Here is a 55,590-nt window from a genome sequence, read left to right on the forward strand (position 1 = left end):
GGACGAGCACATCATCTACGCCATCGTCCTGGTCGGCCTGGCCCTGACCGGCGCCGGCACCACCCTCGGGCTCGGCAACCTGCCGATCGTCCGCCGCAACGCCTGGCTCAGGTAGCCACTCCGGTCAAGGGCCCGTACCCCGTGGGGGACGGGCCCTTGGCCGTTCCACGGGTGCACGGCCTGATGCTGCCGGCGACGGGTCCGGCTGGGACACTGAACGGTATGTCGGAAAGTGAGCACCGTAGCCTGATGCCCCAGATGCGGCTCGACGAGTTGCTGGCCGAACTCCAGACGAGGCTCGCCGCCGTCCTCGCCACCCGCGACCGGGTGCACGCGCTGCTGGAGGCCGTCGTGTCCGTGGGCAGCGACCTCGACCTGGAGACCGTGCTGCGGCGGATCGTCGAGACGGCGACCAGGCTGGTGGACGCCTCGTACGGGGCCCTCGGCGTGGTGGGGGAGGAGCGCACGCTCGTCCAGTTCATCCCGGTGGGGCTGAGCGAGGAGGAGATCGCCAGGATCGAGCACTGGCCCCACGGCCTCGGCCTGCTCGGCCTGCTCATCAAGGACGCCCGCCCGCTCAGGCTGGGCCGCATCTCCGACCATCCTGAGTCCTACGGCTTCCCGCCCGGCCACCCGCCGATGGGCACCTTCCTCGGCGTCCCGGTACGCGTCCGCGACGAGGTGTTCGGCAACCTCTACCTGACCGAGAAGCGCGGCGGCGGCGACTTCGACGAGGAGGACGAGGCCATCGTCGTCGCCCTGGCCACCGCCGCCGGCGTCGCCGTGGAGAACGCCCGGCTGTACGAGGAGTCGCGCCGGCGCGAGACCTGGCTGAAGGCGTCCTCGGAGATCACGACCAGCCTGCTGTCCGGCGCCGGCTCCCGCGAGGTGCTGACCACCATGGCCTCGCGGGCCCGCCAGATGTGCGACGCCGACCTGGTCCAGGTGCTGCTGCCCGACCCGGCGGGCGAGACGCTGACCGTCGACGTGGCCGAGGGCGACGGGGCCGGCGAGCTGGTGGGGACGGCGTTCGACGTCTCGGCCACACTGGCCGGCGAGGTGTTCACGCACGCCGAGCCCCGGTCGGAGCGCGACCTTCCGGGCGCGGCCCACCGCGACTCCCCGCTGCGGCGGCTGGGCTACGGCCCGGGGCTCATGGTGCCGCTGGGCGCCGCGCCCCGGGTGCGCGGCGTGCTCACGCTGGCCAAGCGCGGGGGTCGGCTCCCGTTCAGCGCGGCCGACCAGCAGATGCTCGAATCGTTCGCGGGGCAGGCGGCGATCGCGCTGGAGCTGGCCGAGACCCGCCGCGACGCCGAACGGCTCGGCCTGCTGGAGGACCGCGACCGCATCGCGAAGGACCTGCACGATGTGGTCATCCAGCGGCTGTTCGCGACCGCGATGACGCTGATGAGCACCGTACGGCTGGTCGAGCGGCCGGAGGCGGGCAAACGGCTCCAGCACGCGATCGACGAGCTGGACGAGACCATCCGGCAGATCCGCTCGTCCATCTTCGCGTTGCAGGCCCCGCGCGAGGACACCGCGCCGAGCCTGCGCACGCGGATCGTCGACCTGGTCGAGGGGGCGGGCGCGCACCTGGGGTTCATGCCCGGCCTGCGGATGGAGGGCCAGATCGACACCCTGGTGCCCGACCCGGTGGCCGAGCACCTGCTCGCCGTCCTGCGCGAGGCCCTGTCCAACGTCGTACGCCACTCCCACGCCACCCGCGCCGAGGTCTCGATCGAGGTCGCGGACGGCCGGCTCACCCTCGTCGTCGGCGACAACGGCGTCGGCGTGGGCGCGGGCGGGCGGCGCAGCGGCCTGCGCAACATCGAGGAACGGGCCGGCGACCTGGGCGGCGCGGCCGAGCTGGAGACCCCGGAGGAGGGCGGCACCCGCCTGCGCTGGCACGTGCCCCTGTGAGGCCCCGGCGCCGCCGCGCGTCCTAAGTCCTCCCAGGTCGGGACCTTCGTCCATACCTCACGTCATCCCCGCTGAGCTGTGATGGGACAGCACATCCCGGTGATCGCGGCCGTCCCCCGGCCGCATGAACGTGAGGAAGACATGACGAACGCACCGGCCACCACCCCCGGCCGCAGCCCGGCGTTGATGCTCGGCCTGGCGACCCTGGGCTTCGCGGTGAACTTCTGGGCCTGGGCGCTGCTGAGCCCGCTCGGGCCGCGTTTCAAGGAACTGCTCGGGTTGTCGGCCGGGCAGCAGGCGCTGCTGGTGGCCGTACCGGTGATCGTGGGGTCGCTGGGCCGCATCCCGGTCGGCGCGCTCACCGACCGGCTCGGCGGGCGGGTGATGTTCCCGCTCGTCTCCGCGGCCACCATCGTCCCCGTGTTGTTCATCGGCCTGTTCGGGCAGACGTCGATGGTCGCGCTGCTGGCCGGCGGGTTCTTCCTGGGCGTCGGCGGCACCGTGTTCGCCGTCGGGGTGCCGTTCGTCAACGCCTGGTTCCCGCCGAACCGGCGCGGCCTGGCCGTCGGGATCTTCGGGGCCGGGATGGGCGGCACCGCGATCAGCGCGCTGACCACCGTCCCGCTGGTGCGCGCCGCCGGGCCGGCCGTGCCGTTCGTCATCACCGCCGTCGTGCTGGCCGCGTACGCGGTCGTGGCGTGGCTGGTGCTGCGTGACGCGCCCGGCCGCGCCGTCGTCGTCCAGCCGCTCGGGACGCGCCTGGCCGCCGCGCTCAGGCTGCCGATCACGTGGCAGGCGTGCGTGTTGTACGCGGTCGCCTTCGGCGGATACGTCGCCTTCTCCGTCTACCTGCCCGCCTACCTCCAGACCGGGTATGGGCTGGAGCAGGCCGACGCCGCCAACCGGATGGCCGGGTTCGTCGTCCTGGCCGTGCTGGCCCGGCCGCTGGGCGGCTGGTTGTCGGACCGGGTCGGGCCGGTGCCCGTCCTGACCGGCGTGTTCGTCGTCACCGCCGTCACGGCGGGCGTGCAGGCGCTCACCCCCGGCCTCATGCCGGTCGGCACGATCGCGTTCCTGACCATGGCCGCCGCGCTCGGGGCCGGCAGCGGCGCCACGTTCGCCCTCGTCGCGCAGGTCGCCCCGGCCGACAAGGTCGGCACCGTCACCGGCCTGGTCGGGGCCGCCGGCGGGCTCGGCGGGTTCGTCCCGCCCCTGGTGATGGGCTTCCTGTACGGCCGGCTCGGCTCGTACGGACTGGGTCTGGCCCTGCTGGCGGTCACCGCCGTGGTCACCCTGGCCCTGACGGTGACCGCGGTCCGCGCGCTGGCCGCCCGCCGCACGGTCGGCTCCCACTGACGCGAAATGAGGGGCGGGCCCGGCGGGCCCGCCCCTCATTTCGTCCGCCGCTAGATGGAACGTTCCCGGGCGATCCGGCGGCCGGAGACCTGCTCGGCCTCGACCACGACGAAGTGATCGCGGCTGCCCGGCGCCCACGGGGACAGCGGCAGCGTGGCCAGCCGGGCCGTCTCGGCGGGATCGCTCACGGCCCGCGCGTGCCCGACGGCCGTCACCGACCAGCCCGTGCGCGTCGCGGGATCGAACTCGTCGGCCTCGAACGCCACCACGGCGTGCCGGGTGGCCGCCGCCAGCTTCGATCCGATCGAGGTGCGGATGACGACGCTCTCGCCGTCGAGGCAGAAGTTGACGGGCTGCACGGCGGGCAGGGCGCGATCGGTGAAGACGATCCGCCCGATCGGCGCGGACGACAACAACCGCAGGCACTCCTCACGCGAGAGCACCTGGAGCCCGGACGAATCGAGTCGCATGCGCCTCAGCCTGCCACCGGGACGCATCCCGGCGGCAGAGGCGAAAGTCCCGAGGTCAGGGCCGCTCAGCAGGGTCGCTCAGGAGGGCCGCTCAGTCGCGCCGGTCGGCCCGCAACCGCGCCGACAACGCGGCCGCCTGGGTACGGCGCTGCATGTTGAGCTTGGACAGCAGGTTGGACACGTAGTTCTTGACCGTCTTCTCGGCCAGGAACATGCGCTCGCCGATCTGCCGGTTGGTCAGCCCCTCGCCGATCAGGTCGAGGATGTGCCGCTCCTGCTCCGACAGCGCCGCCAGCGGGTCCTTCCGGGCCGCCTGGTCGCGCAGCCGCTGCAACATGGCGGCGGTGGTCTGCGGGTCGAGCAGCGACTGCCCCGAGGCCACCGTACGCACCGCGCCGACCAGGTCGGAGCCGTGGATCTGCTTGAGCACGTAGCCCGAGGCGCCGGCCATCACCGCGTCGAACAGGGCGTCGTCGTCGGCGAACGAGGTCAGCATGAGGCAGGCCAGCCCCGGCAGCTTCGAGCGCACCTCGCGGCACACGTCGACGCCGTTGCCGTCGGGCAGGCGCACGTCGAGCACCGCCACGTCCGGCCGCAGGGCCTGGATCCGGGCGACGGCCGACTCCGCGGTCCCGGCCTCGCCGATCACCTCGATGTCGTCCTCGGACTCCAGCAGGGTGGCCACGCCACGCCGCACGACCTCGTGATCGTCGAGAAGGAACACACGAATCATGTCTCCGACGCTACCGCCTCCCGTCACCCGGCAGTAGGGACCAAGGTCCCCCGTGCCGGTCGTGGGCCCATCGGGCCCCCACGAAGGGACTTTGGTCCCTGCCGGGAGCGGGCGGCCACCCACCAGCCTGGAGCCATGACGGTTGTGGCAGGGGAAAAGTTGTGAGCGACATAGACGCGATCCCGGGCATGGGGCCGTTGCTGGCCGCCAGGAAGTTCTTCACCAAGGCGGAGGTGTCGGCCGACGGACGCACCCTCCACCAGGTCGACCCCAGCGCCTGGGACCGCTTCTACCGGGACCGGTGGGCGCACGACAAGGTGGTGCGCTCGACGCACGGCGTGAACTGCACGGGCTCGTGCTCCTGGCAGGTGTTCGTCAAGGACGGCCTGATCACGTGGGAGCACCAGGCCACCGACTACCCGTCGGTCGGCCCGGAGTCGCCCGAGTACGAGCCGCGCGGCTGTCCCCGTGGCGCCTCCTTCTCCTGGTACACCTACTCTCCCTCGCGGGTGCGCTACCCGTACGTGCGCGGGGTGCTGCTGGAGATGTGGCGCGAGGCCAAGGCCAGGCTGGGTGACCCCGTACTGGCGTGGGCGGAGCTGACCGGCGACCCGGAGCGGGCGCGGGCCTACAAGCGGGCCCGCGGCAAGGGCGGGTTCGTCCGGTCGAGCTGGGAGGAGGTCCTGGAGCTCATGGCCGCCGCCCACGTGCACACGATCAAGGACTACGGCCCGGACCGGGTGGTCGGCTTCTCGCCGATCCCGGCGATGTCGATGGCCTCCTTCGCGGCGGGCACCCGCTTCCTGTCGATGATCGGCGGCACCCTGCTGTCGTTCTACGACTGGTACGCCGACCTGCCGATCGCCTCGCCGCAGGTGTGGGGCGACCAGACGGACGTGCCCGAGGCCGCCGACTGGTGGAACTCCCGCTACCTGATCATGTGGGGCTCCAACATCCCGGTCACCCGCACCCCGGACGCGCACTTCATGACCGAGGCCCGCTACCAGGGCACCAAGGTCGTCGCGGTCAGCCCCGACTACGCCGACAACGTCAAGTTCGCCGACGACTGGCTCGCGCCGCACCCGGGTACGGACGGCGCCCTCGCCATGGCGATGGGCCACGTGACGCTGACCGAGTTCTTCCGCGACCGCCAGGTCCCGTACTTCACCGACTACGTGCGCAAGTACACCGACCTGCCGTTCCTGGTGACGCTGGAGCCGCGCGGCGACGCGTACGTGCCGCGCCGTTTCCTGACCGCCGCCGACCTGGGCCAGGAGAGCGAGAACGCCGAGTTCAAGACCGTCTTCCTGGACGAGACGACCGGCGCGGCGCACGTGCCGAACGGCTCGCTCGGCCACCGCTGGGGCCAGGAGGGCGAGGGCCGCTGGAACCTCGGCCTGGACGGCGCCGTCCCCGCGCTGACCCTGCTCGACCGGTCCGGGCGCGCGGTCGAGGTGGACCTGCCGCGCTTCGACGAGGGCCCCACCGAGGGCGGCACGGTCATGCGCCGCGGCGTGCCGGTGACCGAGCTGGGCGGCAAGCTGGTGACGACGGTGTTCGACCTGCTCATGGCCCAGTACGGCGTCAAGCGCGACCTGCCCGGCGACTGGCCGGACGGCTACGAGGACGCCACGCAGCCCTACACCCCGGCCTGGGCGGAGGAGATCACCTCGGTGCCGGCCGCCACGATCGCCAGGATCGGCCGCGAGTTCGCCCGCAACGCCGAGCGCACGCAGGGCCGGTCGATGATCGCGATGGGCGCGGGCACCAACCACTGGTTCCACTCCGACCAGATCTACCGCGCGTTCCTGACGCTGGTGCTGCTGACCGGCTGCCAGGGCGTCAACGGCGGCGGCTGGGCGCACTACGTGGGCCAGGAGAAGGTCCGCCCGGTCACCGGTTTCCAGCACCTGGCCTTCGGCTTCGACTGGCAGCGCCCGACCCGGCACATGGCCGGCACCGCGTTCTGGTACCTGGCCACCGACCAGTGGCGTTACGAGCGCATCGGGGCCGGCGAGCTGGCCAGCCCGCTCGGTGAGGGCAGGTTCGCGGGCCGGTCGTTCGCCGACTGCAACGCCCAGGCGGCCCGGCTCGGCTGGCTGCCCTCGCACCCGACGTTCGACCGCAACCCGCTCAAGCTCGCCGACGAGGCCGCCGAGCGCGGCATCCCGGTCGCCGAGCACGTGGTGAACGAGCTGACCTCGGGCCGGCTGCGCTTCGCCGCCGAGGACCCGGGCGACCCGGCCAACTTCCCGCGGGTGCTGACCGTGTGGCGGGCCAACCTGCTCGGCTCGTCCGGCAAGGGCAACGAGTACTTCCTGCGCCACCTGCTCGGCGCCGACGCCGAGGCGCGCAACGAGGAGACGCCCGAGGGGCTGCGCCCGGCCGAGGTGACCTGGCGGGAGAACGCCGCCGAGGGCAAGCTCGACCTGCTGACGACGATCGACTTCCGGATGACGTCCACCGCGCTGTTCTCCGACGTCGTCCTGCCCGCCGCCACCTGGTACGAGAAGCACGACCTGTCCAGCACCGACATGCACCCGTTCGTGCACGCCTTCAACCCGGCCATCGCGCCGCCGTGGCAGACCCGGTCCGACCACGACGCCTTCCTCGGCCTGGCCGACGCCTTCTCCGAGCTGGCCGCCCGCCACCTGGGCCGGCGCACCGACGTGCTGGCCGTCCCGCTCACCCACGACACCCCGGACGAGCTGGCCCAGCCGGGCGGCCGGGTGCGCGACTGGAAGCACGGCGAGTGCGAGCCGATCCCGGGCAGGACGATGCCGAAGATCATCACGGTCGAGCGCGACTACGCCGCCGTCGGCGAACGCGTACGCGGGATCGGGCCGCTGTTCGCCGAGCTGGGGCTGACCACCAAGGGCATCACGTACCAGGTGGGCCCCGAGCTGGACTACCTGCGCGAGCAGAACGGCCGCACGCCCGAGGGGCACATCTCCCTGAGCACCGCCGACCGGATGTGCGAGGCCATCCTCGCGCTGTCGGGCACCACCAACGGCCGCCTGGCCACGCAGGGCTTCGAGACCATGGAACGGCGCACCGGCACCCGGCTCGCCGACCTGGCCGCCGAGCACGAGGGCAAACGCATCACGTTCGCCGACACGCGGTCCAGGCCGCAGCCGGTGATCACCTCGCCGGAGTGGTCCGGGTCGGAGACCGGCGGGCGCCGCTACTCCGCCTTCGTCATCAACGTCGAACGCGACAAACCGTGGCACACCCTGACCGGGCGGCAGCAGTTCTTCCTCGACCACGACTGGATCATCGAGCTGGGCGAGCAGCTTCCCGCCTACCGGCCGCCGCTCGACCTGCGCCGCCACCACGGCGACCAGGGCGACGGGCAGGGGGCCGAGGTCACCGTTCGGTACCTGACGCCGCACTCGAAGTGGTCGATCCACTCGGAGTACCAGGACAACGCGTACATGCTGGCCCTGTCGCGGGGCGGGCCCACGATCTGGATGAGCGTCGAGGACGCCGCCGCGATCGGGGCGGCCGACAACGACTGGATCGAGGCGTACAACCGCAACGGCGTGGTCGTGGCCAGGGCGGTCGTCTCCCACCGGATGCCGGCCGGGACTGTGTACATGTACCACGCCAAGGACCGCAACGTGAACGTGCCGCTCACCGAGCGGTCGGGCCGGCGCGGCGGCGTGCACAACTCCCTCACCCGGCTGCTGCTCAAGCCCAGCCACCTCATCGGCGGGTACGCGCAGTTCACCTACGCCTTCAACTACTACGGGCCGACCGGCAACCAGCGTGACGAGATCACGGTGATCCGCCGCCGCGGCCAGGAGGTGACCTACTGATGCGCGTCATGGCACAGGTCGCCATGGTGATGAACCTGGACAAGTGCATCGGCTGCCACACCTGCTCGGTCACCTGCAAGCAGACCTGGACCAACCGGGACGGCGTCGAGTACGTCTGGTTCAACAACGTCGAGACCAAGCCCGGCGTCGGCTACCCCAAGCGGTACGAGGACCAGGAACGCTGGCACGGCGGCTGGGAGCTCGACCGGCGCGGGCGGCTCAAGCTGCGCGCCGGCGGCCGGGTCAAGCGGCTGCTCAACCTGTTCTCCAACCCCGACCTGCCGGACCTGGACGACTACTACGAGCCGGCCACCTACGACTACGACACCCTGCTCAACGCCCCCGCCGGGCCGCACGTGCCGGTCATCCGCCCCAAGTCGGCCATCACCGGCCAGGACATGAACATCACCTGGGGCGCGAACTGGGAGGACGACCTCGGCGGCGCCCCCGAGCACGCCCACGGCGACCCCAACCTCGCGGCCATGGCCGAGAAGGTGCGCATGGAGTTCGACCAGACCTTCATGTTCCACCTGCCGCGCATCTGCGAGCACTGCCTGAACCCGGCGTGCGTGGCCGCCTGCCCGTCCGGCGCCATGTACAAGCGGGAGGAGGACGGCATCGTCCTGGTGGACCAGGACCGCTGCCGCGGCTGGCGCATGTGCGTCTCGTCGTGCCCGTACAAGAAGGTGTACGTCAACCACAAGACCGGCAAGGCCGAGAAGTGCACGTTCTGCTTCCCCCGCATCGAGGCGGGACAGCCGACCGTGTGCGCCGAGACCTGCGTCGGACGGCTGCGCTACATCGGCCTCGTTCTGTACGACGCCGACGCCGTGCTGGCCGCCGCCCGCGTGCCCGACCCGCGCGACCTGCTGGAGGCCCAGCGGAAGGTCTTCCTCGACCCCGACGACCCCGAGGTGGCCGCCGCCGCGCGGGCGTCCGGGATCAGCGAGGACTGGATCGAGGCCGCCCGCCGCTCGCCGATCTACCGGCTGGCCATGCGCTACCGGGTGGCGCTGCCGCTGCATCCGGAGTACCGCACGCTGCCGATGGTCTGGTACATCCCGCCGCTGTCGCCGGTGCTGGACGCCGTGACCGGCGCCGGCGCGGACGCCGACGACCCCGACAACGTCTTCCACGCCATCACCGACCTGCGCATCCCGCTGGAGTACCTGGCCGGCCTGTTCGGCGCCGGGGACACCGAGGTCGTGGCCGGGGTGCTGATGAAGTTGTCGGCGATGCGCGGCTACATGCGGGCCCGTACCCTCGACGGCACCGTGGCTGAGGACCTGCTGGAGTCGGCCGGGATGACCGTGCGCGACATGGAGGAGATGTACCGGCTGCTGGCCGTCGCCAAGTACGACGAGCGCTACGTCGTGCCCGCCGCGCACCGCGAGGACGCCGCCGCCCTGTCGGCCCAGGCCGACGGATGCAGCCTGGACGGCGACGGCGGCCCCGGCATGAGCGAGTTCCACCCGACCGGCCTGACCGGCCGCCGTACCGACGGACGCCTTGGCCTGAAGCTCTTCACCGGTAAGGGACCGGCCTCATGAGACTGCTCCGCGCACCCGAGACCGCCCTCGACCGGCCGCAGGACCGCGCGACCCTGCTCCGGCTGGTGTCGCTGCTGCTGCAGTACCCGGACGCCGGGCTGCTGGCCGCCCGCCCCGAGCTGGGCCGGGTCGTCGCGGCGCTGCCCAACTCCCACCCGCGCCAGGCGCTGGAGCAGTTCCTGTGGTGGTTCGCCGACCGGCAGCCGATGCCGCTGGCCCGCCACTACGTCGAGACCTTCGACCTGCGCCGCAAATCCAGCCTCTACCTCACCTACTACCTGCACGGCGACACCCGCCGCCGGGGCATGGCCCTGCTGACCCTCAAGCAGCGCTACCGCGTGGCCGGGCTCACCCCGCCCGAGGGCGAACTGCCCGACTTCCTGCCGGTGGTGTGCGAGTTCGCCGCGCTGGCCGGGCCGGACACGGGGGAGGCGCCGCTGCGCCAGCACCGCAAGGGGCTGGAGCTCATCCGCACCGCCCTGCACGACTCCGGCTCGCCGTACGCGCTGGTGCTGGACGCGCTGTGCGCGGTGCTGCCCGGCCTGTCGGAGGCCGAACGGACCGCGCTGGCCGACCTCGCCCTGGCCGGCCCGCCCGCCGAGGACGTCGGCCTGGCCCCGTACGGGCCGTCGCCGGACGAGAGCGGCCTGGCCCCGTACGGGTCGCCGCCGAACGAGAGTGAGGTACGGCCGTGAGCGTCGTGCTGTGGGCGATCGTCCCCTATGTCGCCTTGACGATCTTCGTCGCCGGGCACGTCTGGCGCTGGCGCGTCGACCAGTTCGGCTGGACCACCCGTACCACGCAGGTGCTGGAGAGCCGGGTGTTGCGGCTCGGCTCGCCGCTGTTCCACCTGGGCGCCTTCGCCGCCATCGGCGGTCACGTGCTCGGCCTGCTCGTCCCCAAGAGCTGGACGGAGGCGGTGGGCGTCGACGAGCATCTCTACCACCTGGTGTCGGTGAGCGCCGGGACGGTGGCCGGGATCATGGTCGTCGCGGGCCTGGCGCTGTTGCTGGCCCGCCGCCTGACCAGCCCCCGGGTGCGCCGTACCACCACGCGCTCCGACAAGGTGCTGTTCACCGTGCTGGCCGTGGTGATCGTGCTCGGCATGACCGCGACCGTGGGCCGCAACCTGCTCGGCGGCGGCTACGACTACCGCGCCACCATCGCGGTCTGGTTCCGCGGTGTCCTGACCTTCCGCCCCGACCCCCGCCTGATGGCCGACGTGCCGCTGATCTTCCAGTTGCACGCGATGTCGGCCTGGCTGCTGGCCGCCGTCTGGCCCTTCACCCGGCTGGTGCACGTGTGGTCGGCGCCGGTGGCGTACCTGTGGCGGCCCTACGTCGTCTACCGGCGGCGCGTGCCCGTACGGCCGCGCTGACCGGCGCGGGGATGAGCGTGGCCAGGGCGGCGGTGGTGCTGCTGGCCGCCGCCGGCGCCGCGCTGGTGGCGGCCGGCCCGGTCACCGCCGCCCAGGAGGACGCCGCCCGCGCCGAGATCCGGATGGAACCGCGCGGACAGGTGATCAGACTGGCGGTGGACGTGTGCGCCGCTACAGCGCGTGGATGCGGCGGCCGGTGATCCGGTGCGGGACGATGCGGATGTAGAGCCGCCGGTCGCCGCCCGCCCACGGCGTGGGGTCGGCCCCGGCCTGCTCCTCCGGCGTCACGTGATGGGCGGCCCCCTGGACCAGCACGCTCCAGCCCTGCCGCCTGGCCTCGTCGATCCGGTCCACCTCGAAGCCCACCATCACCTCGACCCCCGCCAGCCCGGTACGCAGATCCTGGTCCATGGGCCCGCCCGAGCCGGTGCGGAAGACGATCGCGCCCTCGTGCATCCGGAAGTTGACGGGCAGCACCGTCGGCCCGTGCGAGCCGTTGAACGCGATCCGCCCGATGCCGCCCGGCTCGATCAGCCGCCGGCACTCGTCGGGATCGAGCACCTCCAGCACCGGCTCGGCCATCGCGGGACCGACGCCCGGCGGACGGTCGCGCCCGCCGCCCAGCAGATCCCGGCTGGTGGTCTCCAGCGCGTCGGCCAGGCGGTTCAGGGTGCCCCGGTCCGGGATGTCCACATGCTCTTCCATGTAGCGGATGTAGCCGGCGGACATGTCCGCCCGCTCCGCCACCTGCTCTGGCGTGAGCCCCAGCCGCTGCCGGTGATATTGGATGCGGTGGCCGAAGTCGCCGGTCCCTGTCACTTTCTCCTCCTGCGCGCTAGAGCACTGCGTGATGAAGCTACCTACGTCCCTGCCCTCCGGACAGGGTCCTTCGCCCCTTCCGGCCCCGGCCGTGGGACCAACGTCCCTTGAGCCGGGGACGCACGGCCCTAGGGGACGGCGGCCGGGAAGAGGAGCCTGGCCTGCATGGATGTCCTGGATCTCTCCCGGTGGCAGTTCGGCATCACGACCGTCTACCACTTCCTCTTCGTGCCGCTCACGATCGGCCTGTCGATCATCGTGGCCGGGTTGCAGACGGCGTGGCACCGGACGAAGAAGCCGGAGTACCTGCGGCTGACCCGGTTCTGGGGACGCCTGTTCCTGATCAACTTCGCCATGGGCGTGGTGACCGGGATCGTGCAGGAGTTCCAGTTCGGCATGAACTGGAGTGACTACTCCCGCTTCGTCGGAGACGTGTTCGGGGCGCCCCTGGCCATGGAAGGGCTCATGGCGTTCTTCCTGGAGTCCACGTTCCTCGGCCTGTGGATCTTCGGCTGGGACCGGCTGTCGCCCCGGCTGCACCTGGCCACGATCTGGCTGGCCGCCATCGGAACCAACATCTCGGCCTACTTCATCCTGGCCGCCAACTCCTGGATGCAGCACCCCGTCGGCTACCGGATCGTCAACGGCCGCGCCGAGCTGACCGACATCTGGGCCGTGCTCACCAACTCGACCACGCTGGTCACCTTCCCGCACGTCCTGTTCGGGGCGTTCCTGACCGCGGCCGCGTTCGTGCTCGGCGTCAGCGCGTGGTTCCTGCTGCGCAAGCGGGACGTCTCCCTCTTCCGCACCTCGGCCCGCCTGGCGCTGGCCGTCAGCCTGGTCTCGGCGATCGGGGTGTCGTTCTCCGGCCACTGGCAGGCCCAGATCATGACCGAGCAGCAGCCGATGAAGATGGCCGCCGCCGAGGCCCTGTGGGAGGACGAGACCTCCGCCGGCTTCTCCCTGTTCGCCATCGGCGACGTCGAGAACGGCCGCAACCACGTCAACCTGCAGATCCCGTACGGCCTGAGCCTGCTGTCCACCAACACCCTGGACGGCGAGGTCGAGGGCATCAACGACATCCAGGCCCGCTACCAGGCCCTGTACGGCCCCGGCGACTACCGGCCGGTCGTCGGCCTGGCGTACTGGTCGTTCCGGCTGATGATCGGGTTCGGCATGGTGTCGGCGCTGCTGGCCCTGGCCGGACTCTGGCTGACCAGGCGCGGCCGGCTGCCCGCGGGCCGCTGGGCCTACCGGCTGGCCATCGCCGGGATCGGCCTGCCGTTCCTGGCCAACAGCATGGGCTGGATCTTCACCGAGGTGGGCCGCCAGCCGTGGACCGTCTTCGGGATCATGCGCACCGCCGCGGCCGTCTCGCCCACGGCGGACATCCCCTCGGTGGCCATCACGCTGGTCGGCTTCACCCTGGCCTACGCCGTGCTCGCGGTCATCGAGATCCGGCTGCTGCTCAAGTTCATCCGGATCGGGCCGAACGAGCAGGCCGAGCCCGACACCGCCGTCCCCGCGCTGAGCTACTGAGGAAACCATGGAAAACGTCTGGTTCGTACTGATCGCCGTGTTGTGGACCGGCTACTTCCTGCTGGAGGGATTCGACTTCGGCGTCGGCATCCTGCTGCCCGTCCTGAGCCGCGAGGAGGCCGACCGGCGCGCCATCGTCAAGACGATCGGCCCGGTGTGGGACGGCAACGAGGTGTGGCTGCTGGTGGCCGGAGGCGCCACGTTCGCCGCCTTCCCCGAGTGGTACGCCACCCTGTTCAGCGGCTTCTACCTGCCGCTGTTCCTCATCCTGCTGGCGCTCATCGCCCGCGGCGTGGCCCTGGAGTACCGCAGCAAGAGCGACAGCACGCGCGGCTGGGACCGGGCGCTGTTCTGGGGCTCGCTCGTCCCGGCCTTCCTGTGGGGCGTGGCCTTCGCCAACATCGTGCGCGGTGTCCCGCTGGACGCCGACCACGAGTACACCGGCACGCTGCTGACCCTGCTCAACCCGTTCGCGCTGCTCGGCGGGCTGGCCACGCTGCTGCTGTTCACCCTGCACGGCGCCGTCTTCCTGGCCCTGCGCACCACCGGTGACCTGCGCCAGGCCGCCGCCCGGATGGCCAAGAGCATCTCCCCGGCCGCGTTCCTGGTGGTGATGGCGTTCCTGCTGCTCTCCGGCGGCGGCGGCGGGGCCGTCCGGTGGGCCGCGGTGGCGCTGGTCGCGCTCGGCCTGATCGGCGCGGTCGCCGCGACCGTACGCGGCCGTGACGGGTGGGCGTTCACCGCCAGCGCGGTCGCGATCGTCGCGCTGGTCTGCGCGATCTTCAGCGGCCTGTGGCCGAACGTCATGCCCGCCCTGGACCCGGCCAACAGCCTCACCGTGACCAACGCGGCCTCCAGCCCGTACACGCTGACGGTGATGACCTGGGTTGCGGCCGTGTTCACGCCCGTCGTCCTGGCCTACCAGGCGTGGACGTACTGGATCTTCCGCCGCCGTCTCACCGGCGCCGCCTGACCCTGGCCGCTACGCGCGCCGGGCGATGACGTGGGCGAGGGCCGCCACCCGCCGATAGGGATCGGTGGCCCCCGCCAGCTCCTCACAGTCCAGCAGCTCGGCGAGCTCGGGCCCGGCGGGCGGCTCGGCGTTCGACGGCACGACGTCGGTGAAGACCCGCACGCCGTACCAGGCATCCACCGGCAGGCCGCGGACGGCGAGTGCGGCGGCAAGATCCGCCACCCGGTCCGCGCGGGCCGTCACACCGATCCGGTTGTCGTAGGACAGGTCCCCGAACGCGCGCCGCGCCGCCGCCCAGTCGCCCAGCAGGCCCGGCCGCATCGCCAGCGCGTCACCGTTGCGGACCAGCAGCGACACCAGGCCGCCCGGCCGTACGAGCCGCGCCAGGTCGTCCAGCACCGGGGCGGGGTCGGCGAAGTACATCAGCACGCCCTGGCAGAGCACCACGTCGAAGTCGTCCGCCGCGAACAGCGCCGCCAGGTCGCCTACGTCGCCCTCGACGGTCCTGACCCGCCGCCGTACGTGGACGGGCTCGTCGGCCAGCGCCCGCCGCAGGTCGCCGAGGAGCGTGGGGGAGGAGTCGAGCCCGGTCACCTCGTGGCCGCCGCGCGCCAGCCGCAGGAGCTGGGTGCCCTGCCCGCAGCCGGCGTCCAGAATCCGCAGCGGCCGGTCCGGCAGGTGGGCGGCGAGCTGACGGGCCACCAGCTCCTGGCGGACGACCTGCCGCAACGTCCCCAGGTGGGCCCGCCACCGCTGCTCGCCGGACGAGAACCCCGGACTCACCCCACCCCCGGGTCGGCGGCGCCGCCGAGCTCGGTCACGGTCAGGGCGCGCAGCAGGTGGGGGTGCAGGCCCTCGGCACGCTGCCGGGGCAGGCCGGCCGCCAGCGCGGCGTCGACGAGCGCGGCCTTCGTCCACGCGAGGTCGACGCGCCGGCCGGCGTCGCCGGTGATCAGCGGATGGTCGGCGGGCAGCCCGCCGCACAGGCCGCGCAGCGGGCGGCGCAGGTACGGCGCGAGCGGGAAGGCGACGACGTCCCCCCGCCCGTCGTGCAGGGTGATCAGCGCGGGATCGCCGCCGCCCACCAGGTGGACGTCGCACGGCGTCAGCCGGGCCAGCGCGTCGACGGACGCGCCGGTGGACTCCAGCAGCCCGATCGCCACGGCCTCGGCCAAGCGTCCCTCCCCGGCCAGGCGGGCGACCCCGTCGCGCAGCAGCCGCCGCTCGGCCGGCGTGGGCGGGTGGGCCGCCGGCACGGGCAGAGCCGGGCCGTGCCCGCCGGCGAAGGCGTAGAAGGAGGCCAGGACGGCCCGCCTGCGGATCACCGTCGCCTTGGCCAGAGGCCGCCCGGACGGGGCCAGCCCGCCGGTGATGGCGGCCAGGCAGTAGGCGTCGGCCTGCGCCCCGGCCGCGAGCAGCTCGGCACCGGGTTCGGTGGCGCGTAACCATCGCAGATAGGAGGCCAGCACCCGTAACCGCGTACGCCGCAGGGCCGGGGAAGGCTTCTCGCGCAGCCATCCGGCCACCACGCGCGTCGCCACGGGATCCAGCCCCTCGACGAGATCGACGTCGGGCGCGGGCACCTCACCCCCGTCGCCGGGACGGCGGCGCGGGCGCAGCCCCTCGATCCGGGCGACGAGGCCGCGGGCCTCCGGGCCGGTGAGCGCGTTCCAGGACGCGAGGCTGCCTTCGGACATGCTCAGCACGCGACCGGCGTGCTCGCCGGGCCCGTGGTGGCCCGTGCCGGAGCAGGGCAGGACGGAAGGAAGGCGTGGAGGACGTGACTGCTCGCGCCCAACGGACCCATCATGATCTCGATCGTCTCATGGAACCGTGCCCCAAAGCTCCATCCGGCCGGGCCCGTGCGGCCCGCGCACCCCGCGGCCCGGCCGTACACCGAGGTCAGGGTTCGATCAGGCCGGCGCGGATGGCGTAACGGGTCAGGTCGAGGCGGTCGTTGAGGCCGAGCTTGGCCAGGATGTTGCTGCGGTGGCGGTCGACGGTCTTCGGACTGATGACCAGGGTGTCGGCGATGGCCTTGGTCGAGTGGCCCTCGGCGATGAGCTTGACGATCTCCTCCTCGCGGGCGGTCAGCAGGCTGTCGGGCAGCGGGTCGCCGTGCTGGTGGCGGTGCAGGTAGTCGCGGATCAGCGCGGTGACCGCCCCTGGGTAGAGGAACGGCTCGCCGCGCATCGCCGCCCGGCACGCCTCGATCAGGTCGCGGTCGGCGACCGACTTCAGCACGTAGCCGCAGGCGCCCGCCTTCAGCGCGGCGAAGAAGTACTGCTCGTTGTCGTACATCGACAACATCAGCAGGCGTACGCCCGGCTTGCGGCGGGAGATCTCCCGCGCGGCCTGCAACCCGGTCATGCGGGGCATGGCGATGTCCAGGATGACCAGGTCGACGTCGTGGGCGCGGACGGCCTCGACGGCCTCGGCCCCGTCCGCGGCCTCGGCGACCACAGTCAGGTCGGGCTCGGCGTCGAGGATCAGGCGTACGCCCTGGCGGACCAGCGCGTGGTCGTCGGCGAGCAGGATGCGGGTCATGGGGCGTCCTCCTTGGCCGCTCCGGGAACGGTGAGGGTGATCTCGGTGCCGCCGCCGGGCGGCGAGTGCACGTTCAGGCGGGCCCCGATGAGCAGGGCGCGCTCGTGCATGCCGCGGATGCCGGCGCCCGGCTCGCCGATGCCGCCGCGGCCGTTGTCGGTGACGCGCAGGACCAGGTCGCCGCGCTCGGGCGTCAGCGTGAGCGTGGCCCTGGTGGCCTGGGCGTGGCGGGCGACGTTGGTGAGGCTCTCCTGGGCGATGCGGTAGAGGACGAGCTCGACCTCGGAGGTGAGCGGCGGCAGTCCGGGAGCCAGCCTGCGGCTCACCTCGACCGTGCCGGTCTGGGACAGGTCGGTGGCCAGCGCGGTCAGGGCGCTGGTCAGGCCGAGGTCCTCCAGTACGCCGGGGCGCAGCCGATGGGCGACCTGGCGCACCTCGTCCAGGCTGGTCCTGATCGCCTCCTGGGCGTGCCCCAGTTCCTCCGACAGCTCCGCGGGCCCGCGGTCGCGTACCCGCTTGAGCGCCAGCAGCGCGACGGTGAGGCTCTGGCCGATCTCGTCGTGCAGCTCGCGGGCGATGCGGCCGCGTTCGGCCTCCTGGGCGGCCAGGGCCTGGGCGCTGGCCACGCTGCGCTCCTCCTCCAGGCGGTCGAGCATCTGGTTGAAGGTGTCGGTGACGCTCCTGAGGTCGCGGTTGCCGACGACGGGCAGCCGGTCGTGGGTGTGCATCAGGTCTACCCGCCGCATGAGGGCGGTCAGCGAGGTCAGCGGGGCGAGACTGGCCCGTACCAGGAACGCGTTCGCGGCCAGGATCAGCGCCAGGCCGATCAGCAGCACGGGGACCTCGGCCAGGAGCACCGGTGAGGAGACCGTCGCCGGTGACAGCGCCAGCACGAACGTGCCCGCGGCGAAGACCAGCGCGTTGATGACGAACAGGCGGCGGAACAACGCCTGGGCCGGACTGCGGCCAGGCGGCTCCGGCGCGGTGGCGACGGCGTCTTTCATGCCTCCAGCCTGGGCGGTTGCCGCCCGCGCTGTCCACTGACCCCGCCCGGATACGGCTCGGCCCCCACCCGATATGGGGGTCACACCCAATGGGCACGGGCCCCCGCCCGGTGATGACATTGAAATCCCCGGAAAAAAGGGACGGACCGTGAGGAGGTGGGCGATGCGTGGCACGGACTCCGTCCGGGCCACCACGGCAGGACCGCTTCTCCTCCTGCCCGCCCCCGTGCCGCGGTCCGTCCCCCGGGGCCAGCCGACGGGTGGGCCGAGCCGGGGGCCGGCCGCCGTCCAGTGGCCGGGGAAGGGCGCCTGAGGCCGTCCCCGCCAGGCCCGCACGGGCCGCCGCCACGACCTTCGCCAACGCCCCCGCAGGAGGTGCCCCATCAAGACCTGCCATACGACCATGCCCGGAACCGGCGGCGACCGCCGTGGACTGACCACTTCGACCAGCGTGGAGGGTGCCTTGCGAGCACAGGACATCGTCGTCGCCCTGCCGACCGTGACCGCCCGCGACTCCGTCGTACGCGCGGTACGGCTGATGGTGGTCAACCGGCTGCCCGGACTCATCGTCGTCGACGGGCAGGGCAGGCCGGCGACCGTGCTGCCCGGCACGCAGGTGCTGCGGCTGGCCATCCCCGGCACGTACCAGGAGGACCAGGCGCTGGCCCGCACCCTGGACGAGAGCGACGCCGAGCTGTTCTGGCAGGAACTCGCCCACCTGACCGTCGGCGACTGCCTGCCCAGGCCGCCGGCGCGGCCCGTCACCGTTCCCCTGGACGCGACACTGCTGGAGGTGGCGGCGCTGATGGCCCGCACCCGCAGCCCGCTCGTCGCCGTGCTCGGCGCGGACGCCACCCTCACCGGGGCGATCACACTGGAACGCCTGCTGACCAGCCTGGCCATCACGAGCCTTCCGGACTGATCGGATGAGCGCGATCCTGGCCATGGCCATCTTCGTGGTGGCGTTCTTCTTCATCGCCACCGAGAAGGCCGACAAGGTCAAGGTCGTCCTGGTGGCGGCCGGGCTGATGACCGTGCTCGGGCTGACACCGGGGGAGGAGGTGTTCTCCTCAGGCCACGCGGGGATCGACTGGAACGTCATCTTCCTGCTGCTCGGCATGATGATCATCGTGGGGGTGATCAAGCAGACCGGGCTGTTCGACTATCTGGCGATCTGGGCGGCCAAACGCTCGCGCGGGCGGCCCTACCGGCTGATGGCGATGCTGATGGCCATCACCGCCGTGGCCTCGCCCTTCCTGGACAACGTCACGACGATCATGCTGGTCGCGCCGGTGACGGTGATGGTGTGCGGGCGGTTGCGGATCCCGGCGCAGCCGTACCTGATCGCCGAGGTGCTGGCCTCGAACATCGGCGGGGCGGCGACGCTGATCGGCGATCCGCCGAACATCATCATCGGCAGCCGCGCGGGACTGACGTTCAACGACTTCCTCGTGCACATGGCGCCCGCGGTCGTGGCGATCTTCGCGGTGTTCGTGCTGCTCACCTATCCGCTGTTCCGGCGGTCGTTCCACTACAACGCCGACCACGTCGCCAAGGTGATGGCGTTGCAGGAGCGGCGGGCCATCACCGACCCCGCCCTGCTGGCGCGGTCGATGACGGTGCTGGCCGGCGTGGTGACGGCGTTCGCGCTGCACTCCGTCCTGCACCTGGCGCCCTCGATCATCGCGCTGGTCGGCGCGGGGGTCATGCTGCTGGTGTGCCGGGTCGAGCTCGGGGACGTGCTGCGCGAGGTCGAATGGCCCACGCTGGTGTTCTTCGCCGGGCTGTTCGTCATGGTCGCGGGCCTGGTGCACACCGGGACCATGGAGACCATCGGACGGGCCACCATCGACCTGTTCGGCGACAACTACTTCGCCGCGGCCACCTCGCTGCTGTTCGGCTCCAGCGTGCTGGGGGCGTTCTTCGACAACATCCCGTACGTGGCCACGATGGCCCCGGTCGTGGAGGAACTGGCGGCCGCGGCCCCGGACGCCGCCACCGGGCAGGCACTGTGGTGGGCCTTCGCCTTCGGCGCCGACTTCGGCGGCAACGGCACGGCCGTCGCCGCCAGCGCCAACGTCGTGGCCCTCGGGATCGCCGCCCGTACGGGGAACCCGATCACGTTCTGGCAGTTCACCCGGTACGGCATCGTCGTCACCCTGGGCAGCACCGCCCTGGCCTGGGTGTACGTCTGGCTGCGCTACTTCTGAGCCGGGGCCGCCCGGTCAGGGGCGCAGCCGGTGGAACAGCTCGACGCGGGCCCGGTGGTATTCCAGGTCCTCCGCGTCGTGCGCCACCCCTGACCGGGCGGCCTTGTGGAAGTAGGCGTACTCCCGGCGCAGCTTGTGCCTGACGAGCTGGGCCAGCGACTCGTCGTCGAGCGGGGCCGCCGTGCCGCCCTCCTCGTGGTAGGCGGCCACGAACTCCTTGCTCGGCCCGGTCACGTCGTCGCCCCACTCCAGGGCGGCGGCGGCCAGCTCCAGCTCGGGGGCGCCGACGAAGGTCTCGTCCCAGTCGAGCACCGCGACGATCCGGCCGTCCCTGGCCAGGGTGTTGCCGGTGTAGAAGTCGCCGTGCAGGGGGTGGCGTACGGGATGGCCGGCGTGGAAACGCGCCAGCCAGCGGTCCAGGGCAGGGTCGGGCAGGCCGGCCGCGTCCTCGGGCGGATCGCCGTACAGGCCGGACTCCTGGAAGGCGGGCACCGGGCGCGGCCCCGTACGGCAGCCGGCCAGCGCCCGGTGGAGCCTGGCCAGCAGGCGCGCCCCGGCCTCGCGCTGGGCCGGTACGTCGGAGTCCGGCCAGTCGCCCTCGACGTACGGCCAGCAGGAGATCGGCCGCCCGTCCACGACGACCACGGTCGCCCCCTCGGCGGTGGTCAGCGGCGCGACGGCCTCGGGCAGCGCGGCGGCGGCGTGCCGGGCGACGGCGTGGCACCACTCCGACTCGGCGACGCCGCGCACGGCCGGGCCGATCCGGAGCACCCGGTCGCCCAGGCGGTAGGCGGCCGACTCCTCCCCGCCGTGCAACCGCCCGCCCTCTCCCTCGACATCCCAGGCCAGGAGGGCGGCTCGGCGGATCGCGGGGGTGAGGGGCGTCTTGGCATAGATCACCTTTCCAGGCTACGGTCCCGGCCCGGTTCTTGAGTGTTCCGCCAAGGTAGGCCAAGGTCGGGCAAGGTCGGGCGACACGGCGTCTCAAATTCCGCGTTCTCCGCCGCATGGCGCTTAACCTGCACTAACAGGATCATCATTCGCTTGCCACCCTGCCGCGAGGCCAGCCGGTGCCAGGCCCGCTCCGAACTCGGGATGCCCATGATCGCGCAGTCGCAGGAGATCTCGCGCAGCTCTCATCCGCCCCCTACCCGCCCGCTCCGGCGTCAGGTCCGCGGGGGTTATGGAACGTTCCACACCTCGTGCCCGATCTGGCGCGACCTTCCTCCCGCCGTCGTCCCGCGCCGCCGCTAGCGCCGTCCGGCCAGGCCGCCGGGCGTGTCCGCCGATCAACGCCTGGGAGTCCCGCGTGTCCTATCCAACGCCGCCGGCCACGCCGGCGCGGCCGCGTACGCCCTGGCGGCACGTGACCGGCGCCGGGCGGCGGGTGGAGATCAACCCGTGGTTGTCGCGGGCGCCGTGCTCGGTGCGCGCGTGCCTGCCGGAGGAGGTCGCCGCCGCCGGGCGGGCCCGCCGCGCGGCCCGGTTGTCCGCCGCGCTGCTGGTGCTGCTGACGTCCTTGCCGGTGTTCCTCGTCATGGGCGCGGCGCCTCGGTTGTGGCGGGCGCGGATCGTCCGGGCGGCGGCCAGGCTGCTGCTGCGCGCGCTCGGCGTCCGGGTCGAGGTCACCGAGAGCGAGCCGCCGGCCTGCGAGGCGGCCGGGCTGCTCGTCGTGGCCAACCACGTCTCGCTGCTCGACCCGGTGGTCATGCTGGCCGCGCTGCCGTGCCGGCTGCTGGCCAAGCAGGAGGTACGCGGGTGGCCGCTCATCGGGACGCTCGGCGCGGCGTGCGGGGCGCTGTTCATCGACCGGGAACGCCTGTCCACGCTGCCGGTCGCGGTGGGCCTGATCCGCGACGCCCTGCGGGCCGGCGAGGCGGTGGCCGTCTTCCCCGAGGGCACGACGTCCTGCGGGCGCGAGGTCGGCACCTTCCGGCCCGCGGTCTTCCAGGCCGCGATCGACGCCGGGGCGGCGGTGTGCCCGGCCGTCCTGCGCTACTACGAGGGCGAGAGCCGGTCGAGCCGCGGGAGCTGGGTGGGCGAGGACACGCTGCCCGGCTCCCTCCTGCGGGTGGCTGGCACGCGGCGGCTGCGGGCCGAGGTACGGCTCACCACCCTCCTTCGGCCCGCCGCCCCGGGCCCCGGACCGAAGGCGCGGGCCGCCCTGGCCCACGCCGCCGAGGAGCGCGTGCGCGCCGGCCTCGACTGACCGTTACTCAAGGTGAGGACTTACCGATGTGGGGCAATTCGCCGCTGCCCGGCCGTACGCGGCGCCTGCGGCAACAGGCGGTGCTCTGGGGCGCGCTCGCCACGTTCGCCGTGGCGCTCGTGGCCGGCATGGACGTGCACGAACGGCTCGTACTGGGCGACATCGTCCCGCTCGGATCGTCATCCGTACGGGCGGACGACCTGCTGCGGAACGGCTTCCACGCCGGGAACGCCAACCTGGTCCTGATCGCCCGCGCCACGCGGCCCGTGGACGACCCCGAGATCGACGCCGCCGGGAAACGGCTCACCGAACGCGTCTCGGCCGATCCCGGGGTGTGGCAGGTCACCTCGTACTGGCGGGACCACGCGCCCCGGCTGCGCGGCCGCGACGGGCACGCCGGGGTCGTCCTGGCGCACCTGAGCGGCGACAACGCCGCCCGCAACGCGGCCGCCCGCCGGATCGTGCAGTCCCTGAACGGCCGCTACGGCCCCCTGGCGCTGTCGGCCACGGGCGAGGCGCAGGTCCGCGTCGAGGCCCAGGACCGCAGCGAGGCCGACCTGCGCACCGCCGAGCTGATCGCCGCGCCGCTGACCCTGGCCATCCTGTGCCTGGTGTTCGGCAGCGTCGTCGCCGCCCTGCTGCCGGTGCTGATCGGCGCGCTGGCGGTGGTCGCGACCATGGCCGTGCTGCGCCTGCTGACCGAGGTCATGGAGATCTCGGTGTTCGCCCTGAGCATCTCCAGCGCGCTGGGCTTCGCCCTGGCCGTCGACTTCAGCCTGTTCATCGTCACCCGCTTCCGCGAACACCTGGCCGAGGACGGGGACGCCTCCCGCGCGATCGCCGTCACCATGCGCACCACCGGACGGGCCATGGCCTGCTCGGCGGCCACCGTGGCGCTGTCCATGTCCGCGCTGCTGCTGTTCCCGTTCACGATGCTGCGCTCACTGGCCGTGGGCGGGATGACGATCAGCCTGATGGCGGCGGCGGCCAGCCTCCTGGTGCTCCCGGCCGTGCTCACCCTGCTCGGCGACCGGGTCAACCGGCTCCCCGTACCGGGCCCGTGGAGCGCCCGGCGCCGCGCCACGCCGCCGGTGGAGGACGGGCCCTGGTACCGCCTGGCGATCGCCGTCATGCGCCGGCCGGTGGTGGTGGCCGTGCCCGCGACCGCGCTGCTGCTGGCCATGGGCGTGCCGTTCCTGGGCGCCCGGTTCGGCACCCTGGACGACCGGGTCCTGCCGCCTGACGCGCCCGCCGCCGTGGCCGCCCGGTCCCTGCGCGCCGACTTCGGCGGGCAGCAGGTCGTCGGCGGCACCCTGATCGTGCTGCCGGACCTGCCGCCGACGGCCCAGGACGCCGCCGGCCGGCTGGACGCCTACGCCCGGCGCCTGTCCGCCACCGCCGGCGTGCTGCGCGTCGACACGGCGGGCGGCTCCTACAGCGGGGCCGGTGTCGTCCCGAAGGAGGGCCGCCGGTTCACCGGCGAGGCCGGCACCTGGCTGCTCGTCACCACCGCGCACGAACCGTTCTCGGTGGCCAACAGCGAGCTCGTCCAGCGCCTGCGCGCGATCCCCGCGCCCGGCCGGGTGTTCTTCGGCGGGCCGGGCGCCGAGCTCGACGACGTCAGGCAGAACATCGCCGTCACGCTGCCCCTGGCCCTGACGCTGATCGCGCTGACCACGCTGGCCATGGTGGCGCTGCTGACCCGCAGCGTCGTGCTGGCCGTCAAGGCCCTGGTGATGAACGTGCTGAGCCTCACCGCCACCTTCGGCGCCCTCGTCCACGTCTTCCAGGACGGCCACCTGGGCTGGCTGGTCGGCGACTTCACCGCCACCGGCAGCATCGACGCCCTCATGCCCACGCTGATCTTCTGCGTCGCCTTCGGCCTGTCCATGGACTACGAGATCTTCCTGCTGTCCCGCATCACCGAGGAGTACCGGCGCGGCGGCGACACGGTCACCGCCGTGGCCACCGGGCTCCAGCACACCGGGCGGCTGTTCACCTCGGCCGCCGTCATCTTCGCTGTCGTCATGGCCGCCGTGGCGACCTCAGGGCTGGCGGTGCTCAAGATGATCGGGGTGGGCATCGCGGTGGCCGTCCTCGTGGACTGCACGCTGATCCGCACGCTGCTCGTGCCCGCCGTGATGCGCCTGGCCGGGCCCGCCAACTGGTGGGCCCCCCGGCCGCTGCGCCGCGGGCGGCGCGGTGGCGACGGCTCGTCCGGGGCGGCGCCGCGCGTACCCGTCGGCGCCGGCGCGGGCGGCCCGGACGGCCCGGACACCCCGCCGCCACCCCCCTGACCGCCCGACCGCCCGGCCGACCAAGGAGATCGCGATGTCCATCCCCGCACAGGACCACCGCCACGAGGACACGGCGTCCCCGACGACGCCGTGCGCGCCGGAGTCCTGCGTCGGGCCGCCCGTCACCGCCGCCGGGCCGGTCCGCCGGGCCGCCCGCCTCCTGGGCTGCGGGCTGGCCCTGCTGACGGCCCTCGCGGTGACGCCGGTGCTCCGTCACGGCCCGGCGGCCCTGCGCGGGCCGCTGTCCCGGCGGTCCATGCGCCTGATCGTCGGCTCGGTCGGCATCACGGTACGGACCACGAACGGCGTCCCCGCACCGGCCGGCCCCGGCAGCCCGGGAACCCTGCTCGTCAGCAACCACGTCTCGTGGGCCGACTCGCTGGTCCTGGCGGCCGTCACACCGGCCCGCCACCTCGCCAAGCGGGACGTCGGCCGCTGGCCGCTGATCCGCTCGCTGGCCGCGGCCCACCGCACCCTGTTCATCGACCGGGACCGCCCCGCCGCGCTGCCCGCCGCCGTCACCGCGGTCGCCGCCGCGCTGCGCGACGGGGACACGGTGCTGGCCTACCCCGAAGGCACCACCTGGTGCGGCCACGCCATGGGCGCCTTCCACCCGGCCCTGTTCCAGGCCGCGCTCGACGCGGGCGCCGCGGTACGTCCGGTGGCGCTGCGCTACCTGGAGGGACGGGCGCGCTCCAGCCGCGGCTCCTGGGTCGGGGAGGAGTCCCTGCTGACCTCGCTGCTGCGCGTGGTCGCCACCCGGCACGTGGTGGCCGAGGTGACCTTCCTGCCGCCCGTACGCCACGAGCCCTCCGGACGGCCGCGCGAGGACCGGGCGGCCCTGGCCGCGCTGGCCGAGTCGCAGGTCAGGGCAGCCGTCCTCGGCCCGGCTTGATGGACATTTGAGGTGTCACACCCGGACCGGCACGCACTGCTCCTGCACACTCGGACTCGCCCCCCCAACTCGTCGAGAGAACGGAGGACACCATGACCGACGACCAGATCGCAGACCTGCTCCGCGGCCACTGCGCGCGAGTCCTGGGAGTCAGCCCGGCTCAGATCACCCCGCACACCGACCTGCGCACCGAACTGGACGCCGACAGCCTCGACTTCGCCGAACTGTACGCGGTGGTCGAGGACGAATGGGGCACCTTCGCCGACGAGTCGCTCCAGCGGGTCCGTACGGTCGCCGACATGGCCGCCGTGATCCGCCGCCACCTGATGACGGTGGGCGGCTGATGCGAACCCGCGTCGCGGTCACCGGGGTCGGCCTGCGCACGCCGGCCGGGTCCGGCCCCAAGGAACTGTGGAACGCGCTGCTCGGCGGGCGTTCCACGGCACGGGCCATCACCTCCTTCGACGTGTCCGCCCTTCCGGTGCGCTTCGCCTGCCAGATCCACGACCTGGACGTCTCGGCGTACCTGACGGTCAAGCAGGCCCGGCGGCTGGACCGGGCGTCGCTGCTGGCGGTGTGCGCCGCGGGCGACGCGCTGGCCGACGCCGGCCATCCCGAGGTCCCGGCCGAGCGGCGGGCCGTGGTGGCGGGCAGCTCCTTCTGCGGCACCGAGACGTACGAGTCGACGCTGCTCGGCGCGGACGGGCCCGGCGGGCTGAAGGCGTCCCCGCTGTTCATCCCGAAGATCATGCCCAACGCGGGCGCCGCCGCCGTCGGCATGCGGTACGGCGTCCGGGGGCCGAGCATGGCGGTGTCGACCGCGTGCGCGTCCGGGGCGCACGCCATCGGCGAGGGCGTCCGGCTGATCCGCGACGGCTCGGCCGACCTGGTCCTGGCCGGCGCCGGGGACGCCAACATCACGCCCGGCATGCTGCACGGCTTCAGCCGCTGCCGTGCCCTGTCGGCCCGCAACGACGACCCGGCGGCGGCCTGCCGGCCCTTCGACGCGGGCCGCGACGGGTTCGTGCTGGCCGAGGGGGCCGCCTTCCTCGTCCTGGAACGCCTCGACGACGCCGTACGCCGGGGCGCCCGCGTCCATGCCGAGCTGTCGGGCTATGGCCGTACCTGCGACGCCCACGACCTGACGGCGCCCGCCCCCGAGGGAGAGGGCGCCCGGCGGTGCATGGAGGCCGCGCTCGGCGACGCCGGCCTGAGCCCGGCCGACATCGTGCACGTCAACGCCCACGGCACGGGGACCGAGCTGAACGACCTGACCGAGGCCCAGGCGATCCGGAGCGTCTTCGGGCCCGCCGCCGTGCCGGTGAGCTCGACCAAGGGCGTGACCGGCCACGCCATCGGCGCCTCCGGGGCGATCGAGGCCGTGGCCTGCGTCCTGGCGATCGCGGAGTGCACCGCCCCGCCGACCGCCAACCTGGACCGGCTCGACCCGCGCTGCGACGTCGACGCGGCGGCCGTGCCCCGACCGATCGCGCGGGGGCCGGTGTTGTCGAACTCGTTCGGCTTCGGCGGCCACAACGCCACCCTGATCCTCTCGCCGCCGCCCTGACGGCCCGCGCCGCGTCAGTGCTCCCCGGGATGCGACGGGGAGACGAACACGCAGAACGGGTGACCGGCCGGGTCGGCGTAGACCCGCAGGGGCTCCTCGGCGTCGTCGATCCGGTCCAGCAGCAGTCGGCCGCCGAGGCGCAGGACACGTTCGTGCTGGGCCAGGAGGTTCCCGGCGGACGCCACGGTCAGGTCCAGGTGGAGCTGCTGGGGCACCCCGTCGTCCGGCCAGGTCGCCGCCGGGAACGTGCCGACCTGCTGGAAGGCCAGTTGAGGGGCGCCGTCCGGGGTTCTCAGCACGAGCCAGTCACGGCCGCGCGGGTCGTCGGCCCCCGCCTCGGGCGGCTCGTCGCCGGGCCGGTAGACCAGGCCCAGCAGGGCCCGGTAGAACTCCGCCAGCGCCCTGGCGTCGGTGCAGTCGAGCACCACCTGGCGCAACCTGATCCCGTCGTCCTGACCGGCCATCGCACGTCCTTCCCATGATCGCCCGCGCGTCCGCCCCGCTTCCCGCACGCGGAGGCGGCGCGTCAAACCCCGGGATCACCACGTGACGGGCAGCGCGGCCACCCCGTAGATGGTGGCACGCTGACGCAGCGGCACCTCCGCGGCGGGCACGGCCAGCCGCAGCCCGGGGAAGCGGCGCAGCAGCGCCGGGTAGGCCAGCCGCATCTCCAGCCTGGCCAGCTGCTGGCCCAGGCACTGATGGATGCCGTGGCCGAAGCCGAGCTGCGGGCCGGCCTCGCGGGTGACGTCGAAGCGGCCGGGGTCGGGGAAACGGGCGGGATCGCGGTTGACGGCCGGCAGGGACAGCGTCACGGTCTCCCCGGCCTTGATCGTCCGCCCGGCGAGCGGCACGTCGGCCCTGGCGACCCGGATCGGGCCGATGTGGGTGATGCTGAGGTAGCGCATCAGCTCCTCGACGGCGGTCGCCGCGACGCCGGGGTCCGTGCGTACCAGCTCGGCCTGCTCGGGGCGGCACAGGAGCAGGAACGTGCCGAGGGCCAGCATGTTCGCGGTCGTCTCGTGCCCGGCGGTCAGCAGCAGCGTGGCCACGCCCGTGAGCTCCTCGTGGCTCAGCTCGCCGCCGGTGGCCAGCTGACTGATCAGGTCCTGGCCGGGGGCGGCGCGCTTGCGCGCGACCAGCTCGGACAGGTAGCCCATCAGCTCGGCGCCCGCCGCGCCGCGTTCCTCGACGGGGCTGTCCAGGTTCACCGCCCGCGCGGTGGTGGCCTGGAAACGGGAGCGCTCCTGGTACGGGACGCCGAGCAGCTCGCAGATCACCAGCGAGGGCACCGGCAGCGCGAACGCGGAGACCAGGTCGGCGGGGGCGCCCGTGCGGGCGATCTCGTCGAGCAGGCCGTCGATGATCTCCTGGATCCTGGGCTCCAGGAGCCGCATCCTGCGCATGCTGAAGTGGCCCGTCAGCAGCCTGCGGTAGCGGGAGTGCCCGGGGTCGTCCATGGCGATGAAGAAGCCCGGCGGGATCACCAGGTCCGTCAGCCCCTCGGGCGGCGCCAGCTCCTTGATCGGCGGGGCGGCGCCCTGGGAGGTGTTGCTGAAGCGCGGGTCGTCGAGCACCACGCGGGCCTCGGCGTGGCCGGTGACCAGCCAGCCGGGCCGGCCGTCGGCGTAGATCATCCGGTGCAGCGGTCCGTGCAGCTCTCCGAGTACGGCCGGCGGCTCGAACGGGTCGTCGCGTTCGAGCGGCAGGGCCTGAAGGATGTCCATGGATCCAGAAAATCGCACAGACTGCGAAATTGCAAGCTATGCATAAACGCAGACCATGCAGTAGGCTGGCCCGGTGGAAGGTCATCGCGAACGCAAGAAGGTCCGCACCCGCCGCGCGCTGCTGGAGGCCGCCGTACGGCTGTTCGCCGAGCGGGGCTACGAGCAGACCACCGTCGCCGACATCGCCGCGGCGGCCGACGTGGCGCCCCGCACCTTCTTCGCCTACTTCGCCGGCAAGGAGGACGTGCTCTTCCTGCGGGCCGGCGACCGCGAGCTGGCCATGCTGGAGGTGATCGCCGGGCGGAGGCCGGGCGAGCCCCTGGGCGAGCTGCTGAGCCGGATGTTCGAGGCCCTGGTGCGCAGCATGGCCGAGGACGACGAGCTGGACTTCGCGTTGTCGCCGCTGCGGGCGCGGCTGATGCTCACCGAGCCCGCGCTGCGCTCTCGCGGCCTGACGCTGATGATGGAGACGCAGCCCCGGCTGGCCGCCGCGCTGTGCGAGGTCTACCCCCGCCTCGACCCCGTCTCGGCCGGCGCGGCGGTCGGGAGCTTCATGGGCGCGCTGGCCGTGGCCGGACTCGTCGCCCAGCAGCGGGGCGGCTCCGACGACGACGTCCTGGCCGCCGGCCGCCGCGGGATCGAGATCGCGCTCGACGGGCTGTCCACCCTCGACGACGCCTGACGGCGGCGCGCCGGAGGGCTCACAACCAGCCGCTCCTGCGCAGCAGCCGGTACACGACGACCACGGCGACCGCCATGAGGGACAACGCCAGCGGATACCCCAGCAACCAGTGCAGCTCGGGCATGTGGTCGAAGTTCATGCCGTACACCCCGGCGATCATGGTGGGGACGGCGATGACGGCGGCCCAGGAGGAGATCTTGCGCATGTCGGCGTTCTGCTGCATGGCCGCCGAGCTCTGCTCCCGGCCCACCAGCGCCAGGTGGGCGCTAAGGGCGCTGGTGAGCAGTTCGTTGTGCTGGTCGATCGCCGCGTCCACCCGCAGCAGGTGGTCCAGGACGTCGCGGAACTGGTCGCGGGCGACGGCGCACAGCTCCACCCGGCCCTTGACGATCTCCTCCAGGACCGGGACCAGGGGGTCCTGGGCGGCCCGGAACTCCAGCACCTCGCGTTTGAGCGAGTAGATGTCCTCGGTCACGTCGGCGTGCTCGCCGCTGAAGACCCGCCGCTCCAGGACGATGAGGTCGTGCTCCACCTCGTGGGAGATCTGCGAGTAGGTGTCCACGACCTCGTCGCAGATCGCGTACAGGACCCCGGCGGGCCCGGTGGCCAGCAGTTCGGGGTCGGCCTCGATGCGCCGGCGGACCACGGTGAGCGGGTTGGCCGGGCCGTGCCGTACGCTGATGACGAAGTCGGCGCCCACGAACAGGTTGATCTCACCGACCTCGATGTCGGAGCCGTTCTCGACGTAGAGCAGCGGCTTGAGCACCACGAACAGGGTGTCGCCGTAGCGTTCGAGCTTGGGGCGCTGGTGGGCGTGGATGGCGTCCTCCACGGCCAGCGGGTGCAGCCGTACCTCGCTGGTGATCAGGTCGAACTCCTCCTGTGTGGGCTCGTGCAGGCCGATCCACAGGAAGCAGTCACCTCGCGCCCGGGCCCCGGCGAAGGCCTCGCTGATGTCGCCCTCGATGGTCTCGCGTACGCCGTCGCAGTAGATCGCCTTGTCCATAATCACAACCGGCATTTTCGCCCAAGGGAGAGAAGTCATGCCCAGACACGTTCTCACCGGCGCCCCCGGGGCCGGGAAGACCGCCGTCCTGCGCCTGCTGGAGGTGCGCGGGCACGCCGTCGTCGAGGAGGCGGCGACGGACGTCATCGCCCTGGCCGGCGCGCTCGGCCGTGCCGAGCCCTGGCACGAGCCCGCCTTCGTGGACGAGGTCGTCACCCTGCAACGCCGCCGCCAGGAGGCGGTGCGGCAGGACCGGGCCGCCGCCGTCTTCTTCGACCGTTCGCCGGTCTGCACGCTGGCGCTGAGCCGCTACCTCGGGTTCGGCACGTCCCGCCTGCTCGCCCGCGAGGTCGAACGGGTCGTGGCCGAGGGCACGTACGACGGAAGGGTCTTCTTCGTCCGCAACCAGGGTTTCGTGCGGGCCACGCCCGCCCGGCGGATCAGCTTCGAGGACTCACTCGACTTCGAGCGCCTGCACGAACGGACCTACCGCGACCTCGGGTTCGAGCTCGTCGAGATCCCCGCCGCGCCGGTGGCCGACCGCGTCACGCTGATCGAGCGCTCACTGAACGCTTGATCTCAACCGCGGTTGAGGTTGCAGGATGGGCGCGTGACCACCGACACCGGTTTCTACTCGATCATCGACTACTCGGTCGACGGCCACGACACCCAGCGGGAGCTGGTCGCGGCCTTCGCGGAGATCCAGGAACGATGGGTGCGGTTCTACCCCGGCTACCGCTCGGCCCGCTTCCACCTGAGCACCGACGGCACCCGCGTCTACAACATCGTCCACTGGGCGAGCGAGGACGACTACCGCCACTTCGTGAACACCTCCGACGGCGAGGGCCGTACGGCGGCCATCCGCGCCGCGCTCGACGGCCTGACCGGCACGGCCGAGGCGCGCATGAGCGGCCCGCCCACCTACAGGGTCGTCCGCGAGATCGGCCCCGGACCGCGGCGGCTCGACGGATGACCGCCATGGACGCCGAGATCCCCGCCGGGATCCACGCCGGGAGCCATGTCGAGGTCTACGCCGACGTGCTCTGCCCGTGGTGCTACATCGGCAAGAGACGGATGAGCGCCGCGCTGGAAGGCATCCCGGCCGCGGAACGGCCGCGGATCGTCTGGCGCAGCTTCGAACTGGCCCCGGACGCCGGCCGGACCCCCGGCCCGACGGCCGCCGAGGCCATGACCGGCTGGCTGGGCGAGGGCGCGCCGGCCCGCGTCGCCCTGATCCGCTCCCTGGGCGCGGCCGAGGGGCTGGCGCTCAACCTGCACCTGGCCAGGCCGGTCAGCACGTTCGACGCGCACCGGCTGCACCACCTGGCCGCCGCGCACGGCCTGGCCGACCAGGCGATGGAACATCTGCTGCACGCGTACCACACCGAGGGCCTGAACGTGGCCGACCCGCAGGTGCTGCGCCGCGTGGGCGCCGAGGCCGGCCTGCCCGGCGAGGAGGTCGAGACCCTGCTCGCCGGCGACGCCTATGGCGAGCAGGTACGCGCCGACCGGCGCCGGGCGGCGGCGCACGGCGTCACCGGGGTCCCGTCCCTGGTGATCGGCGGCGGGCCGCCGGTGTCGGCCGTACAGGACCCGGCCGAGCTGCGCCAGCTCCTGGGACGGGCCGTCAGTTCGCCCGGCCGCTCGTGACGAGCGCCCAGCACAGGGAGGCGAACGCCCCCGTAGTCGCGATCGTGCGGACGAGGTTGAAACCGGCCCACTTGGCCTCGTCGAACGCGCGGCGCACCGCCGCCAGGTCGGTGATCTTGTCCGGGTCGCCGGCCGCCTTGAGCGCGTCGTTGAGCGGCACGTTCACGGCCACCGTGAGCACGAAGGCGACCAGGTAGAGGACCAGGGCGACGAGGATCCAGGGGAGCGCCGCGCGCACGTTCTGCCCGAGGTGCAGCACCGCGGCGAGGCCGGTGAAGGCCAGCGCGCCCATGAAGCTCAGCATGAACCAGGGATTGATGATCGCCCGGTCGATGGCCTGGAACGCGGTGACGAACGTGCGGTCGTCCGTGCCGCCGAGGCCGCGCATGATGGTGTGACTGTAGAGCCCGAAGACGCCCGCCGCGAGCCCGGTCGCCATGGTCGCCGCGATGAGCACGACAGCGCGCAGAACCGACATCAGTGTGTTTCCTCTTCTCGTTCCGCGTCCGACGTCCCGGACGCGGGTCTCAGTCAACGCGATGCCAGGGGAGCGCGGCCATGGCCGAAGCTCTCCCGCGCATACGTGAGAATCCAGACGGGCGGCGCCGGTCAGGAAGGCGGCAGGTGCCGCCGGGCGGTCACCAGGGCGAAGGACAGGTACTCGCCCCGGTCGGTTTCGAGCATGGCGACCGTGGCCGCCTCCCCGCGGGCGCGTGCCCACAGCAGCCAGTCGTGCCAGCCCCCGTCCTGAAGGCGTGCGGACGTCACCGTGACCAGCTCGGTGATCTCCCACTGGAAGCGCCACCACTCGGCGGTGTGCCAGGCGATCGCCTCCCAGCCGACCAGGGCCTTGATGTGGCCGGGGATGTGCCCGAGGTCGCGGACCTCGCGGGTCATGGCGGGTGTGGCGACGCCGAGCTGCCCGCCGGGCCGCAGGAAGCGGACGAGGTAGGGCAGGTAGGAATCGGCGGTGCCGAAGTACTCGAAGGCGTCGACGCTGACGATCGCGTCGAACGACTCCTGCTCGAACGGCAGCGCGTGCGCCTCGGCCCGTACGGCCTGGACGCGGTCGGCGACGCCCGCCCCGGCGAAGACCGCCTCGGCCTTCCCGGGCTCGACCCACAGGTCGGCGGCCACGACCTCCACCCCGAACTCGCGGGCCAGGAAGACGGAGGTCGCCCCCAGGCCGGAGCCCAGGTCCAGCACCCGCATGCCCGGTCTCAGGTCGAGGTCGCGGGCGAGGTCCTCCAGCAACCACAGTGGGTGGGGGCCCATGTCCAGCCCGAGCACCCATTCCGGGTCGTATCCGGAGGAACGCGGGTAGACATCGGGGCGTACGAGGTCCTGGAACGCTGACACAGCGGGCAATCCCACCACGAGGGACGCCGTTCGTTCAAACGGTTATCCGGCCGGTCTCAGGTGGCGATGACGGCCGCCGTGGTGCGCCCGCCGTCCACGTCGAGCACGATCCCGTGGACGAAGGCCGCCTCCTCGGCGGCCAGGTAGACGGCGGCGTGCGCGATGGCCTGGGGTGTGCCCATGCCGCCGGCCGGCGTGCCATTCATCATGGCCGCGCCCGCCCGCGCCGCCCGCGCACCGGGCTCCAGGATCACGCCGGGGGAGATGGCGTTCACCCGCACGCCCCGGGGCCCGAACTCGGCGGCCCAGGCCCGCGTGAGGGTCTCCATCGCGCCTTTGGTGGAGCTGTAGAGCGCGCCCACCGGGACGCCCAGGCGGGCGATCCACGAGCCCAGGTTGATGATCGCGCCGCCGCCGGCCTCGGCCATGGCCGGGGCGAGCGCGGCGGTCAGGAAGAACGGCGCCTTCACGTTGACCGCGTAGACCTCGTCGAACGTCTTCTCGTCGGTGCCGGCGGTGGTGTCGCCGGGGTAGATCCCGGCGTTGTTGACCAGGACGTCCACGCCTCCGCCGAGCGCGGCGGCGGCCTCCCGGGCCAGGGCGCGGGACGCCTCGGCGCTGCCGTCCAGGTCGGCCCGGACGAAACCGGCCCGGCCGCCGCGCGCGCGGATGCCGTCCACGACCCGCGCGCCGCGCTCGGCGTCGCGGCCCGAGACGATCACGTGCGCGCCCTCGGCGGCGAACGCCTCGGCGATCGCGCGCCCGATGTTGCTCGTCGATCCGGTCACCAACGCCCGCTTGCCCTGCAACCGTCCACTCATCACACGTCTCCCGTCATGGTGTCGCCCGCCGGAGGCTCCCGGCGGCACTGCCACTCTGCGCGGGAAAAAATGGACTCGCAAGTCCAATCTGGAGTCACCGGGTGAGATGCGCCAGCAGGGCGCCGGCGGCCGGGTTGGCGGGCACGGGCGCGCGGCCGGCCAGCACGACCGTCCTGGCCGGGTCTGGCTGGCGGATCCGTACCGTGGGCAGCCGCTCCTGCTCGGCCACCCGGCGGGGGACGATCGCCACGCCGATCCCGGCCCGTACCAGCTCGACCAGCAGCCGGATCTGGGTGACCTCGCAGGTGATCTGCCGGTGCAGCCCGCAGCCGGCGGCCAGCCGGCGCACCGCCGTCTCCAGGCCGGTGCCCGCCTTGAAGTCCACGAACGGCTCCTCCGTCAGCTCCGACAGCAGGGCCCGCTCGGCGCCGGCCAGCCGGTGTGCCGGAGAGGTCATCAGCACCAGCTCCTCCTCCCAGGAGGCGAACACCGCCAGGCCCTCCGGCAGGTCGGCGCCGTCGAGGGCGAGGTAGGCCAGGTCGAGCTCGCGGGCGAGCAGCGCGTCCAGCAGCCCGGCCACGGGGGCGTCGCGGACCGAGATCTGGATGCCGGGCCGCAGGTGGTGGAAGGCGGCCAGCTCGGCCGGCAGGTCGACGCAGGTGAGCGTCTGGATCGTGCCGATCGCGACCCGGCCCGTGGCCAGCCCGGACACGGCGGAGACGGCGTCGGCGGCCGCGGTGGCGTCGGCCAGCAGCGCCCGCGCCGCAGGGAGGAACGCGTGCCCCGCCGGGGTGAGGATCGGCCGGCGTCCGGTGCGCTCGAACAGGTCGGCGCCCAGCTCGCGTTCGAGCTTGCGGATGGACGTGCTGAGCGCGGACTGCACGATCAGCTCGGCCCTGGCGGCGGCGGTGAAGCTGCCGTGGGCGGTGACGGCGACGAAGTGGCGGAGCTGGCGCAGTTCCATCCATCTACGATAGCGATGGCTGCCAGCGAGACGATGTGTTGGAACGATCGGTGGGGGCGGGGACATGCTGGTCCCCATGGAACGTCACGTACCCGTCCTGTGGTCGGCCGCCCATGAGTCCCGTCGTCCCGCTCCCGTCCGGTGGGCGGGGCGCGGGCTGCTGCGGCTGCTCGACCTCGCCCGCGCGCTCGCCCTGGCCGACCACCACACGTTCGTCTCGCACTGACGGCCCGGGGGCCCGCGCTCAGCTCGTGTTCGCGCGGTGCTGCAGGAGGAGCAGGGCGATGTCGTCTGTGTGCGGGGCGTGGTCGAGCAGGGTGCCGGCGATCTGCTGGAGCTGCTCGCGCGGCGCGCTGGTCAGGTACTCCGCCAGCCCGTCGATGGCCTCGTCCAGATCGACCCCCGGCGCCTCGATCAGCCCGTCGGTGTAGAGGGCCAGGACGGCGCCCGGCGGGAACGGCACCTCCACCGTCGCGTACTCGGCGTCGGCGTCGATGCCGAGCAGCAGGCCCGCCGGGATGTCGATGACCTCGGCCGGCATGTTCGGCGGACGCAGCAGCGGCAGGGGATGGCCCGCGTTGGCCGCGCACAGGGTACGCAGACGCAGGTCGAAGTAGATGAGCAGGCAGCTCGTGAACAGGTCGGTGTCCAGGTCCATGAGCAGCCGGTTGGTGTGCTGGAGCACGTCGCCGGGGCTGGCGCCGACGGCGGCGTGGGCGTGGATGGCGGTCCGTACCTGGCCCATGAGCGCGGCGGCCGTCATGTTGTGTCCCTGGACGTCCCCGATGACGGCGGCGGCGGTGGTCTCGTTCAGGCGGATCAGGTCGTAGAAGTCGCCGCCGATGCCGACGCCGCGGGTGGCGGGCACGTACCGGGCGGCGACCTCCAGGCCCGGCATGTCCGGCAGGCTGCCGGGCAGCAGCGAGGTCTGGAGGCTGTGGGCCAGCCGGTCCTTGGTGTCGTACAGGAGCGCGCGGTCCAGGGCCTGGCCCATCAGCCCGGCCAGGGTGTTCAGGGTCGCGCACTGCTCGGCGGTGAACGGGCGCGGATGGTCGAAGGCCAGCATGCAGACGCCGAAGGTGTCGTCGGAGACGGTCAGCGGCAGGAACGCCCATGCCGACATCCCGTCCTCCTGCGCGGTCTCCGGGAACGACCGGCGCAGTTCGTCCCGGTCGGCGAAGAAGGCCGGCTCGCCCGTACGGACGACCTGCTCGGCGGGGCTGGGCGCGGCCAGTGTCTGACCGTCGAACCGGTCGAGCACCTCGGGGGAGTAGCCGTGGGAGCCGACGATCCTCATCCGGCCGCTCTCGGCCCGCATGATCGCCATCGCCTGGGCCTTGAACACGGGCATGACGTGCACGGCGATGAGATCGACGACCTCGCGCACGTTCAGCGCCCGGGTCATCGCCGCCGCCATGTGCAGGAAGTTGTAGAAGACGTCGGCCCGCGGCAACCCGGACGCGCCCGCCGAGGCCGAACGCGCGAGCCGCTGCGCGGGCAGGTCGGCCGGCGAGGGGGTGATGCGCAGGCTGAGGCCGGTCGGGTCGGGATGCAGGACGAACTCCAGCTCGTGGCCGTCCGGCCGGCGCGCCGAGCAGGAGGCGACCTGCTGGCCGACCACCGCGGCCCGGCAGCGGTCCTGGAAGGCCGGGTCCTTCAGCCAGGTCGCCGTCTCCCACAGCGGCGTGCCCAGCAGGTGGGCGACGGTGGTGCCGAGCAGGTCGGCGGCGGTGGGGCTGGCGAAGGTGACCACGCCGTCCAGGTCGAGCGCGACGGAGCCGTCGCGCAGCCGTTCGAGGTAGCCGGCCGCGGCCACGGCCTCGTACGGGTCGGGCATCGGCGGCGCCACCGGGGTCAGCGCGCGCGGCTCGCCCGTGGGACGCAGCGGGTGCCCGCAGTCGTCGGCCTGCTCCAGAATGGCGGCCAGGCGCTCGCTCGTGGCGCTGATGACGTCCAGCTCGGACTCGCTCAGCTCGGACGGCCGCTCGGCCGGCCACAACAGGATCCACGAACCCCACATGCGGGAGTCGCTGTGCAGGGGCGCGGAGGCGGTGGCGAAGGAGTACGGGAAGGCCAGGGCCGTACCGGGGAAACGGCAGGCCAGCTCCTGCGGGTTCGGCACCCAGACCAGCCGCCCCTGGCGTACGGCGGCGGCCACGGGGGCCCCGGCGTCGAGCCTGACGGTGGTCCACGGCTTGACGATCTGCGTGGGCAGCCCGATCTCCGTCTCCATCACCAGGACCTGCGGGGAGCCCGTCAGGAGGTACACCGCGCCGATGTGCGCCCCGGTGTCGCGGGCGGCCTGGGCCAGCGCCTCGTCCAGGGTCGAGGTGTGCGGCAGGGTCCCCTCGTCGGCGTGGCCCCCCACGGACTACCTCGTTCCGTCCTGCGCTGACGTCGGCGCCACGTCCCAATGATCGCCCATAGGACAACTGTAGATATCCGTATTAGGGGTGTAGGTCACCGTTGCTGGATTCTGGCGAAGAGGTGGGAGGAATATGAGCTTTGCGAGTGGCGGGAGGCGGGCGGCCGTACGGTCGGGACAGATGGCCGATTTGTGACAATCCGACGGGCTTCTCCGCCAGGTGATCGCTGTCTACACTCCGGTTCGGACGCCAAGCCGCTCCGCGATCGGAGAGGGGAGGCGGTCCAGCTCGTCACCCGCCGGGGAGGGTCATCGATCTCTCCGGCATGCGCGCGTGGGGGTGACATGACGTCTTCGGCCGGTCTGGCGGGTTCGTGCAGCTCCTCGGCCAGGAGGTCTTTGTGTTGTCCCGTTCCTTCTCATCCCGTTTACGCCGGTTGACATCGTTAGCCGTCGGGCTCGGCGTCGTGATGACCATGAGCCCGGCCGTGGCACGCGCCACGCCGACCCCGCCCGCCAAGTGGCGGGCCGTACCGCTCGCCGGCGCCGAGGTGGTCGAGGGCGCCAAGTCCCCCACGGGCAAGCTCGCCAAGAGCGACACGGCGTTGTTGCGGGCCACCTCGCCCGCGCCCGTCAACGTCATGGTCAAGCTGGACTACGACTCGCTGGCCGCCTACCAGGGCGGGCTGGCCGGACTCCCGGCCACCAGCCCCGCCGTCACCGGCAAGGCGCTCGACACCAGGAGCGCCGACGCCAGGAAGTACGGCACCCACATCCAGGACGTCGAGAACGCCTTCCTGGCCGAGCTGACCAAGAAGATCCCCGGGGCCGTCGTCGGCCAGCGCGTCAGGACCGTCTACGGCGGCATCGCCCTGCGCATCCCGGGTGACAAGGCGGCCGAGGTGCTGCGGCTCCCCGGCGCGGTCGCCGTGCAGGAGGACAGGCCCCAGCAACTGCTGACCGACTCCAGCCCCGAGTTCATCGGCGCGAACACCATCTACGGCAAGCTCGGCGGCAGCGCCTCCTCCGGCAAGGGCGTGATCGTCGGCGTCCTGGACAGCGGCGCCTGGCCCGAGCACCCCTCCTTCGCCGCCGCCCCCGGCCTGCCCGCCCCCGGGCCCACCAAGGACGGCACGCCGCGCGTGTGCAACTTCGGCGACAACCCGCTCACCCCGGCCAGCGACCCGTTCACCTGCAACAACAAGCTGATCGGCGGGCAGCCGTTCATGGAGACCTACAACGCCGTGTACGGCGGCGAGGTCTACCCCGACAGCGCCCGCGACTCCAACGGGCACGGCACCCACACCGCCAGCACCTCCGCCGGCGGCCCGGTCGCCGACGCGAACCCGCTGGGCATCAGCCGCGGCCCGATCCACGGGATCGCCCCGGCCGCCGAGGTGTCGGTCTACAAGGTGTGCGGCGCGGAGGGCTGCTTCCCCTCCGACTCCGCGCAGGCGGTGGCACGTGCCATCCTGGACGGCGTACGGGTCATCAACTTCTCGATCTCCGGCGGCAGCGACCCCTACAGCGACCCGGTCGAGCTGGCCTTCCTCGACGCCTACGCCGCTGGCGTGCTGGTCTCGGCCTCGGCCGGCAACTCCGGGCCCGGCGCCGGCACCACCGACCACCGCAGCCCCTGGGTGACCACGGTGGCGGCCTCCTCGCAGAACCGGACCTTCCAGTCCACGGTCACGCTGTCCGGCGGCGGCGCCGCGGCGACGATCAAGGGCGCCTCCATCACCGGCGGCCTCGCCTCGCCGCTGCCCGTCGTCCTGGCCTCGGCGCCGCCGTACTCCCGGGCCGCGTGCGACGTACCGGCGCCTCCCGGCATCTTCACCGGCAAGATCGTCCTGTGTGAGCGCACCCCCAACCGCGTGCTGAAGAGCTTCAACGTCAGGCAGGGCGGCGCGGCCGGGATGATCCTCTACAACACCTTCCCGTTCGACGTCTTCACCGACGCGCACTGGCTCCCGTCCGTGCACGTCGACAAGCCCGAGGCCGACACCCTGCTGGCCTTCCTCGCCGCGCACCCCGGCGCCACCGCCTCCTTCACCCAGGGCGTCAAGTCCACCTGGCAGGGCGACGCGATGGCGCACTTCTCCTCGCGCGGCCCCGGCGGCGACTTCCTCAAGCCGGACGTCACCGCGCCCGGCCAGCACATCATGGCGGGCATGACGCCGACCCCCGAGTCGCCGCTGGAAGGCCCGCCCGGCAACCTCTACCAGGTCATCTCGGGCACCTCGATGTCGGCGCCGCACGTGACGGGCTCGGCGGCGCTGGTGTTCGCCCTGCACCCCACGTGGACGCCCGGCCAGGTCAAGTCGGCTCTGGAGACCACGGCCAAGACCGCGGTCACCAAGGAGGACAGGACCACGCAGGCCGACCCGTTCGACATGGGCGGCGGGCGCATCGACCTGTCCAAGGCCGGTGACCCCGGCCTGACCCTCGACCAGGACGCCGCCGGCTTCGTCGCCTCGGCCACCGACCCGCTCAACCGGATCGACCTCAACCTGCCCTCGGTGAACGCCCCGACCATGCCCGGCGTCATCACCGCCAAGCGCACCGTCACCAACACCACCGGCTCGTCGCTCACCTTCACCGCCTCCGGCACGACCGTGAGCGGCGCCTCCGTGACCGTACTGCCGCCGGTGTTCACCGTCGCGCCCGGCAAGAGCGCGAAGCTGAGCATCGTCATCGCCGCGCCGGACCTGCCGGAAGGCCAGTACTTCGGCCAGGTCAACCTCAAGCAGGCCGGCGGCACGCGCGCGCTGCACCTGCCGGTGGCCTTCTTCCGCAAGCAGGGCGCGGTGCCGGTCGAGCAGACCTGCGTCCCGGACACCATCGCCAGGAACACCGGCGAGTCCACCTGCACGGTCACCGTCCGCAACACCACGTTCGAGGACGCCGAGGTGACCGCGCTCAGCACCCTCGACGCCCGCCTGCGGCTGAACAGCGTCACGGGGGCGACCAAGGTCGGCACCCAGATCGCGACCACCAAGGCGACGCTGGCCGCCACCCAGCCCGCCAAGCCCGCGATCGCGCCAGGCGCCGGACCGGCCGGCTACATCCCGCTGGACGCCTTCGGCGTCACGCCCACCCCGATCGGCGACGAGCAGGCGCTCAACTTCACCGTGCCCGCCTTCAAGTTCGCCGGACGCGACTACACCCGGCTCGGCGTGACCTCCGACGGCTACAGCGTCGCCGGCGGGGCCACGGGCGGCGACGTCTCCCCGACGCCGCAGACCCTGCCCGACCCGGCACTGCCCAACGGGGTGCTGGCCTCGTACTGGACCGACCTCGACGGCACCGCCGCGCCCGGCATCCTGGCCACGATCCTGACCGACGGGGTCAACGACTGGCTGGTCGTCGAATGGCGGCTGAACCTGTACGGCACCAGCGACCTCAAGGTGTTCCAGCAGTGGATCGGGCTCAACGGCGTGGAGGACATCAGCTACGCCTACGACCCGGGCAACCTGCCCGGCTCGCCGCCCCCCGTGTACGGCCTGACGGTCGGCGCAGAGAACGCCGAGGGCACCGCCGGCGCCCAGATCTCCGGGCCGCCCACCCAGGACCTGGTCGTCAGCAGCACTCCGGGGGCTCCCGGCGGGACGCTGACGTACTCGATGAAGGTCAAGGGGGTCAGCGCGGGGACCGGCAAGATCACTACCGCCACCTCGACCCCCCAGGTGAAGGGGATCACCGTCGAGGTGGACAAGATCACCGTCCAGTGATTCGGCCGGCGGCCGCGGGCGAGCACCCGCGGCCGCCACGGCACGACGGCGGGACGGCGACGACGGACGGTTTCGCATCTCACCGCGCCGCCCCCGCCGTCCCGCGGCGGGTCCAGGTCAGGGGCAAGTGGTCGCCAGGTCGTTCCCAGGTCCGCGCCAAGCGCGCCGGGCGAGCATCGGAGGTGACAGCGGATCCCGGCCCCGCGAACGGCGGGCGCCCGTCCTGACAGGAGAAAGACATGCCGACTTCCACCATTCCGGCCCCCGCCGGCCGGGCGATCGGCGCGACGCTGCTCGGCGGGGTCGGTGTACTGCTCGCCATGGACCTGATCGGCGCGTTCATGGCGGTCTCCGCCGGGCTGAACCCGACGTTCCTGGACGCCCTCGGGCCCCAGGCGCGGTTGTCCGCGCCGATCCCGATGATGGTCGCGCAGGCCGTGCTGGTCGCCGGGGCGACCCGGAGCCGCCGTGGCGTCGCGATCCCGGCCGCCGCGCTGCTGGCGGTCGCCGGGGTGCTGGCCTTCGTGTCGGGGTTCTACGACGGCGGCTACACGGCCGAACTTTCGGCCGGGCAGCGGATCTACCAGATCGCCCTGGTCTCGGCGCACCTCGCGGTGGCCGTCGTGGCCGCGCTCAGGCTCGCCGGACTGCTCCGCCGCCGGCCCGCGCGCGTTTGACGTCCTTCAATGGGCCTTGGCGGGCCTTAGTGGGCCGACTCGTACTTCTCGACCACCGAGGCCGCGATCCGGCCGCGCTCGCTGACGGGCAGGCCGTTCGCCTTGGCCCACTGCCGGATCTCCGAAGACTTCTCCCGGCTCAACGCCCGGCTGCCGCCAACGGTCGCCCGCCGGCCGCGCCCACTGCGTTCCACGCGAACCGGGCGGGCCTTCACGATGAAGGGCGCCAGTGCTTTCCGCAGCGAGTCCGCCTTCTCCTCATGAAGGTCAATCTCGTAGCTGCTGCCATCGAGTGCAAAGACGACGGTCTCATGAGCCTCCCCACCGTCGACATCGTCGATGAGAATCTCTTGAATCTGCTTAGCCATGGTGGCACTCCATGCTCGATACGGTTGTTGCGTACTGTAGCGCTCTTCAGTAGCGTGCGGGCAACTTACCTCGGCCGGGCGTCGGTGAACGCGTTGAACTCGCCGGGCCGACCGCGTGTCAAAGTCATTTCAAGCGCGACCGGTCCCTCGTGTGTCCGGGGTGTCACGGCGTCCGTCTTGCGTATCTCACCTGGGAATGCCCATGTCACATTCATGCCCGCGAGGTGCGCGCGGCCCGGCCGCGGGCCCTGTCCTGGCCGGGGCGTACGCGAGGTCGCAGGGGCTGCTCCCGGCGGGGGAGGGGGCGCGGGAAGGCGGGCGGCGCGGCGGCGTTCAGCTTATCGAAGATGAATTCAAAGCTGAGTTTCGAGGTGCGCGCGCGGAGTCCCGGATTTAGCGCCGGGTCGCCAGGGGTGCGGCGGGCGTGTAGTGTCCGTGCGGCGGCGGTGGCGATCCGGGTGGCGAATCACTCGCGCATTCCGTGGGATAGGCCGCGCCGTCACGGTCACCGTCGTGAGCGTCACCCGCGACGCCGGCGGTCGCCTCCCGGCACCGGTACACGGTTTACCCGCCGTACGAGATCCGCTTCCCCGGCCGGTCTCTATGCCGGCGACTCCGGCAAGGCGCAGAAGCACAAGTGCGAATGGGACGGCCCGGGTTACCTTCTGTCCCTTTATTACTGACGCTTTTTCCGTGCGCGGCCGGCGTCCCGGACGGCGTTCGCCGCCTGAGGGACCGGGGTGATCTCGGCGGCGCGGGCCAGGAGGGCGCGGCGCTCGGGGGCGCTGTGCGCGGCGGCGGCGGCCTGCCGGAACAGCGCCGCCGCGCGGGCCCGGTCGCCGTCCCTGGCCGTGAGGTCCGCCTCCGCGGCGATGGCCAGCGGGTGGCCGTCCAGCTCGGCGCGGGCGCGCTCCAGCAGCGCGAGCCCGGCGCGCGGCCCGTGGGCGTAGCCGTGGGCGACGGCGCGGTTCAGCTCGACGACGGGTGTGGGGTGGAGGAGGGCCAGCTCGTCGTAGCAGCGGGCGATCCGCGGCCAGTCCGTGGCGGGCGGCGTGGGGGCGGTGGCGTGGCAGGCGGCGATGCGCGCCTGCAGCCCGTACGGGCCGTTCCCCTCGATCGCGGCCAGCAGGGCCAGCCCTTCGGCGATCGCGGCCCGGTCCCAGCGCGAGCGGTCCTGCCGGTCGAGGGGGACCAGGTCGCCGGCGGCGTCGCGGCGGGCGTACCGGCGGGAGTGTTGCAGGAGGAACAGCGCCAGCAGTGCCCGCACCTCCTCCTGCGCGGGCATGAGCCGGCGCAGCAGCCGCGCCAGCCGGATCGCCTCCTCGGCGAACGCCGGCTCGCCGCCCGGGTCGTACCCCTGCGTGAACAGCAGGTAGAGCACGGCCAGCACGCCCGGCAGGCGTTCGGCCAGCGCCGGGCCCTCCGGCACCCGGTACGGGATGCCCGCCTCGGCGATCTTCCTCTTGGCCCTGGTCAGCCGCCGGGTCATGGTCTGCTCGGTGACCAGGAAGGCGCGCGCGAGGTCGGCGGCCGGCACGCCGCAGACGGTGCGCAGCGTCAGCGCCACCCGCGACTCCAGCGCCAGCGCCGGATGGCAGCACGTGAAGACGAGCCGCAGCCGGTCGTCCACGACCTCCTCCTCCCGCCCGTCCCCGGGCCCGTCCTGGGCGGTCAGGGCGAGCGCCGCCAGCTCGGCGAGCTTGCGGCGCTCCACCGAGGCGCGGCGCAGCGCGTCGATCGCGCGGTTGCGCGCCACCGTCATGAGCCAGCCGCCCGGATTGGACGGCACGCCCTCCTCCGGCCACCGCCGCACGGCCAGCGTCAGCGCCTCCTGGGCGCAGTCCTCGGCGAGCGTCCAGTCGCCGGTGACCCGGATCAGGGCGGCGACGATCCGCGGGTACGCGTCCGCCGCCGCCTCCTCCAGGTGTCGTCTCGCTGCTCGGATCACTGCTCGAAATCGGCGAACGGGCGCAGCTCCAGCCGTCCGTGCCTGGCCATCGGGTGCGTACGGGCCACCTCGATCGCCTCGTCGAGGTTGGCGCATTCGAGCAGGTCGAAGCCCACGATCACCTCTTTGGTCTCGGTGAACGGCCCGTCGGAGAGGACCAGCTCGCCCCGGCGCACGCGCACGGTGGTCGCGGCCGACTCCGGCGCCAGCACGGCCCCGTGCACCCGGCGCCCGCGGGCGTCGTTCTCGGCCACCCACGCCTCGACGTCGGGCAGGTCGTTCTGGTCGGTGTCGGGCTCGGTGTCGGTGCAGACGAACATCATGTACTTCATCTCGTGCTCCTCGCTCGTACGTCGTCTCACCATGGTGACGAACGGGACCGGCGTGACCGGACACGTTCCCGTCGTCTTTTTTCTGGCTCTTTTCGGCTTTTCCGGCGCGTACGTGAGGAAGGCGTTCAGGCCGATCTGGCCGGGTCCTCCTCGGCCTGGCGGCGTCGGCGCAGGCACATCGTGAGCAGCGAGCCGAGCGCGGTCTGCTCCAGCACGATCTCGTCGCACAGGTGCTGGATGACCCACAGGCCGTACCCGTGCGAGGCGGTCGGGTCGAGGCGGGCGGCCGCCAGATGGGCCCGGGTGAGCCGGCCGGCGACGTCGAGCACCTCGACGACGACGCCGTCGCGGGTGTCGCGGGAGGTCACCATGCCCGTCCTGCCGCCGTGGTCCAGCACGTTGGTGACCGCCTCGTTGACCACGACCACCAGGTCCTCCAGCCGGTCGTCGGACAGCCCGCAGTGGCGGCCGTGGACGCGGACCAGGTCCCTGATGAGGGCAAGATCGGTGCTGATCGGGCACTGGAGCTCGAACTGAAGGGTCATGATCGTCTCGGCAGCGGGGTCGGGTGGGGTCGGCGAACCGGTTCCCTGCTTTCCAGCCGCCGCGCACTCAAACGTACGCAACCCGGCGGCATGACGGCCACAGGACCGGGTAGCGCCATAGAAGCGGAAACTTCCGGCACGCCCCTGGTCCCGAGACCCATCCGGAGGCTGACGATGCGGCAAGGCCGCGACAACCAGAGCAAAGGCTCCGACATCCACGTCGACCACCACTTCGACCACCACTTCGACCAGCGCCTCGGCCCTCGCGTCGACCCTCGTGTCGGCCGGCGCGTCGACCGTCGTAGAGGCGGCGGGCAGGTCACGGGGGTCGCGGGCGGCCTGCTGGGCAGGGCGGCGTTGTGGCCGGCCTCCGTGCTGACCGCCGCCGTGACCGCCGACCTGCTGCGGCGCCGGTTCACCCCGGCCCGGCTGCGGCTGGCGGCGGCCGCGTACGGGCTGCTCGAACGTACGGGTGTGCGCCCGGCCCGCCCGCGGCTCACCGACCGGCAGCGGCTGGAGCGCCAGTTGCTGACCTGGCGCCAGGCCCACCCCGACACGTCGTGGTCGCCGGGCCGGGTGGGCCCGGCCGGCACCGGCGGCGGCTGACCGTCCGGGTCGCCGGTCACCCCGCCGGTGACGCCGCCGGTCACCCTGGACCGGCGGCGGCCTGGCGGGCGGTCTCGGCGATCGCCCGCAGGGCTTCGAGGTGCCCGGCGAGGGCGTCGCGGCCCTGCGGCGTGAGGGAGAGCCACGTGCGCGGGCGCTTGCCGACGTATCCCTTGCGGACGTTGACGTAGCCCGCCTCCTGAAGGGCGGAGACGATCCGGCTGACGCTGGCGTCGGAGATCTCGGCGTAGTCGCGCACCGCGCCGAACTCGGCCTCCAGCGCGCCGGACAGGAACGCCATGACGGTCAGCCGCGTAGGGTGCTGGATGACGTCGTCCAGCCGGTGCTCACCGCTCATGGGCTCGCTCAAGGGCGTGATCCTCCCCGGGCGGTGACGGCCCACAGCGCGGCCCCGCCCAGCACGGCGGCGCACACCGCGCCCCCGCCCTGCCCGAATGGCACGGCCGCCGGCCAGCCCAGCCCGTACGCGACCGCCGGGACGAGCTGGTTCAGCAGCCGCCGGCGCGGCGAGCCGCTCGGCATGGTGACGACCCCGCCACGGCTGACCACCGCCGCGTGCACGCCCAGGAAGGCCACCAGGACGACGATCCCCGCGGTCAGCACCGGAACCTGCTGCGCCCACGGCCCGGTCAGCAACCCGAACCCGGCCGCGAACAACACCCCGCGAGTGGGCGCGAACCAGGCGGGGGCGGGGGGCCGTGCACGGGCGGCCGCGCGGGCCGCGCCGGCCAGCCGCAGCGCCTGGTGGGCGGCCTGCGCGTCGATCGCGCCGGACTCGTGATCGCTCATGGCGGCTCCCTCGGTAAAAGTACTTTCACTGTAGCATCTACTTTTGTCTCGCAAAAGTGAGTGCCTGTGACGCGCCCTAATTTCAGCTAGTTTCCGAAACTTTCGGGGAAGTGTTGACATGTTTCGGAAGGGTTCTCAGACTGAGCGGCGACCCCCGCCCGGAAGGGAGAGCCCAGTGTTCAACAGCTGCAAGGCCCGTACGAGAGCCGTCGCCCTGGCGATGGCGGCGACGCTCTCGATCGTGGGAGCGGTGGCGGCGAGCCCGCCCGCGACCGCGGCCGCCGGCGTCGAGGACGAGGGCGCCGACTGCGCCGTCACCGGCCTGCCCGACGCCGGATCCCTGCCCACCGAGGCCAAGCTGCCCGACCCGTTCAAGAAGCTGGACGGCACCCGCCTGTCCACCCGCTCCGAGTGGCGCTGCCGCCGGGAGGAGATCAAGAAGCTGGCGGAGAAGTTCGTCTACGGCGAGAAGCCCCCGAAACCGGCGACCGTCACCGGAACGGTCTCCCGCACCGGCATCACCGTGAACGTCTCGAACAACGGCAGGAGCGGCAGCTTCTCGGCGAGCGTGGACGTGCCGAGCGGCACTGGCCCCTTCCCGGCCGTCGTCGTCGTGGGCGGGTTCGGCGCGGACACCGCCGCCATCAAGGCCGCCGGCGCCGCCGTCATCAGCTACGACCCCTACGCCGTCGGCAAGGAGGGCACGCCGCGCAGCAACAAGCAGGGCGCGTTCTACAACGTCTACGGCTCGTCCAGCAGCACCGGCCTGCTGCTCGCCTGGGCCTGGGGCGTGAGCCGGATCATCGACGTCATCGAGCAGTCCGGCGGCGGCGTGCTCAAGGCGGACGCGACCGGCGTCACCGGCTGCTCGCGGTTCGGCAAGGGCGCGTTCGTGGCGGGCGCGTTCGACCAGCGCATCGCCCTGACCATGCCGATCGAGTCGGGAAGCGCCGGCGTGCCGATCTTCCGCGGGATCCCCGGTGAGGGCGCCCAGAGCCTGAGCAGCGCGTACGGCGAGCAGCCGTGGCTCGGGGACGCGTTCGGCGCCTTCACGAGCAGCCCCGGCCGGTTGCCCGTGGACACGCACGAGATGGTGGCCATGGTCGCGCCCCGGGGGCTGTTCGTCATGGACAACCCGCACATCACGAACCTCGGCCCCCGCTCGGCGAGCGTGGCGGCCCTGGGCGGCGCGGAGGTCTACAAGGCGCTCGGCGCGGGCGAGAACATCACCTACTGGTCCGACGTCCAGGACGGCACCCACTGCGCGAGTAGGCCCGAATGGCGTACCCCGCTCCAGCAGAACATCCAGAAGTTCCTGCTGCGCACGGGCAGCGCGCCCGGCGCGATGCGCGTCTCGGCCAAGGCGGCGGGCAACCTGGCCGACTGGCGGACCTGGCAGACCCCGACGCTCGGCGACTCCGCCGACACCACCCCGCCGAGCACGCCCGGCACCCCGGCCGTCTCCGGGGTGACCGCGAGCGGCGCCACGCTGACCTGGACCCCCTCCACCGACCAGGGCGGTTCCGGCCTGGCCGGCTACGACGTCCACCGCGAGCAGGGCGCCACCGACCCGCGACTCGGGCAGTCCACCGCCGCCTCCATCAGCCTCACCGGGCTGACCGCCGGCACGCAGTACCAGGTGTACGTACGGGCGCGGGACGGCGCGGGCAACCTGTCGGTCCCCTCGCAGCCGGTCACCTTCACCACGACCGCGGGCGGGGGCGACACCTCGCCGCCGACCGCGCCGGCCGGACTGGCGGCCTCGGGCACGACGTCCACCGGCACCACCCTGACCTGGACGGCCTCCTCCGACGGCACCGGCGTCACCGGCTACGAGGTGCTGCGCGCGACCGGCGGCGGCACGTTCGCCCAGGTCGGAACGCCGGCCACGACCTCCTACACCGACACCGGCCTGAGCCCCGGCACCGCCTACCGCTACCAGGTACGGGCCCGGGACGCGGCGGGCAACCTCTCACCCGTCTCCAACACCGTCGAGGTCACCACCTCGCCCGGCACGCCCACCGGAACCTGCGCGGCCGTACCCACCGTGCAGACCCAATGGGCCACCGGGTACGTCATCCAGCCGCTGACCGTCACCAACACCGGCACCTCGACGATCACCGGCTGGACCGTCACCTTCACGCTGCCGCCCGGCCACACGCTCACCGGGTCGTGGAACGGCGCCGTCACCGTCAGCGGGCGCACCGTGACCATCAGGAACGCCGCCCACAACGGCACCCTCGCCCCCGGGGCCGCCACCACCAGCCTCGGCTTCCAGGCCACCCGCCCGGACGGCGACACCACGCTCCCGTCCGGATACACCTGCGCCTGACCGTCCCGCCCTCCCCGTTCACGCCGGAGCGTCGTGCAGGTGGGAACGTTCGCCGTCGTGATCGAAGATGGTGAGCAGCTCCACCGGGCCGTCGTGGGCGCCGAGGGCGTGCGGGGTCATGGTCGAGAACTCGGCCGCGTCCCCCGCCTCGACCAGGACGGTCCGCTCGCCCAGCAGCAGGCGGGCCGTCCCGGACAGGACGGTGAACCACTCGCGCCCCGGATGCACCTTCAGGTCCTCCGGACCGGCCGGGCGCTCGGGCGTGATCCGCATCTTGGCGACCGTCACGCCGTGCAGGGAACGTTCGCGGGACAGCAGCCAGACGGTCATGCCCGGGTGGTCGCAGGGGAGCGGCCGGATCACTACGTCCTCGTCGTCGGCGGACTCCACGAGCTGGTCGAGCGTGGTGCCGAGCGCGCGGGCGATCGGTACGAGCTGGTCGAGGGCGATGCGGCGATGACCGGTCTCGATGCGGCTCAGATTGGACGGGCTCAGCCGGCAGCGCGCGGCCAGGGCGTCGAGTGACCAGCCGCGGGCCAGCCGCAGGCCGCGGATACGCCGCCGGACCACGGCGTCCAGGTCCAGTTCTTGCGTCATAGGCAAGAGTGTATGCGTCATACGCAGCATCCCCTTACCGTGGAAGGCATGGAAGCACACCCTCACCACGCCCACGACCACGACCACGCCCATGAGCATGCGCACGGCGGCGAGTCCCGGCTGGCGGACATGCTCGACCTCGACGCCGAGCTGCTCGGAACCTACCTGGACGAGCTGACCGCCTGGGTCGCCGAGCAGGCGGCCGGCACCCCGCGCACGGTCGCCGACCTGGGCGCCGGCACCGGCACCGGCACGCTGGCCCTGGCCCGGCGGTTCCCGGCGGCCACGATCGTGGCGGTCGACCGGTCGCCGGTGATGCTCGACCGCGTGCGCGCGGCCGCGGTCGGCCGGGGGCTGGGGGAGCGGGTGCGCGCCGTACAGGGCGACCTGGACCTCGCGCTGCCCCCGGTCGGCCCGGTCGACCTGGTGTGGGCCGCCGCGTCGCTGCACCACGTCGAGGAGCCGGCGCGGCTGCTGCGCGAGGTCCACGCCGCGCTGAACCCCGGCGGGCTGCTGGCGGTCGTCGAGATGGACGGGCTGCCGCGCTTCCTGCCCGACGAGGCCGGGGCGGCGCTGGAGGTACGCTGCCGCGAGGCGGTGACGCGGGCGCGGACCGGCCCGGACGCCTACCCCGAATGGACGCCGCCGCTGACGGCGGCCGGATTCGAGGTGACCGCGCGACGCGACTTCCCGATCGAGGTGGCCGCGCGGCGCGACTTCCCGATCGAGGTGGGGCCGTCGTCGCCGAGCGGCGTCCGCGGCGTCGCCCGGTACGCGCACGCCGTGTTCAGCGGCTACCGTTCCAGGCTCGACGGCCACCTGGCCGCCGCCGACCTCGCCGCGCTCGACCGCCTCCTCTCCGAGGACCACCCGGAGGCCCTGCGCCACCGCGACCTCGTCCTCCGCTCCACCCGGACCGCCTGGGCGGCCCGCCGGGCCTGACCCGGCCGGCTCACCCGCCGTCCGGGCGCGCCTGGGAGGCGGGGTGCCCCTCCGGCGGGAGCAGGGCGGCGAGGGCGTCGTCGTACGAGCTCTCCAGCCAGTAGTCGGAGTGCCAGCGCGTCCGGGGCAGCGGCTCGTGCGGGCCCGGCCGGGCGGGGTCCCAGCAGAAACGGTCCACCGACCCGGCCGGCGCGGGCGGCGCGAACGGATCGGTACGGCCGAACACCGGCCCCCCGACCGGGTCGCTCAGCCGGTAGAGGTTGATCCAGGTCACCGTGGCCCGTACGGCGGCCAGCCCGGCCCGGCCGAAGTAGGCGGGGAAGAAGGCGGCGTACAGGCGGCGCAGCGGCGAGCCGTGGGTGAGCAGCCCGACCCGGCCCGCGACCTCCGGCCGCAGTTGCAGCACCAGCGCGGCGGCCAGCACGCTGCCCTGGCTGTGCCCCGACAGGACGACCCGGTCCCGTTCGCCGTGGGTGAGCGTGTCCAGGCGGCCCACCAGCTCGGGGATCACACGTTCGGTGTAGCAGGGCGGGGCCAGCGGGTGGATGGCCCGCGGCCAGAAGGTGCAGATGTCCCACAGGATGCCGATCGTCCGGCGCAACCGGGAGTCGCCGAAGGTACGCCGGCCGAGCAGCACCAGCCCCACGACGACCGTGGTGAGCGCCCACGCGCCGACGGTGGCGAGCAGCCCCGCGACGCCGCCCTTCGGCGGGAGCAGCCGGGACAGGTTGATCACCGTCACGGCGGCGAACCCGGCCAGGCCGATCCACGTCACCAGCCCCAGCGCCGGCCCGGCCCGGTCGGTGAGCGAGGCCAGCGCCCACGTGTCGGCGACCGCGCAGCCGTTGGCCCGCCCGCCGTACGGCCCCTCCAGCCCGTCCCGCAGGGTGGCCGCGTACGCGCGGCGGATCCGCAGCAGGACGGCCGCCGCACAGCCGAGACCCACGGCCAGGACGGGGATCAGCGCGGCCGTCCACCAGACCGAGTCGTCGAGGAAGAGCCTGCGGCCCACGGCCTCCCCGTGGGCCAGGGACTCCGGCGAGTCGGGCACGCCGAGGAAGGAGGCCGTCCAGAACGTCACGCCCAGGGCCAGGGCGTTCGCCGCGCCGGTGGCCGCCATCAGCACGAACCAGCCCGCCACCCCGCCCATCGCCCGCGGCTCGCCCGTACGGTCCAGGCGGGCCAGCCGCCACGTGCCGGCCAGGATGAGCACCGCCAGCACGACCGTCAGGGCGAACGGCACCGAACCCGCCCCCGGCGCGGCCGTGTGCCGCGCGGACGCCGCCGGCCCCGGCGGGATCCCGGCCAGCGCCGCCGCGAACGTGCCCGCGTAGGCCAGCAGGGCCAGCAGCCGCACCAGGACGCAGGCGCGGTCGAGCAGCCGCCCGCCGCGCTCGGGGGCGCCGGGATCGGCCCGGCGGGCGGTGCCCGGCAGCAGCACCAGCACCATCGCCGCGACCGCTGGCACCCCGTTGACCAGGGACAGCGCCAGCCCGGCGGCCGACCCCGCGAACGGCATCGACACGGCCACCCCGATCGAGGCGACCGAGAAGCCGACGTGCGCGGCCCGCAACCGTCCCACAGGCGCGCCGCCCTGCCACAACCGCGGCCGGGCCAGCAGCAGGTCAGGACGGGCCACGCCGTCGCGCGGCATGGCCGTCTGCTCGTCGCGCTCCCACGTCCGCCGGGCCGCCGCCCACAGCAGGAGCACCACGACCAGCGGCACCAGCGAGGCGACGGCCAGCCGCGGCGAGTCGGCGGACGGCCACAGCGCGCCCATCCACCGCAGCCAGGCCGGAGCCGGGTCGAGGGTGCAGGCCCGGCCCGGGGCCGTGCACTGCCAGCCGACGAGGTCCACCGTGCACCTGGTCACGGCGCCCACCAGCGTGCCGGTGAGCAGCAGCGCGAACAGCCGCAACGCCGCCTCGACCGCATGCCGCAACCGCCGCGCGCTCTCCAGCCGGGCCCCCTCCGCGCAGGCCCCCTCCGGCCGGGGCAACATGAAGTAGGCCAGGTTGGCCAGCGAGAACGGCGACAACAGCAGCCACAGGGCGATGGTCCGCCCGCCCGAGGTGAGTCCGCCCCACGCGTACGCCTCGCGGTGGCGTACGCCGGGCACGTCCACGTGTTCGCCGGCCGGCTGCCCGGCGGGCCACCAGCGGCGGTAGAACCCGGTGGTGCCGTCGCCGGTGACCTGCCAGGGATGCGGGTGGTTGAGGATGTCCGCGGGAGGCGTGCCGGACACGCCGTGCACCCGCAGCTCGGTCACGCCCTCGACAGTGGCGTCGAGAAAACCATCCATACCCGCCAGGATCAGGTCAGAGCACCCGCCGACACCTGAGTAAGGGTGTACTCAAGGCCCTGCCTCGCCGACGATCGACATGCCGATACGTTGGTGTGCGTGACGACTGTTCCGTTTGGCACCCCCCAGGTCGTTCGCCCGGCTGCGTCCAGGCTCGCGTGGCTGGACGCCCTGCGCGGCATCGGCGCGCTCTCGGTCGTCGGCGAGCACCTGACGACCTGGGCCATGCCCTGGCTGCGTCCGACCTTCTTCAACCTGGGCGTGTACGGCGTCCTGGTGTTCTTCCTGGTCAGCGGCTACATCATCCCCTCGTCGCTGGAGCGGCACGGCGACGTGCGCGCCTTCTGGATCGGCCGCGCCTTCCGCCTCTACCCGCTCTACCTCGCCGTCATCGCCGTGGTCCTGTCGCTGTCCTGGTGGATCCCGGTACGCGCCGAGGTGCCCAGGGACGCCTCCTCGGCAGCCGCGCACGCCACGATGCTGCTGGACGTCGTCGGCTCGGCCGGCGTCATGAACACGATGTGGACCCTCTCCTACGAGATGGTCTTCTACCTGCTGGTCACCGCCCTGTTCGTGACCGGCGTACGCGACCGGCGGGGGCTGATCGCCGTCGCCTTCGGCGTCGTCGCGCTCGTGGCGGGCCTCGTGCTGAGCGGCGCGCCGCTGACCGGCGGCTGGCTGGCCTGGGTGTCGTTCGCGGTGTTCGCCGCCGGTCTGGCCTGCCTGATCACCGGTCGGCTGCGCACCGCGGCGGCGTGCGCGCTGGGCGTCATGGCGCTGGCCCTGCTGCTGCTGAGCAGCCGCGTCCCCTGGTTTGGGGCGGCGATCCTCGCGGTCATGTTCACCGGCACGGCGTTGCGTCGCTGGGAACGCGGCGAGGGCCCGCTGTGGCCGGTCGCCCTGGCCGCGTCCCTGGTGACGGTCGCCCCCTTCTGGGCGCTCAACGCCGGCTGGTGGTGGGTGCAGCCGGACGTGTGGGGGACGACCGTCGTCCTGGCGGGGCTGACGTTCGCGGCCGGCCTGGCCTTCCGCGCCCGCCGGGTGCCCGCCGTGCTCACCTGGCTCGGGCTGATGAGCTACTCCCTCTACCTGGTGCACCTTCCGCTGCTCATCGTCGTGATGGAGGTGGCGGGGGAGATGCGCTGGTCGCCGCTGCCGCTGCAGATCGGCGTCAGCGTGCTCTTCCTGGCGCTCGTGCTGCCGGCCAGCCGGCTGAGCTACCACTTCCTCGAACGCCCGATGCAGGGGCTCGGCCGCCGCCTGGCCGCCCCGTAGGCGCCCTCGTCTAGCGGCGCGGGTCGAGGACGAGCTTGCCGGTCGTACGCCGTTCCCGCAGCTCCTCGTGCACCTGCCGCACCTCCGACATCGGACGGTCGCCGCCGGAGACCACCCGCAGCTCGCCCGCCGTCACCAGCGCCGCCATCTCCGCGTACGCCCCGGCCAGGACGGCGGGCCGCTCGAAGGCGTTCAACAGCCAGAAGCCGCTGACGGTCACCGATCGGCGCTGGAGGGCACGCGGCGCGACCGGCTCGGGCTCCACCCCGCCCGCCATGCCGTAGAAGGCGAGCCGGCCGAACGGCGCCAGCGCCGCCAGGCTCTGGTCGGTGACCCGGCCGCCGGTCATCTCCAGGACCACGTCCACGGGCTCGCCGCCGTTGGCCGCGCGCAAGGCCCCGGTGAGGTCGGCGGCGGCCGGGTCGACGGCGGCGTCCGCGCCCAGCGACAGGGCCAGCTCCCGCTTGGCGGGCGTGCTCGCCGTGGCGATGACCCGGCCCGCGCCCGCCGCCTTGGCCAGTTGCACCGCCAGCGAGCCGACGCCGCCCGCCGCCGCGTGCACGACCACGCTCTCCCCGGGCCGCACCCGGCCGGTGTGGCGGACCAGCCACCACGCGGTCAGCCCCTGAGCCAGCAGCGCGACCGCCGCGACGTCGTCGAGGTCCTCGGGCACCGCGAAGGCGCTCGCCTCCGTGATCGCGGCCTTCTCGGCGTACCCGCCCCGGTCCGTCAGGGCGGCCAGGCGGCGGCCGTCGGCGGTCCTGCCGACGACCTCGCCGCCGGGGATGACCGGCAGCGTGGTCGCGGCCAGGTAGGCGTTCTCGCGCATGAGGGTGTCGGCGAAGTTCACGCCGCAGCGCGAGACGTCCACGACGACCCGGCCGGGGCCGGGCCGGGGCTCGTCCACCTCCCGTACGCGCACGACCTCGGGGCCGCCGAACTCGGTGATCTGCACGGCTCGCATGTCCACTCCAATGGAATCTCGTACCAACTGGTACTCCGTACCATAAGGGACTGCGTCCGGGAGCGCTAGACTGGGGCACGTGACCCAGCCCTCACTGCGCGTCCGCAAGCGGCGGCGAGCCCGTGACGAGATCATCGAGGCCGCCTACCGGCTCTTCGCCGAGCGCGGCTACGACGAGGTGACCGTCGCCGACATCGCCGAACGCGCCGAGGTGGGCCGCACGACGTTCTTCCGCTACTTCGGCGACAAGCAGGAGGTCCTCTTCGCCGGGGAGCAGGACCGGATCGACGACCTGGCCGCCC

At 73.0% G+C, this 55,590-nt stretch carries 53 protein-coding genes (1 of these 53 running past the window's edge); 28 read left to right on the plus strand and 25 right to left on the minus strand.

The features are described from left to right. The first annotated feature begins 222 nt into the window (after positions 1-222). A complete protein-coding gene (locus tag IEZ27_RS00075) occupies positions 223-1,920 on the plus strand; it encodes a sensor histidine kinase (RefSeq protein ID WP_189645299.1) in 1,698 nt (565 codons plus the stop codon). 141 nt (positions 1,921-2,061) lie between these two features. Next, entirely contained in the window at positions 2,062-3,276 is a 1,215-nt protein-coding gene (locus IEZ27_RS00080) for an MFS transporter (protein WP_308427235.1), read from the plus strand. A 50-nt stretch (positions 3,277-3,326) separates the two neighbouring features. Here the strand turns inward: IEZ27_RS00080 and IEZ27_RS00085 are convergent, their stop codons facing one another. Both IEZ27_RS00085 and IEZ27_RS00090 read right to left on the minus strand, forming a co-directional pair. Continuing rightward, positions 3,327-3,746 (minus strand): pyridoxamine 5'-phosphate oxidase family protein, encoded by a 420-nt coding sequence (locus IEZ27_RS00085; RefSeq protein ID WP_189645300.1) that lies wholly within the window; start codon positions 3,744-3,746, stop codon positions 3,327-3,329. A 91-nt stretch (positions 3,747-3,837) separates the two neighbouring features. Then, positions 3,838-4,479, minus strand: a complete 642-nt coding sequence (locus tag IEZ27_RS00090; RefSeq protein ID WP_189645301.1) for a response regulator transcription factor — start codon at positions 4,477-4,479, stop codon at positions 3,838-3,840. 188 nt (positions 4,480-4,667) lie between these two features. Here IEZ27_RS00090 and IEZ27_RS00095 point away from each other — a divergent pair, with 188 nt between their 5' ends. Genes IEZ27_RS00095 through IEZ27_RS00115 form a run of 5 tightly spaced genes read left to right on the plus strand, consistent with a single transcriptional unit; the run spans position 4,668 to position 11,425 of the window. Then, a complete protein-coding gene (locus tag IEZ27_RS00095; protein WP_189645895.1) occupies positions 4,668-8,297 on the plus strand; it encodes a nitrate reductase subunit alpha in 3,630 nt (1,209 codons plus the stop codon). Next, on the plus strand, positions 8,297-9,847 hold the full coding sequence (gene narH, locus IEZ27_RS00100; protein WP_189645302.1) for a nitrate reductase subunit beta: 1,551 nt from the start codon (positions 8,297-8,299) through the stop codon (positions 9,845-9,847). Before IEZ27_RS00095 ends, narH begins: the two co-directional genes overlap by 1 nt. Beyond that, a complete protein-coding gene (gene narJ / locus IEZ27_RS00105) occupies positions 9,844-10,542 on the plus strand; it encodes a nitrate reductase molybdenum cofactor assembly chaperone (protein WP_189645303.1) in 699 nt (232 codons plus the stop codon). The genes narH and narJ overlap by 4 nt, the downstream gene beginning before the upstream one ends. Beyond that, the gene (gene narI / locus IEZ27_RS00110) at positions 10,539-11,225 is read left to right on the plus strand and encodes a respiratory nitrate reductase subunit gamma (protein WP_125648849.1); all 687 of its coding nucleotides are present in this window, start codon (positions 10,539-10,541) and stop codon (positions 11,223-11,225) included. The genes narJ and narI overlap by 4 nt, the downstream gene beginning before the upstream one ends. 11 nt (positions 11,226-11,236) lie before the next feature. Beyond that, positions 11,237-11,425 (plus strand): hypothetical protein, encoded by a 189-nt coding sequence (locus IEZ27_RS00115; RefSeq protein ID WP_189645304.1) that lies wholly within the window; start codon positions 11,237-11,239, stop codon positions 11,423-11,425. Here IEZ27_RS00115 and IEZ27_RS00120 read toward each other — a convergent pair. Next, the gene (locus IEZ27_RS00120) at positions 11,397-12,044 is read right to left on the minus strand and encodes a pyridoxamine 5'-phosphate oxidase family protein (RefSeq protein WP_189645305.1); all 648 of its coding nucleotides are present in this window, start codon (positions 12,042-12,044) and stop codon (positions 11,397-11,399) included. The two genes, IEZ27_RS00115 and IEZ27_RS00120, sit on opposite strands and share 29 nt — an antisense overlap. 165 nt (positions 12,045-12,209) lie before the next feature. Between IEZ27_RS00120 and IEZ27_RS00125 the strand changes: the two genes are divergently transcribed. Both IEZ27_RS00125 and cydB read left to right on the plus strand, forming a co-directional pair. Beyond that, on the plus strand, positions 12,210-13,583 hold the full coding sequence (locus tag IEZ27_RS00125; RefSeq protein ID WP_125648855.1) for a cytochrome ubiquinol oxidase subunit I: 1,374 nt from the start codon (positions 12,210-12,212) through the stop codon (positions 13,581-13,583). A 7-nt stretch (positions 13,584-13,590) separates the two neighbouring features. Further along, positions 13,591-14,556: a cytochrome d ubiquinol oxidase subunit II gene (cydB, locus tag IEZ27_RS00130; protein WP_189645306.1), complete on the plus strand. Its 966-nt coding sequence runs from the start codon at positions 13,591-13,593 to the stop codon at positions 14,554-14,556. Between the two features lie 9 nt (positions 14,557-14,565). Here cydB and IEZ27_RS00135 read toward each other — a convergent pair whose 3' ends face one another. The 4 genes from IEZ27_RS00135 to IEZ27_RS00150 form a co-directional block, all read right to left on the minus strand. Beyond that, positions 14,566-15,339: a class I SAM-dependent methyltransferase gene (locus IEZ27_RS00135; RefSeq protein WP_189645307.1), complete on the minus strand. Its 774-nt coding sequence runs from the start codon at positions 15,337-15,339 to the stop codon at positions 14,566-14,568. Continuing rightward, positions 15,336-16,253, minus strand: a complete 918-nt coding sequence (locus IEZ27_RS00140) for a hypothetical protein (RefSeq protein WP_189645308.1) — start codon at positions 16,251-16,253, stop codon at positions 15,336-15,338. The genes IEZ27_RS00135 and IEZ27_RS00140 overlap by 4 nt, the downstream gene beginning before the upstream one ends. A 205-nt stretch (positions 16,254-16,458) precedes the next feature. After that, positions 16,459-17,103, minus strand: coding sequence for a response regulator (locus IEZ27_RS00145; RefSeq protein WP_189645309.1), 645 nt, complete (start codon positions 17,101-17,103; stop codon positions 16,459-16,461). Beyond that, entirely contained in the window at positions 17,100-18,107 is a 1,008-nt protein-coding gene (locus tag IEZ27_RS00150) for a HAMP domain-containing sensor histidine kinase (protein ID WP_189645310.1), read from the minus strand. The genes IEZ27_RS00145 and IEZ27_RS00150 overlap by 4 nt, the downstream gene beginning before the upstream one ends. A gap of 463 nt (positions 18,108-18,570) precedes the next feature. Between IEZ27_RS00150 and IEZ27_RS00155 the strand changes: the two genes are divergently transcribed. Together IEZ27_RS00155 and IEZ27_RS00160 are read left to right on the plus strand one after the other, a co-directional pair. Next, a complete protein-coding gene (locus tag IEZ27_RS00155) occupies positions 18,571-19,029 on the plus strand; it encodes a CBS domain-containing protein (protein WP_125648872.1) in 459 nt (152 codons plus the stop codon). 4 nt (positions 19,030-19,033) lie between these two features. After that, on the plus strand, positions 19,034-20,317 hold the full coding sequence (locus IEZ27_RS00160; RefSeq protein ID WP_125648875.1) for an ArsB/NhaD family transporter: 1,284 nt from the start codon (positions 19,034-19,036) through the stop codon (positions 20,315-20,317). A gap of 15 nt (positions 20,318-20,332) precedes the next feature. Here IEZ27_RS00160 and IEZ27_RS00165 read toward each other — a convergent pair whose 3' ends face one another. Then, the gene (locus IEZ27_RS00165; RefSeq protein ID WP_189645311.1) at positions 20,333-21,217 is read right to left on the minus strand and encodes a phosphotransferase enzyme family protein; all 885 of its coding nucleotides are present in this window, start codon (positions 21,215-21,217) and stop codon (positions 20,333-20,335) included. A 409-nt stretch (positions 21,218-21,626) separates the two neighbouring features. On the opposite strand from IEZ27_RS00165, the gene IEZ27_RS00170 reads away from it, so the two are divergent. The 5 genes from IEZ27_RS00170 to IEZ27_RS00190 all read left to right on the plus strand — a co-directional run bounded on the left by IEZ27_RS00170 (position 21,627) and on the right by IEZ27_RS00190 (position 27,285). Beyond that, the gene (locus tag IEZ27_RS00170; RefSeq protein WP_189645312.1) at positions 21,627-22,526 is read left to right on the plus strand and encodes a lysophospholipid acyltransferase family protein; all 900 of its coding nucleotides are present in this window, start codon (positions 21,627-21,629) and stop codon (positions 22,524-22,526) included. Positions 22,527-22,552: 26 nt separating this feature from the next. After that, positions 22,553-24,823 carry an MMPL family transporter gene (locus IEZ27_RS00175; RefSeq protein WP_189645313.1) on the plus strand — a complete coding sequence of 757 codons (2,271 nt, stop codon included), beginning with the start codon at positions 22,553-22,555 and terminating at the stop codon, positions 24,821-24,823. 34 nt (positions 24,824-24,857) lie between these two features. Next, positions 24,858-25,718, plus strand: coding sequence for a lysophospholipid acyltransferase family protein (locus IEZ27_RS00180; RefSeq protein WP_189645314.1), 861 nt, complete (start codon positions 24,858-24,860; stop codon positions 25,716-25,718). 92 nt (positions 25,719-25,810) lie between these two features. Next, on the plus strand, positions 25,811-26,062 hold the full coding sequence (locus IEZ27_RS00185) for an acyl carrier protein (protein ID WP_125648889.1): 252 nt from the start codon (positions 25,811-25,813) through the stop codon (positions 26,060-26,062). Beyond that, entirely contained in the window at positions 26,062-27,285 is a 1,224-nt protein-coding gene (locus IEZ27_RS00190; protein WP_189645315.1) for a beta-ketoacyl-[acyl-carrier-protein] synthase family protein, read from the plus strand. Before IEZ27_RS00185 ends, IEZ27_RS00190 begins: the two co-directional genes overlap by 1 nt. Positions 27,286-27,299: 14 nt before the next feature. Here IEZ27_RS00190 and IEZ27_RS00195 read toward each other — a convergent pair whose 3' ends face one another. Continuing rightward, positions 27,300-27,749 (minus strand): VOC family protein, encoded by a 450-nt coding sequence (locus IEZ27_RS00195; RefSeq protein WP_189645316.1) that lies wholly within the window; start codon positions 27,747-27,749, stop codon positions 27,300-27,302. Between the two features lie 75 nt (positions 27,750-27,824). Then, entirely contained in the window at positions 27,825-29,012 is a 1,188-nt protein-coding gene (locus IEZ27_RS00200; protein ID WP_189645317.1) for a cytochrome P450, read from the minus strand. A gap of 73 nt (positions 29,013-29,085) precedes the next feature. Between IEZ27_RS00200 and IEZ27_RS00205 the strand changes: the two genes are divergently transcribed. After that, the gene (locus IEZ27_RS00205) at positions 29,086-29,694 is read left to right on the plus strand and encodes a TetR/AcrR family transcriptional regulator (protein WP_189645318.1); all 609 of its coding nucleotides are present in this window, start codon (positions 29,086-29,088) and stop codon (positions 29,692-29,694) included. Positions 29,695-29,713: 19 nt separating this feature from the next. On the opposite strand, the gene IEZ27_RS00210 is transcribed toward IEZ27_RS00205, so the two are convergent. After that, on the minus strand, positions 29,714-30,715 hold the full coding sequence (locus IEZ27_RS00210) for a magnesium and cobalt transport protein CorA (RefSeq protein WP_189645319.1): 1,002 nt from the start codon (positions 30,713-30,715) through the stop codon (positions 29,714-29,716). 22 nt (positions 30,716-30,737) lie between these two features. Between IEZ27_RS00210 and IEZ27_RS00215 the strand changes: the two genes are divergently transcribed. Genes IEZ27_RS00215 through IEZ27_RS00225 form a run of 3 tightly spaced genes read left to right on the plus strand, consistent with a single transcriptional unit; the run spans position 30,738 to position 32,350 of the window. Then, positions 30,738-31,277 (plus strand): AAA family ATPase, encoded by a 540-nt coding sequence (locus IEZ27_RS00215; RefSeq protein WP_189645320.1) that lies wholly within the window; start codon positions 30,738-30,740, stop codon positions 31,275-31,277. Between the two features lie 33 nt (positions 31,278-31,310). Continuing rightward, complete coding sequence (locus IEZ27_RS00220) at positions 31,311-31,673, plus strand: antibiotic biosynthesis monooxygenase (protein ID WP_189645321.1); 363 nt, start codon at positions 31,311-31,313, stop codon at positions 31,671-31,673. 5 nt (positions 31,674-31,678) lie between these two features. Beyond that, positions 31,679-32,350, plus strand: a complete 672-nt coding sequence (locus IEZ27_RS00225) for a DsbA family oxidoreductase (protein WP_189645322.1) — start codon at positions 31,679-31,681, stop codon at positions 32,348-32,350. Here the strand turns inward: IEZ27_RS00225 and IEZ27_RS00230 are convergent. From IEZ27_RS00230 to IEZ27_RS00245, 4 genes are all read right to left on the minus strand, one after another. After that, positions 32,328-32,828, minus strand: a complete 501-nt coding sequence (locus tag IEZ27_RS00230; protein WP_185845307.1) for an anthrone oxygenase family protein — start codon at positions 32,826-32,828, stop codon at positions 32,328-32,330. The genes IEZ27_RS00225 and IEZ27_RS00230 overlap by 23 nt on opposite strands. Positions 32,829-32,959: 131 nt before the next feature. Beyond that, complete coding sequence (locus tag IEZ27_RS00235) at positions 32,960-33,709, minus strand: SAM-dependent methyltransferase (RefSeq protein WP_189645323.1); 750 nt, start codon at positions 33,707-33,709, stop codon at positions 32,960-32,962. Between the two features lie 56 nt (positions 33,710-33,765). Then, on the minus strand, positions 33,766-34,530 hold the full coding sequence (locus IEZ27_RS00240; RefSeq protein WP_189645324.1) for an SDR family NAD(P)-dependent oxidoreductase: 765 nt from the start codon (positions 34,528-34,530) through the stop codon (positions 33,766-33,768). A gap of 94 nt (positions 34,531-34,624) precedes the next feature. Further along, the gene (locus tag IEZ27_RS00245) at positions 34,625-35,494 is read right to left on the minus strand and encodes a LysR family transcriptional regulator (RefSeq protein ID WP_189645325.1); all 870 of its coding nucleotides are present in this window, start codon (positions 35,492-35,494) and stop codon (positions 34,625-34,627) included. Between the two features lie 76 nt (positions 35,495-35,570). Here IEZ27_RS00245 and IEZ27_RS00250 point away from each other — a divergent pair, with 76 nt between their 5' ends. Continuing rightward, a complete protein-coding gene (locus IEZ27_RS00250) occupies positions 35,571-35,720 on the plus strand; it encodes a hypothetical protein (RefSeq protein WP_189645972.1) in 150 nt (49 codons plus the stop codon). A gap of 18 nt (positions 35,721-35,738) precedes the next feature. On the opposite strand, the gene IEZ27_RS00255 is transcribed toward IEZ27_RS00250, so the two are convergent. After that, entirely contained in the window at positions 35,739-37,862 is a 2,124-nt protein-coding gene (locus IEZ27_RS00255) for a SpoIIE family protein phosphatase (RefSeq protein WP_229822988.1), read from the minus strand. Positions 37,863-38,296: 434 nt separating this feature from the next. Here IEZ27_RS00255 and IEZ27_RS00260 point away from each other — a divergent pair, with 434 nt between their 5' ends. Continuing rightward, positions 38,297-41,590, plus strand: coding sequence for a S8 family serine peptidase (locus IEZ27_RS00260; RefSeq protein ID WP_229822990.1), 3,294 nt, complete (start codon positions 38,297-38,299; stop codon positions 41,588-41,590). A 239-nt stretch (positions 41,591-41,829) separates the two neighbouring features. Further along, positions 41,830-42,267, plus strand: coding sequence for a hypothetical protein (locus tag IEZ27_RS00265; RefSeq protein ID WP_189645326.1), 438 nt, complete (start codon positions 41,830-41,832; stop codon positions 42,265-42,267). A gap of 26 nt (positions 42,268-42,293) precedes the next feature. Here the strand turns inward: IEZ27_RS00265 and IEZ27_RS00270 are convergent, their stop codons facing one another. From IEZ27_RS00270 to IEZ27_RS00285, 4 genes are all read right to left on the minus strand, one after another. Then, entirely contained in the window at positions 42,294-42,635 is a 342-nt protein-coding gene (locus tag IEZ27_RS00270) for a histone-like nucleoid-structuring protein Lsr2 (RefSeq protein WP_125648926.1), read from the minus strand. Positions 42,636-43,311: 676 nt separating this feature from the next. Further along, positions 43,312-44,583, minus strand: a complete 1,272-nt coding sequence (locus IEZ27_RS00275; RefSeq protein ID WP_229822992.1) for an RNA polymerase sigma factor — start codon at positions 44,581-44,583, stop codon at positions 43,312-43,314. Then, positions 44,580-44,915 (minus strand): YciI family protein, encoded by a 336-nt coding sequence (locus IEZ27_RS00280; protein ID WP_189645897.1) that lies wholly within the window; start codon positions 44,913-44,915, stop codon positions 44,580-44,582. Before IEZ27_RS00280 ends, IEZ27_RS00275 begins: the two co-directional genes overlap by 4 nt. A 125-nt stretch (positions 44,916-45,040) precedes the next feature. Beyond that, complete coding sequence (locus IEZ27_RS00285; protein ID WP_189645328.1) at positions 45,041-45,460, minus strand: ATP-binding protein; 420 nt, start codon at positions 45,458-45,460, stop codon at positions 45,041-45,043. Positions 45,461-45,634: 174 nt separating this feature from the next. Between IEZ27_RS00285 and IEZ27_RS00290 the strand changes: the two genes are divergently transcribed. Beyond that, on the plus strand, positions 45,635-46,066 hold the full coding sequence (locus IEZ27_RS00290; protein WP_189645329.1) for a hypothetical protein: 432 nt from the start codon (positions 45,635-45,637) through the stop codon (positions 46,064-46,066). A gap of 40 nt (positions 46,067-46,106) precedes the next feature. Here IEZ27_RS00290 and IEZ27_RS00295 read toward each other — a convergent pair whose 3' ends face one another. Both IEZ27_RS00295 and IEZ27_RS00300 read right to left on the minus strand, forming a co-directional pair. Continuing rightward, positions 46,107-46,436, minus strand: coding sequence for a winged helix-turn-helix domain-containing protein (locus IEZ27_RS00295; RefSeq protein WP_308427236.1), 330 nt, complete (start codon positions 46,434-46,436; stop codon positions 46,107-46,109). Further along, positions 46,433-46,876, minus strand: a complete 444-nt coding sequence (locus IEZ27_RS00300; RefSeq protein ID WP_189645330.1) for a hypothetical protein — start codon at positions 46,874-46,876, stop codon at positions 46,433-46,435. The genes IEZ27_RS00295 and IEZ27_RS00300 overlap by 4 nt, the downstream gene beginning before the upstream one ends. Before the next feature lie 175 nt (positions 46,877-47,051). Between IEZ27_RS00300 and IEZ27_RS00305 the strand changes: the two genes are divergently transcribed. Then, positions 47,052-49,208: a fibronectin type III domain-containing protein gene (locus IEZ27_RS00305; RefSeq protein WP_229822994.1), complete on the plus strand. Its 2,157-nt coding sequence runs from the start codon at positions 47,052-47,054 to the stop codon at positions 49,206-49,208. An 18-nt stretch (positions 49,209-49,226) separates the two neighbouring features. Here the strand turns inward: IEZ27_RS00305 and IEZ27_RS00310 are convergent, their stop codons facing one another. Then, positions 49,227-49,805 (minus strand): helix-turn-helix domain-containing protein, encoded by a 579-nt coding sequence (locus IEZ27_RS00310; protein ID WP_189645331.1) that lies wholly within the window; start codon positions 49,803-49,805, stop codon positions 49,227-49,229. Positions 49,806-49,853: 48 nt separating this feature from the next. On the opposite strand from IEZ27_RS00310, the gene IEZ27_RS00315 reads away from it, so the two are divergent. After that, positions 49,854-50,747 (plus strand): class I SAM-dependent methyltransferase, encoded by an 894-nt coding sequence (locus IEZ27_RS00315; protein WP_189645332.1) that lies wholly within the window; start codon positions 49,854-49,856, stop codon positions 50,745-50,747. A 10-nt stretch (positions 50,748-50,757) separates the two neighbouring features. Here IEZ27_RS00315 and IEZ27_RS00320 read toward each other — a convergent pair whose 3' ends face one another. Beyond that, complete coding sequence (locus IEZ27_RS00320; RefSeq protein WP_189645333.1) at positions 50,758-53,049, minus strand: hypothetical protein; 2,292 nt, start codon at positions 53,047-53,049, stop codon at positions 50,758-50,760. 99 nt (positions 53,050-53,148) lie between these two features. Here IEZ27_RS00320 and IEZ27_RS00325 point away from each other — a divergent pair, with 99 nt between their 5' ends. After that, positions 53,149-54,324 carry an acyltransferase family protein gene (locus tag IEZ27_RS00325; protein ID WP_189645334.1) on the plus strand — a complete coding sequence of 392 codons (1,176 nt, stop codon included), beginning with the start codon at positions 53,149-53,151 and terminating at the stop codon, positions 54,322-54,324. A gap of 10 nt (positions 54,325-54,334) precedes the next feature. Here IEZ27_RS00325 and IEZ27_RS00330 read toward each other — a convergent pair whose 3' ends face one another. Beyond that, on the minus strand, positions 54,335-55,288 hold the full coding sequence (locus IEZ27_RS00330; protein ID WP_189645335.1) for a quinone oxidoreductase family protein: 954 nt from the start codon (positions 55,286-55,288) through the stop codon (positions 54,335-54,337). 79 nt (positions 55,289-55,367) lie between these two features. Here IEZ27_RS00330 and IEZ27_RS00335 point away from each other — a divergent pair, with 79 nt between their 5' ends. Then, positions 55,368-55,590 carry the start of a TetR/AcrR family transcriptional regulator gene (locus tag IEZ27_RS00335; RefSeq protein ID WP_189645336.1) on the plus strand. 371 nt of this gene lie beyond the right edge of the window, so 223 of the gene's 594 nt are visible here — the first part of the coding sequence; its start codon is at positions 55,368-55,370; its stop codon lies beyond the right edge, outside the window.

Origin of the sequence: Nonomuraea spiralis, assembly GCF_014648435.1 — a bacterium.
GTDB lineage: Bacteria > Actinomycetota > Actinomycetes > Streptosporangiales > Streptosporangiaceae > Nonomuraea > Nonomuraea spiralis.

Coding starts and splice junctions, on each gene's coding strand:
- IEZ27_RS00125 (WP_125648855.1), top strand. CDS start 12,210: ATGGATGTCCTGGATCTCTCCCGGTGGCAGTTCGGCATCACGACCGTC.
- IEZ27_RS00290 (WP_189645329.1), top strand. CDS start 45,635: ATGCGGCAAGGCCGCGACAACCAGAGCAAAGGCTCCGACATCCACGTC.
- IEZ27_RS00180 (WP_189645314.1), top strand. CDS start 24,858: ATGTCCATCCCCGCACAGGACCACCGCCACGAGGACACGGCGTCCCCG.
- IEZ27_RS00160 (WP_125648875.1), top strand. CDS start 19,034: ATGAGCGCGATCCTGGCCATGGCCATCTTCGTGGTGGCGTTCTTCTTC.
- IEZ27_RS00230 (WP_185845307.1), bottom strand. CDS start 32,828: ATGTCGGTTCTGCGCGCTGTCGTGCTCATCGCGGCGACCATGGCGACC.
- IEZ27_RS00225 (WP_189645322.1), top strand. CDS start 31,679: ATGGACGCCGAGATCCCCGCCGGGATCCACGCCGGGAGCCATGTCGAG.
- IEZ27_RS00210 (WP_189645319.1), bottom strand. CDS start 30,715: ATGCCGGTTGTGATTATGGACAAGGCGATCTACTGCGACGGCGTACGC.
- IEZ27_RS00085 (WP_189645300.1), bottom strand. CDS start 3,746: ATGCGACTCGATTCGTCCGGGCTCCAGGTGCTCTCGCGTGAGGAGTGC.
- IEZ27_RS00075 (WP_189645299.1), top strand. CDS start 223: ATGTCGGAAAGTGAGCACCGTAGCCTGATGCCCCAGATGCGGCTCGAC.
- cydB (WP_189645306.1), top strand. CDS start 13,591: ATGGAAAACGTCTGGTTCGTACTGATCGCCGTGTTGTGGACCGGCTAC.
- IEZ27_RS00330 (WP_189645335.1), bottom strand. CDS start 55,288: ATGCGAGCCGTGCAGATCACCGAGTTCGGCGGCCCCGAGGTCGTGCGC.
- IEZ27_RS00145 (WP_189645309.1), bottom strand. CDS start 17,103: ATGACCCGCATCCTGCTCGCCGACGACCACGCGCTGGTCCGCCAGGGC.
- IEZ27_RS00215 (WP_189645320.1), top strand. CDS start 30,738: ATGCCCAGACACGTTCTCACCGGCGCCCCCGGGGCCGGGAAGACCGCC.
- IEZ27_RS00240 (WP_189645324.1), bottom strand. CDS start 34,530: ATGAGTGGACGGTTGCAGGGCAAGCGGGCGTTGGTGACCGGATCGACG.
- IEZ27_RS00080 (WP_308427235.1), top strand. CDS start 2,062: ATGACGAACGCACCGGCCACCACCCCCGGCCGCAGCCCGGCGTTGATG.
- IEZ27_RS00185 (WP_125648889.1), top strand. CDS start 25,811: ATGACCGACGACCAGATCGCAGACCTGCTCCGCGGCCACTGCGCGCGA.
- IEZ27_RS00200 (WP_189645317.1), bottom strand. CDS start 29,012: ATGGACATCCTTCAGGCCCTGCCGCTCGAACGCGACGACCCGTTCGAG.
- IEZ27_RS00270 (WP_125648926.1), bottom strand. CDS start 42,635: ATGGCTAAGCAGATTCAAGAGATTCTCATCGACGATGTCGACGGTGGG.
- IEZ27_RS00280 (WP_189645897.1), bottom strand. CDS start 44,915: ATGAAGTACATGATGTTCGTCTGCACCGACACCGAGCCCGACACCGAC.
- IEZ27_RS00250 (WP_189645972.1), top strand. CDS start 35,571: ATGGAACGTCACGTACCCGTCCTGTGGTCGGCCGCCCATGAGTCCCGT.
- IEZ27_RS00140 (WP_189645308.1), bottom strand. CDS start 16,253: ATGTCCGAAGGCAGCCTCGCGTCCTGGAACGCGCTCACCGGCCCGGAG.
- IEZ27_RS00315 (WP_189645332.1), top strand. CDS start 49,854: ATGGAAGCACACCCTCACCACGCCCACGACCACGACCACGCCCATGAG.
- IEZ27_RS00190 (WP_189645315.1), top strand. CDS start 26,062: ATGCGAACCCGCGTCGCGGTCACCGGGGTCGGCCTGCGCACGCCGGCC.
- IEZ27_RS00285 (WP_189645328.1), bottom strand. CDS start 45,460: ATGACCCTTCAGTTCGAGCTCCAGTGCCCGATCAGCACCGATCTTGCC.
- IEZ27_RS00090 (WP_189645301.1), bottom strand. CDS start 4,479: ATGATTCGTGTGTTCCTTCTCGACGATCACGAGGTCGTGCGGCGTGGC.
- IEZ27_RS00310 (WP_189645331.1), bottom strand. CDS start 49,805: ATGACGCAAGAACTGGACCTGGACGCCGTGGTCCGGCGGCGTATCCGC.
- IEZ27_RS00320 (WP_189645333.1), bottom strand. CDS start 53,049: ATGGATGGTTTTCTCGACGCCACTGTCGAGGGCGTGACCGAGCTGCGG.
- IEZ27_RS00150 (WP_189645310.1), bottom strand. CDS start 18,107: ATGAAAGACGCCGTCGCCACCGCGCCGGAGCCGCCTGGCCGCAGTCCG.
- IEZ27_RS00115 (WP_189645304.1), top strand. CDS start 11,237: ATGAGCGTGGCCAGGGCGGCGGTGGTGCTGCTGGCCGCCGCCGGCGCC.
- narJ (WP_189645303.1), top strand. CDS start 9,844: ATGAGACTGCTCCGCGCACCCGAGACCGCCCTCGACCGGCCGCAGGAC.
- narH (WP_189645302.1), top strand. CDS start 8,297: ATGCGCGTCATGGCACAGGTCGCCATGGTGATGAACCTGGACAAGTGC.
- IEZ27_RS00300 (WP_189645330.1), bottom strand. CDS start 46,876: ATGAGCGATCACGAGTCCGGCGCGATCGACGCGCAGGCCGCCCACCAG.
- IEZ27_RS00245 (WP_189645325.1), bottom strand. CDS start 35,494: ATGGAACTGCGCCAGCTCCGCCACTTCGTCGCCGTCACCGCCCACGGC.
- IEZ27_RS00095 (WP_189645895.1), top strand. CDS start 4,668: ATGGGGCCGTTGCTGGCCGCCAGGAAGTTCTTCACCAAGGCGGAGGTG.
- IEZ27_RS00175 (WP_189645313.1), top strand. CDS start 22,553: ATGTGGGGCAATTCGCCGCTGCCCGGCCGTACGCGGCGCCTGCGGCAA.
- IEZ27_RS00265 (WP_189645326.1), top strand. CDS start 41,830: ATGCCGACTTCCACCATTCCGGCCCCCGCCGGCCGGGCGATCGGCGCG.
- IEZ27_RS00195 (WP_189645316.1), bottom strand. CDS start 27,749: ATGGCCGGTCAGGACGACGGGATCAGGTTGCGCCAGGTGGTGCTCGAC.